The following is a 57,671-nucleotide window of genomic DNA, read 5'->3' on the forward strand; positions in this document are numbered from 1 at the left end:
GCCAGGTCCATACTCAACACATCACCGTTGCACAGGGTGTAGTCGAACGGCAGCCCATGCAGTACGGCGTCGTTCACCGACAGACAGATGGTGTTGCGAAAGGGGCCACGACCGAACGAGGGCGCATAGTCCCAATAGCACGATTGCGCGCCGCGTTGCCGAATCCGTTCCCGCACCAGCGCTTCCAGATCCAGTAGATTCACCCCGACGGCCGCACGCTCGCGCAGTTCGGCCAGGATTTCGGCCACCAGCCGCCCCGCCGCTCGCATACGTGCGAGTTCGGCCGGCGATTTCAACTCCACCACAACAACCTCCAATACCAGTGGACGGTATTTTAATACCGTTTTGCGGTATATAAATACCACCCCTAAGGTGGACTCATGGTGCGACTGCCTCTGACCCCGGCTCAGATCGAGGCCGGTCGACGTCTCGGCGCCCGACTGCGCGCTGCCCGGGGCACCCGGGAGCCGGCCGAGGTGGCCCGGGCCGCCGGTATCTCGCCGGAAACCCTGCGCAAGATCGAAACGGGACGGCTGCCGTCCCCCGGCTTCGGCACGGTGGTGGCACTGAGCCGCGTACTCGACCTGCCATTACAGGAACTGGCCGATATCTGGAGCTCACCGGACCTCGCCGAATCCGCGTAACCGCCCCCCACGGAACGCGCCGGACCCGGACGATTCGACAGACAGGACCACCGCGCGGTCGGCGTCACACGAGAGGATCGATGGACAGGCTCACCCGCGCCAGTACCGCGCGGTGGTCCGAGCCCGGAATATCGATGGTCCGCACCTGCGTCGTCGTTCCACCCGACAACAGCACATGGTCGATACCGATCAGCGGTCCCCACCGTTTATCGGCCGGATAGGTCGGCAAACGGCCCGCCCCGGCCTGCTCGGCGGCGGAGGCGAAACCGTTGCGCAACAGGGCGCGGTAGGCGGCATGGTTGGCGGTGGCATTGAAATCGGCGCCGACCAGCGCCGGAGTGGGCGCGGTATCCAGAATCTCACGGATTCGGCGCATCTCACCCGACCAGGTGGCGCTACCAGCGGTGGGCGGAAGCGGATGAAACGCGTAGACCGCCACCGGGCCCAACTCGGGATGCCGGAGGGTGGCGGACAGATTGCGCAGGGTGAACCCGTCATAGGAGATGGTGTCGTGCAGCGGGAACCGGCTGTAGATACCGGTTCCCACTCCACCGTAAACCGGTTCGATATAGCGGTAGGGCAGCTGCTCGTCCACTCCGGCCGCGGTGAGACATTCCACCGCACTCGGGGTGAGTTCGTTCACCGTGAGCACATCGACCCGCTCGGCCGTCACCACACGTGCCATCGCCCGCGCATCGGCCCGTCCGAGCCACAAATTCGATTGCAATACCGTGATCTCCGTGCCGCCCGCGGCGCGGCCATCCGGGACGAACATCGGCAACTGCGTCCACAGCACCCCGGCGATCACCACACCGGCCGCCGCCGCGCTACGCCAGCCACGGGCGGCCAGGAACAACAGCAGCGCCACCCAGGACGCGAACATCAAATACGTGGCACCCGCCGCCAACAACACCAGTTCACGGCGCTGCGACTCGCCGAGATACAACAGAATGCCACCGACCGCCACCACCAGGGCGACCCATCCCGCGCCGAGCAGTGCCCGGTTCGCCCAATTTCGTCTCATGGCCCAACCCTATTCGGACCGACCACCGTGTCGTGGTCGGTGTAGATTCGGTCGAAGCCGGAACATCGGCAGTCACCGGGGAAGCAGAACTTCGGTGGCGCGAAGACAATCCATCGCCCGGTGGCCTTCGGCCGCCGAATCGGCGGATCGAAAGAACGTGACAGGGCGCTACCGTTCGGACAGAATCGCGATAATCGTCGCCTTTCACCGAGCGGAGAATGATGACCGGCGAGGAATTCGTTGCGTATGTCGCCGACCGGCTCGCCGCTCTTCCGGGCATTGTCGCGGTGGCCCTCGGCGGATCACGGGCCCAGGGAACCCATCGACCGGGCAGCGACTGGGATTTCGCCCTCTACTATCGGAGCCATTTCGATCCGGCGGACCTCCGCGGGATCGGCTGGGCGGGTGAGGTATCCGAGATCGGCGCATGGGGCGGGTGTTCAACGGCGGTGCCTGGCCGACGATCGACGACCGGCGCGTCGATGTGCACTATCGTGATCCCGACGTCGTCGAATACGAACTCGCCGAAGCCGAACATCAACTGTTCCATTGGGAACCGTTGATGTTCCATCTCGCCGGTATCCCCAGCTATCTGCCGGTTGCCGAACTCGCCGGCAACAAGGTGATGCGAGGGATCCTGCCGCGTCCCGCCTTCCCCGAGAAGCTGCGTACGACCACACCACCCCTATGGCGTGGTCGGGCGGCGCCGACCCTGCGGTATGCCCGCGGCGCGTACGTTCCGCGCGGTCGGACCACCGAGGTGGTGGGGGCCCTGGCCACAGCGGGGATGCAGACGGCGCACGCGATACTGGCCGCCCGCGGGGAATGGATCACCAACGAGAAACAGCTGCTACACCGGGCGAGGTTGCGCGGGCTCGACACGATCGTGGCCGAGGCGGGTACGCAACCTGCGACCCTGGAGCGTGCGGTGTCGCGGCCGAGCAGCCGATCCGAGCAGCCGATCCGGCCGGTGCGTTCGACGGACCCGGCATCGAATGACCCGAGACGGCCGCTCGGAAGTTCAATCGACTACCGCGGTCACCGGTTCTGCCACCGACCGCGGATGGCCGATCGCGCAACAGCACCAGGCCGAGCAGCGCGGCCGCGAACCGCGCGCCCGGTGATACCGCTTCGACCGGATGGGCGGCATCATGCCCGCGCCACGGCCGGGAACGGTTGTGGACCGCTCAGTGGTGAGAGTGGTTCGAGGAGCCCGGCTTACTCGATTTCTTCGGCTTCTTCGGCTTCTTCCCATCGCTGTCCGGCTCCCATTCGTAGCCAGGTATGCCTTTCTCGCAGTAGGAGTCGGCCACCTTGGTATCGGTGGCGTCGAATTCGCACCAACGGCTCTTACCGCAGGCAACCGTGCCCAGACCGGCGGCGAGGACGATCACGGTCATGGCGGTAATGGTGCGCAGGCGCGTTCCGCGCTTCATGGTCTACTCCTGTGTTCGGAAAGCAAAAAGGTCCTCGGACAACGGAAGACGACCGGTACCCGACCCTCTCCGTGCCATATGCAACCCTAGGCAAGGCGGTTGGAGAAGTCTTTCGAAGGGCTTGTAACCGGATACGGCCCATCGAGCCGGATTCACCGAACAGCGGGCTGTGCGGACCTCTCGCCACCGCACCGATCTCATCCCGCAGGGCGACAATCATTTGACCGAACCGGGGCCCTTCGGTCGAAATATCGTTCGACGGGAACTGTTCATGGGGATACATCCCGAGCACCGCCGGCGTGCCCGACGTCTCCTGGACATCGGCCCCGAAGCAGGTGGAATTGCCGTGGGACATCACGAAAACAGGCAGGTCGTCGCTGTCGACATCACACCACAAGGCTTGCTTCACGGGCCCTTCCTCTACCCTTACAGCCTTCCTCGTCTCGACGAGCGTGGTCGGCCAGAGATAGCCGAATTGGCGCGACTTTACCGGATCGGTGGTCGACAGCCACTTCCGAAGCTTGTCGATATCGCCGGCCTGGGTCGGCATCGCGAAGACGTGAATCTCACCGGAAGGCGACGACAATCTTTCGACCCGCACATCCAGCGAGTTGAAGGCCACCTTCATATTGTCGCCGGTCCACCCCGTCAGCTCCGCGGACCGGCCGGAGAAACCGCTGGACTCGTCCACTATGTCGTGTAGCGCACGCCCCGCGTCGCCAGTGGCGGCCACCAGACGCGTGGCCACTTCGGCACCCATGTCGGTGAGAGGGCCACGCATCATGGTTCACCTGCGTTCTCGAATCCGATCAGGAGGAGAGAAGTGTACCGGGAGACCGCAATGAGACAGGTCCTCGAACAGACGAATTATGATGTCACAGAACCTTATTCGAGCTCACCCTCCGTCTCGAGGTAGATCTGGCGGAGCCGGTCCAGGGTCTGTTGTTCGGGGTCGGCCCACATCCCGCGTTCGGCGGCCTCCAACAGTCGTTCGGCGATGCCGTGCAGCGCCCACGGGTTGGATTGGGTCATGAACTTACGGTTGGTCTCGTCGAACACATAGCTGTCGGCGAGTTTCTCGTACATCCAGTCGGCGACCACATCGGTGGTGGCGTCGTAACCGAACAGATAGTCGACGGTGGCGGCCATCTCGAAGGCACCCTTGTAGCCGTGCCGGCGCATGGCCTCCAGCCAGCGCGGATTCACCACACGGGCACGGAAGACGCGAGTGGTCTCCTCCGAGAGGCTGCGGGTGCGCACCGAATCGGGACGGGTGCTGTCACCGATATACGCCTCGGGATTCTTGCCGGTGAGCGCGCGGACGGTGGCAACCATACCGCCGTGGTACTGGAAATAGTCGTCGGAGTCGGCGATATCGTGCTCGCGGGTGTCGGTGTTCTTGGCCGCCACCGCGATTCGCCGATAGGCGGTGCGCATATCATCGGCTGCCGGAGCGCCGTCGAGATCGCGACCGTAGGCGTAACCGCCCCAGGTGGTGTACACCTGGGCCAGATCGTCGTCGCTGCGCCAACTTCTGGAATCGATGAGCTGCAACAGGCCCGCACCGTAGGTGCCGGGCTTGGAGCCGAAGATACGGGTGGTGGCGCGGCGTTCGTCACCGTGATCGGCGAGGTCGGCGCGGGTGTGCGCACGAACGTAATTCGATTCGTCGGGCTCGTCCAGTCCCGCGACGAGCCGCACCGCATCGTCGAGCAGGGCCAGCACATGTGGGAAGGCATCCCGGAAGAATCCGCTGATCCGCACCGTGACATCGATACGGGGCCGACCCAACTCCTGGAGAGGGATCACCTCGAGGGTGGTGACGCGGCGGCTGGCCTCGTCCCATATCGGGCGCACCCCGAGCAGGGCCAATACCTCGGCGATATCGTCACCGGCGGTGCGCATGGCAGAGGTGCCCCATACCGAAAGCCCCACCGAGCGAGGGTATTCGCCGTGGTCGGCGCGATACCGGTCCAACAGCGAATCCGCCATGGCCTGACCGGTTTCCCAGGCCAGTCGGGAGGGGACCGCCTTCGGGTCCACCGAGTAGAAGTTGCGGCCGGTGGGCAAGACATTGATCAGCCCGCGCAAGGGTGAACCGCTCGGGCCGGCCGGCACGAAACCACCGTCGAGGGCGTGCAGGACCCGGTCGATCTCCACACCGGTACCGCGCAGGCGAGGCACCACCTCGGTGGCGGCGAAACGTAGAACCGCCGCCACCGAGTCGCGATCGCCACCGGTTCCGTCGCCGAACAGACGGTCGGCATGCCGGTCGATCAGATCCTCGACGGCCTCCGGAGACCACTGCGCCGCCTGCAGGTCGACCAGCAGCTCACGGGCTCGGGCTTCGACGGAGTCGACGCGCTCACGGGCCTCCGCACCGGATTCGTCGAGGCCCAGTGCCTCCCGCAGACCCGGCACCGCGTATTCACCGCCCCACAGCTGTCGGGCGCGCAACATGGCCAGCACCAGGTCGACCTCGCTCTCGCCGACAGGCGCCTGCCCCAGAATGTGCAGGCCGTCACGGATCTGCACATCCTTGATCTCGCACAACCAGCCGTCGACGTGCAGCAGCATATCGTCGAACGAATCCTCGTCCGGGCGCTCCTCCAAGCCCAGATCGTGGTCCATCTTCGCAGCCCGCATCAAGGTCCAGATCTGTTGCCGGATGGCGGGCAGTTTCGCCGGGTCGAGGGCGGAGATATTGGCGTGCTCGTCGAGCAGCTGCTCGAGCCGGGCGATATCGCCATAGCTCTCGGCCCGGGCCATGGGTGGGATGAGATGATCCACCAGGGTGGCGTGGGCACGGCGTTTGGCCTGGGTTCCCTCGCCGGGATCGTTCACCAGGAAGGGGTAGACGAGCGGTAGGTCACCCAGGGCGGCATCGGTGGCGCAGGCGGCGGACATACCCAGGGTCTTACCGGGCAACCATTCCAGGTTTCCGTGTTTGCCCAGGTGGATCATGGCGTCGGCGGCGAACCCGTCAGGGGCGGCCAGCCACCGGTAGGCGGCCAGATAGTGGTGGCTGGGCGGCAGATCCGGGTCGTGGTAGATGGCGACCGGGTTCTCCCCGAAACCACGCGGCGGCTGCACCATCAGCGCGATCTTGCCGAAACGCAGGGCGGCGATGACGATTTCCCCGTCCGGGTCGGCAGAGCGGTCGACGAACAGTTCCCCCGGCGGCGGGCCCCAGGCCTCGATCACCGCATCGCGCAGCTCGGCGGGCAACGTCTCGAACCAGGAGGTGTAGGCGGCGGCCCCGATACGGATCGGATTTCCCTCCAGTTGCTCGGCGCTGAGCCAGTCGGGGTCCTGGCCACCGGCCGCGATCAGGGCGTGGATCAGGGCGTCACCGTCGGCCTTGTCGAGTCCGGGAACCTCCCCTGGCGCGCCGAGATCGTATCCGGCCTCCTGTAGCGCGGTGAGCAGGCGAATGGCGCTGGCCGGGGTGTCCAGACCGACCGCATTGCCGATTCGGGCGTGTTTGGTCGGGTAGGCCGACAGCACGATGGCGAGGCGTTTGTCCACGGCCGGGATATGCCGCAGCCGGGCGTACCGGACCGCGATACCGGCCACCCGGGCGGCCCGCTCGGGGTCGGGAACATAACCGGCCAGACCGTCGGCGTCGAATTCCTTGAACGAGAACGGCACCGTGATGATCCGCCCGTCGAACTCGGGCACGGCCACCTGGGTGGCGACATCCAGTGGGGACAGCCCGTCGTCGTTGTCCTCCCACTGCGACCGCGGCGAGGTGAGGCACAAGCCCTGCAGAATCGGCACATCCAGCGCCGCCAGTGCCCCGATATCCCAGGCCTCGTCGTCCCCGCCGGCCGCGGCGGTCGCCGGTTTCGTTCCGCCGGCCGCGAGCACGGTGACCACCAGGGCATCGGCGGTGCGCAACCGATCCAGCAACTCCGGCTCGGCGGTGCGCAACGAGGCACAGTACAGCGGCAGCGGCCGGCCACCCGCCCGTTCGATAGCCGTGCACAGGGCGTCCACATACGCGGTGTTGCCCGCCAAATGCTGGGCCCGGTAGTAGACGACCGCGACCGTCGGTCCGTCCACCTCGGCCGCATCCCGCTCCAATTCCCCCCAACTGGGCAGCTGTACCGGCGGTTCGAAGCCGTACCCGGTGAGCAACACCGTATCGGAGAGGAAATTGTGCAACTGCCGCAGATTACGCGGACCGCCCGCGGCGAGGTAGTTGTGTGCGTCCGCCGCCACCCCCACCGGCACCGTGGAACACTCCATCAGTTCGGCATCGGGCGCCATCTCCCCGCCGAGGGCCACCATCGGCACTCCGCTGTCGCGCAGTGCGGCCAGACCGTCCTCCCAGGCCCGTTTTCCGCCGAGAATGCGCACGATCACCAACTCGGCACCGTCGAGTAGTTCCGGCAGATCCTCCACCAGAAGCCGAGCCGGATTACCCCACCGGTAGTCGGCCCCGCTGGCGCGTGCACTCAGCAGATCGGTATCGGAGGTGGACAGCAGCAGAATCACAACGGTGACCTTCCTCGGGTGACGCGCCCATCGGGGTTATCTGCTCGTCGGAGAGGGTCTGGCTTTTTCAGTGGCGCGACCGCACCGGAGTTCCACCGGTTTCCTCGTCATTCGCCGAGCGTTCGGATGCTACCGCGACCCCGATCCGGCCCCGCGATCCGGTCCGGGCGTCCTGCTTCGGAACCTGACAGCCCGAGGCACCGAACCGACGCGACCCATTCCGCGAATCCAGGATCAACACCCGGTAGAGGTCCACTCGCCCTCCGAACATAACGGGCCGGCCGATCCTACGCTCCGAACCGGAGACGGCACCTCGGTGCCGAGATCGCCCGAAACCGCCGGTCGGATCGACAGCCATTTCAGCGCTCCGAACCCGCGTCGTGGACGCGATTATCCGAGGTGCCGGTGCGCCGCCCCCGGTGTCGGAGTCCGCTCGTTCCGGAACGCGCTCGAGGCTTCCGGTTCCTCGACCGACGTCGGCCGATCGGTACCGGTGATATTCCGCTACATCCCACCGCTCGGGCCGATCACGACCCTCGCATCCAGCGGCCGCGTAATTCGGCCGCACGATCTACCGGAGAGTCTTCCGGAGAGCCTGTTCTCCCAGTCGCAGCAGGAGAGGGGCGAACCGGACCTCGAGGAGACGATCGTGATGATAGATGATGGTAATGACAATATTGTGGTAGCGAATGGTGATTTCCGCCTGGGTGATATTGCCGCGGCTGCTCTCGATCTGGCGAAATTCGGCGTCGTCCGCACCGGCCACCGCGACCGGCGCCGCACCCGCCTTGCGACGCAGCTCCGACATTGCCCGCTCCACTCCGGATTCCCGCACCCCGGCCTTGTGCAGACGCGTGGTCATGACGACGAACGCGAAGGGAAGCCCTGCCGAGCGATGTGTCTTCCGATTCGAATAAGCGCACTGCGCGGATTTCTCCGTAGCCCGATCACCGGCGAGGATACCGGTGGGCTCCGCGCCGAACGTGCCGGGGACGAGAGGGGCGAGTTCCAGCACGGTGAGCAAACCGCATCCCATCGGCGCATCCGCGAGATCTGCGGACGTATCGACCGCAGGTCCATCGTCCTTCTCGTACCCTCTGTACAACAGGTATCCGCCGACACCACCACCGGCGAGCACGACGAGTGCAAGTACGACGACGAGCACCACCACACCACCCTTTCCTCGGCGGGGCGGAGGACCTGGCGGATACGGCGGCGGAAAAGATCCCGGACCACCTTGCGCCTGCGGAGGATACGGCGGTGGCATATCCGGCCGGGTCAATCGAAACCTCCTGCCCGTACCAAGCACGGACGGCCCGGCTCGGAAAGTCATACTGGTGTCGCCACCAACGGCCTGCGGCGGCAACGAGGATTTTTGCTGCCGCAGGCGCACCGCGCGAGCGCATGGCGCGATACTTACGGTCTCTTGATACGCCACCGCGGATGATTCGAGAGGGACCCCGCGGGCCGACCGGCGCCCGGTGGGCCGAGCGCCCGGCGAGGAAGGTCGGCCGCTCACGGGCCGTGAGGCTCGATACCTCGCTTCGCGGTTCGTACGTGCTATGGGGCCAGTGAGACGCGTGCGGTATCGGTGACGAATACCGGCATACGCGGCGCTATTCGTGTCAAGAGTTCCCTCGCCCGACCGCCCGTGGCCGCCTCGTATTCGGCTGCCGTGATCCCGACGACCTGCAAGAACCGTACCCGCCCGTGGGGTGTGTCGAGGGTGCCGAGTTCGGGATCTTCGACGAAAGTGATGGCACGGATCGCACTGTCGGGCACGCTCGGATCGAGGCCCGCGCCGATCTTCATGGTATGTCCTGGTTCGAACCGATTCCCCGATTCGATGACGTACCGGCCGAGACGTTGCAGCAGATTCACCGGCCACAGTGGTGGCGGAGAATCGTTCGGTACTCCCGCGGCACGGAAGGTGAATTCGAATCCCCATCCCGACAACTCGAAATCGGACGATTCCTTCTCGTATAGCTCGGACATTCCGTAACCGATGTAATGGCAGTGCGGGACCGGGGTCCGGCGGGGGTAGATACTGAGCCCATCGAGCGGATCGGGACCGCCGAGTTGCCAAGGGTGTTCGGTTCCGATATGAAACGGCGCGTCGTATCCGTACAGGCGCCGCAGGGCACCGTCGATCGCATCCCAACCTTTCGAAGCACTCACCGGGAAAACGGTACCGTCCGTGGCGAATCCACGCTCTCAGCGGTTTGTAAAATCCTCCATTTCCACGGAACACGAAATACGTTCTCCATTCGTACGCCGCAGCGAGGACGGAACCCCGCCCCGGCACTACCGCACGGTTGTCCGCGGCAGACACATTCCTTACGATCCTTCGACGCGTCATCGCAGAAACTCGTTCGGGATCGATCATCGAAACGTCGCGCGAAAGGCCACCAGCTCCGGTCTGCCGCGAGTCGGTAGCGCGTCGACAACAGCCACACACCTCAACTCCTCGGTTTCCCCCGGCGCTATCCGGACGGTGTACCGTCCGGTGGCGTTCGTGAGGTCGAGTCGGGTCGATGCCCCCACCATGGCCCACGGCGGATCGACAGCGATATCCACCCGGTGTTCCCCGGGCGGAACCTGTAGCCACATCCGCGTCCAGCTCGCATCGATGGGCACGCCGTCGATGCTGACCCGCGGCGCGGGTATCCATGGACGGCTATCCGGTGGTTCCGATTCACCGATCCGCATACCCCGCCACCACTGCAGCGGACTCAGTCGGCCGTCGGTACGTCCCGCCAGGACGGACAGGTCCTCTCGACTGTGCTCGGCGAGTTCATAACGCAGATACAGTGAGAGCGCGGACCAGCCGGGTGCGGGCGTGAGCGCTTCGGGGGTATCGCAATCCAGAACGCGCACCTCCGGCCGTCCGACGCGGACCGGAGCCGAGGCCTGTTCCGGCCGGGGCGGCCGCAGCGCGTCCAGAAACGCGCCGACGGTCAGTATCGAACCTCCACATATACCCGCAGCCAGGGAGCCGTACACGAGCAAACCGCCGATCGGTATCCGCTCCGCGAGCGAGCCGCCGAGCAGACCGGCCGCCACGCCCAGCCCTGTCGAACCGGCCACCACCGCGATCAGGGTCCACACCACCATCGTGGTGCGCCCACCGGTAACGCCCGGTCGGCGCGGACCGAACCACACTCCCTCGTACATCTGGGCATCCGACTCCCGGTACGCGTGGGCACCCGCTCCGAGCACCCCCGAGTACCGCAGCGTGATCCGCTCACCCGCTCGTGCTTCGACCCGGCGATAACATCGTGAATGACTGCTGCCCACCGCCACGAGACGCATACCGGCGGGCACGGTCACCCGCGTGACGCCCCATCCCCACGACACCGGATGTCCATCGACGTACACGACCGGTACCAGGGGCCGGGCCGGCGAGATATCGAGCCGCCACGCGTGGGGGTGATATGAGCTGTGCCCCGTGCGTACCTCCAGAACCGCCGCCGTGGAATCGTGTTCGTGCGGCACCCGTCCCGGCCTGGTACCGGCGACGACCGGGAAGGGCGACGCTTCGTGTGGTCGCGCGCCCCATCCTCGAAATGGGGCAAACGGCTTATGGGTGACCAACCGCCGGATGATGGGTATGCGGGTGCGGAAGATCAAGAACAACAAAAAGGCGACCGCGCCGACGAGTCCCCCGGCCATACCGGTCAGCCCGCCCTCACGCCGATCGGCACGGCGCCACCGCGGTGCAGATGCCGAATATCGGAGCACCCAACGGGCCGCGACGGGATCTGCGAATCAGCGGGCACATCACCCTCTTTCATGATCCGGTTCATGATCCGGTTGACCTCTTCGACGGGTCTGTCGTCGACCACAGTGCCCCGGAACCCGTTATGTTCGCCGAGCCCGCCGGTCACGCCTTCCGTTCACCACCGGTTTTGCCGCCTTGCCGATTCCCCTTCTCCCCTTCGCCCGTACGGCTCACCTTGACCGCTTTCTTCGCTCGACCCAATTCGCCCTGGCCCGCGAAATGACCGAACTCGAGCACGAGGTTCGTGAGGGCGGCCGGATCTTCGACATCTACCCTCATATCCATCCATGTCTGCCGAATCTTCCGAATCTGGGCGTACTTCATCGCCGCTATGTATGCCCGATCGGACGGAGCCGCGTCCCGGTTGCCGTAGTAGGTAGCGGCATTGTGAGACATGCCGAGTGCCCGGTTTATCGCCCGGGGATGTTTCATCTGTTCCCGCAGTGTCCGCTCGAGATGCAGGTAATGCTCGGCATTCAGATTGCGTCGCAAGGGCTCGTCGTCGTCGTTTCCATCTCTGGTGAACTTGGCGCCGTCGAACCCTTCGCACGAGGGACGTTGCGGTTCGATGATCTCCGTGTCGCCGTCCGCGTGGCGGACGAAGAAACTCATCGTCTGCCCACAATCTGGGCACTTGCCCGGATGGGTATACTTCCCGTGCCCGCTCGGCAGGAACTGGTGTCCCCGGTCCGCCGACTGTTCTTGATCCGCCCGGTCGGTACAGCTGTAGAAGGTGGACAACCCGTCGTTGTATCGCGCTTCCTGTATCAGGAACTCCACATAATTCTCGACGACGATGTTTCCTTCATCGATCAGTAGCAGATTCTTGCGATCGATCCCGAGCGACTCCATATGGAGCTGCCAACGGACGAAGAACTCGAGTGCGGCACGGGTCCAGGTATAGCCGTTCTCGTCCTTGCCTTTCTGCAGGAACAGTTTCTTCTTGCCGTCCTTGTCGACCAGAACGTCCCCGAGGCGTTCCCGGTCCGGCCCCAGCTCGTGCAGCGGGTCACACAGCAGGACGATATGGGCGCGGCCTTGCAGCACCTCGTACAGTTGCGCGTCGAATTCCGCACCCAAACGCTCCTCCAATGGGGCGTTCGCGATATACGTGGTGAGATCGGCCTCGGTGACATCACGGGGGGCGGCCACCGAAGCGTACGGGCCGTACCTTCGCAGGTCCTCGTATGCGAGCCGGCGAAGCTGCGCCAACGTATCGGTGTCGAACAGTCTCGAGGCGGCCTGGACGACCTGCTCCCGTGCGCTGTATCGCTCACCATCCACCGTCCGCGAACCCAACCGTTCCAGCGCGAAAACACAGAACTCGTGCCGCCCGGAACCGTCGAGTTCATCCACCGACCCCGGGAAATCATCACGTTCGTAGAACTCATCCCGCGCATTCGGATCGAGGAGTTCCCATATCGTGTCGCACAGCTGCCGCTGCGCATCCTCATCCAGTTCCTTCAACGCGGCGAGGAACCGTTCCGCAGCGAACGAACCGTAGGGGCCCACACATTCGATCTCCGGGAACCGGGCCCGGAGAAGGTTACCGGCCAGCAAGGAACGGAAGAAGTCGGGATCACCTTCCGCCACGGGTTCGGCGATCTCGATCTCCATTCGCTCGAAGATGTGGGCGATCTCGTTCTCGAGCCGGTCACCGGTCAGGTCGGTCAGCCCCCAGGCCTCGGCGAGTTCCGCTGCGGCCCGATCGCGCATCTTTTCGAGATGCCGTCCGAGGTTGCCATAGCGTTCCCGCACTTCATCGCGGATTTGCGCGGCCGCGGTCTCGGCCGCCGAACGCTCTCCGTCGAACGCTTCACCTGCCTCGGGATCGTATCGGGTGAAATCCCTGATCGCGGAATAGTAGGCTCCTGCGGTATCGGCGACCGCCGGGCCGATCACCTCATCCACGAGCCGGGTGCGATCATGAAGCAGATCCGACACCTTCCTGGGGTTGTGATCCTCCAGATACTCGGCCAGTCGCATCCGGAACCGCCACCGGAGATTGGCGGATGCCTCCTCGTGGAATCGGGACGATTTCCCGAACCCTGGCTTCAGCAATTCCTTCCCGTCGATGACGAACCCGCGGGAACTGTCCGCTCCGGCCCGGATTTCCATGGCGATATCGCTCGCCGCCCAGAGTGCGCGCACCTCGTCGTCCAGCAGCTCCTCCTGTCCGCGCCGGAAGTACCCCCGCAGTGATTCGCGGGCCTGCACGATCCGCGCGAGGCGGCTGTTTCGGAAGTGCTGCCTGCCGCGGTCGTCGAGAAGGTTCTTGAGTTGTTCCTCGCGTACGCGCTGATCGCGGCAGATGTAGTCCTTGACCACCTCCAGCTGCTTCCGGGTGAACAGGTACAGCGGAACCTCGGCACCTTCCGGTGTGACCAGGGCGAGCCAGTCGAGCATGGTTTCGGGATCGGTGGCATCACGCACCGCGGGAAGGTGCCAGCCGTACCACCCGCCAGGTGTCCCGGGATCGAACACCCAGTCCTCACCGAGCTCGTCGGCGCGGTCGATGAGACGTTTCACCTCTCCGACGGGTCCGTTCGCGGAATCCGCTCGACGATCCTCCGATAGCAGTACTTCGGTGAAGGCCTCGAGCATACGGAGGTGTTCTCGACACCGTTGCCGCTCCATCTCCCGCATTCGCATGGTGAGCAGTTTCTCGGCTTCGCGGGAATCCTCCAGATACCGCAGCGATTTCCCGATCTCGTCCGGGTCTTCCAGTTCCATTGCCCGACAAAAGGTTTCGACATGACGCAACCGCACCCCGGTTCGAACGATCAGAAGCGCCGCGTCGTCTCGCCTCATCCGATGGTTCAGGACCTGCTGGGTACAACCGAACAACTCCATTCGCTGATCGGCCAGCTCGCGCAGCGCCCCCGCCAGTTCGGGGCCGCCCAGGTCGTTGGCCACAGCCGTCAGACGATAGATTTCGCTCTCGATATCGGCGTAGGTTCTCGACCGGTCCACACCTGCCTCTTGGTCGACCGTATTCCACGCATCTTCCAGTGCCTTCGTGACCATATCCCGGATTTCGGTGAGCATGGACTCCGGAAGATGTTCACCGGGCTCCGCGCCTTCGAAGCGTTCGACACACTTTTGGAGCTGCCGACGGGCACGGGCCAATTCCGTTACCGCGGACGGGAGCGCGTGACGAGCCCTGTTGTACTCCGTGACCCATCCCATGAGCCCCCCGTCCGGGAGAAGCGAGGTCGTGCTGCCCGTCCCGAACTCCCGGGAAAGTCCGGCGAGGTCCTGTTCGATCTTTTCGCGTTGCCGACCGACCTTCTCCAACAGCAGCCACTTGTCCGGCGGCTCGTCGAACGACAGGCTCCTGTCCCGATATACCATCAGACCAGGGTCGGCGGTATCGAATTCCAATTCGAGATGGCGGCGACCCGAATCGTCGAGCGTCGCCTGGACCCGTCCGAAATGTCCACGACCCAGCAGGAAGAACCAGTCCGGCACCGGATCGCCGATGGTCAGACCCTTCGGCCACTTCCGACCCCATGCCTTGCCCAGCTGTGCGGTCACCGCGATCTCGTGCACGGTTTTCGCGTCCATCGGCCTCGGCCCGGGTACAGGGCCGTCGGCATCGCCGGCACGCCCCGGCACAGCCCACGAAGCCCGCCACTCGTCCGTATGCGAAACCTTCAGTCTGTGCCACGGCGAAACGGCCTGATTCTCCCGGAAATCGACGTGGGCGCCCGTAGCGTCGACGACTACGGAGACGGTCGATCCGGTCTCGCTCGTACTACCCGCCCGTAAGGCGGCCGAAATCCATCCACGCAACCACCGCCGGTCGTCATCCGTGACGATATGAGGGGTCCGGTTGTCACCCCTGTTGTCGCGCAGTTCGCTCCATTTCCAGAGACGAAGTTGCCCATCCCATTCCACAGCGCTGCGGGTGCCCGGCTTCAGAAGATCGAGTTTTCGGTTCCATTCCGCACGACGCAGGCCCAGCAGGGACCGCACCACATCGTTGACCAGACGCGCATCCGTCGAGTCGTCGACGGTCAACTCGAGCTCGACCGTGTGGGTGGGCGCGTCGATCTCGACACGCGCAGCATCCGTTTCGATGATCAGCGTGTCGCCGTCCTCTCGGGAGGAAACCCGTACTCTCGGCACCTCCTCGGGAGCTTTCAAATCGAGCACGGCCAGCACGGCGGCCCGGCAGGCGTCACCGGCCCGCAGATCCCGATCGATCCGCAGTTCGGTGATCAATTCTTCCACCCGATAGTTCCATCGACCCGGGTCCACGTCATCGCCGCCGGGCACGGGATCGACCACCGCATCACCCGGCTCCGACGAACCTGCCGAGTCGCTTGCCCCGGTGATCGAACGAGGTGGTGTCGACGACCGGCGGACGGTCCGACCACCGCGATGTCGGAGATACTCCTCCACAGCGGATACCAGTGCCCGCTCACCGGGGGTGGTGTGTACCCCCTCGAGGTGCACCGCCGCGCGGGCCTCCGCATAGGCCTCCGCGATGTGGAGATGTCCGTTGCGGAAGGAGTATCCACTGAGTTGGCTGTGCAGCCACGTCCGAAATGTGACGGTCGGGTCCTCACATGTGGTCAGGAAGGTGTTGTACAGGGCGTTCAGCACCACGGCCCACTCGACGAGCAGTTCGCGCACATCTTCCGCCCGAGCCGGCGACAGCCCCTGCGCCCAGGTTCGGAAATCGTTCCCGGATAGGGGCAGCAGTGCCTGTAACCGATCTTCCTCGGGTGAGGACGGTCGCACCACATGGGCGAACTCGCGCTCGACGCCCAACCGCACCGCCTGCCCGGGCCTCCCGGGATGGAAGCCGACGTATCGACCGTACCGGCCGGGGTCCATGGGGTGCGCTTTCGTCCGGTCCGCGTCGGGCTCGATACCTTCCCACAGGTCCGCCGTGATAACGGCGTTCAGGTAGTCGGGGTCGACGGCGAACCGCTCGTTCACCACCATTTCCATTTTCGACCCCAGCGTTGCCGGACGCACCATGGCGATGGTGGGGCGACCGTCCTCGATGTCGGACAACGGTGCGATACCGAAGGCCGTGAGATCGGTATCCGGATGCTCGGGCAGCGCCGCGCCCAGACAGTCGACGAATTCACGCACGATATCGGGGTCGAGCCCGGGTATCTCGAGTCCGAAGGTGGTAAGTCCGGCCGCGGCGGCCAACTCGTCGGCATAGCGCCGGTTGGGATTCGACGGATCCTCGGGAACGCGATAACCGCACCACTGTTGCGCTGTCTCCACGAGGAGGCGATGCAGGATTCGATGCGCGTCGGTGGCCCGCTGCGGATGCTGTTCCACCATCTCGAACGCTTCCCGCAACGCGGCCGTGCCGTGCAAGGTGCCGTCCCGGAGGAAGCACCGCTCGGACAGCTGCTCGTATTCCTTCCATTCCTGGAAGCGGATTTCATCCTCGTCCGCGACGATCGGACCGTACTCGGCCTCGTAGAATTCCCGCAGCGCGCCGTCGGCCGCAACGGCGGCACGCCACCGCCCGGTGTAGATCAAGGCGTCACAGAACACCGTTGTCAGTGCCGGCGACAGATCGGCGGGGGCGATCTTGGGGCTGATCCGGATCTCCTCCACCCACATCCTTCCGTTCCCGGTTTCGAAGTCGCAGACGGCGCCGACGACATGGGAAACCGCGCGGTCGAACCGGATGTCCGTCAGATCGAGCAGACGTCCGTACCGCGCCAGCCAGTGCTCGACGAGCTCGGCGGTCTTCTCCACTATTTCGGATAGCTGTGGCCCGACTCCGTGGAATTCGATCCGGGGGTATTTCTCCGCCAACCGTTTCACTGCCGGCGTACCCGGTCCGTCCCGATCCGGCCGGCCGGTTCCATTGCTCTCTTCGGTCTCGTCGGTGGGATCTTCGGCGGGCTTTTGTGACCGTCGTTCGCGGCCCGCCGCCATTCGATTCGATACCGGAGGCGGACCATCGGTTGAAGGACTCGGCAGGTCGGTGCCGTCGTTCTGTCGTCCGGGTCCATCGGAACGCTCGATGAGCGCGAAGACGCCGGAGTACTCGCCGGGTTCGCCCACCACCTCGAGTACGTGAACACCCTGGAATCCGAATTCGCCCGCCACGGTCGCGATGGCGGTGCCGCGCGCTGCTTCGTCCCACGACCGCCCGGCGGCGATCTGGCGATTGAAATGGTCCAGGTCCACGGTGTTGTGTTCACCGTCCCACCGGCAATGGATTTCCCCGACCCGGTCGCCTATCGCCTTCAGCATCGCCCGTATCATCTGCCGGTGGTCGGCCGACACCGCTACCCCGTACTCGAGGACCCCATCCGGATGGACGACACCGTTCACCCCGCCGCGGAGCCCGTCCCGCACCCAGGAATAGTGCAGGCGTCGGCCGCCGCGCTCACCGAACACGCCGAGGAAGGTGCGGGTGGTCGGGCCGTCGCCCGTCTCGATCACCTCGATCCGAAGAACACCGGGCGAGGTGGCAACCCGAACTCGACCGTGGCCGGCTCCGAACAGCTCGTTCAGCCATCGGGTGATCCGGGCCGGCTCGGTCCGCTCCGGCCAGGGGTCGGCGATATCACCGTACCCGGAATCGATGAGTACACCCGCCACATCGTCGAATCCGCGGCCATCGCGTACTTCGACATCGCACAGGGCGTCGTCATCGAGTGCGGCATACATGTCGAATCCGGAGTCGGGCACCGGCGGGAATCGGCGACTACTGTTCCCACCCGGATCACCGATGGTGATCACTCCGCTCGTCTCATTGCCGTGAAGCACCACCTCTCCGTGCGCACCCCCTACCGCCACGGCATGTTCCACGGCCTCGGGCAACGCATTCGTCGCCGAAGAAAGAGCGCCGGCAAGGTTGCGCAGTTGATAGGCTATTCCCCACCGGGCGGCGGCGGCATCCACACCGGACACCGCAACCGAGACCCTGATCTGCCGCTCTCCGGGCCGACCGAAGATATCGATCCGGGGCACGGGTCGGCCGCCCGGCACCGACAACTGGACGGTCAGCGGCAACGCGTCGATCTGCCCGCTCACGGTCACCGCTGTCTCTGTGGCCGCGGTATCCTGCACCATGGCTTCCACGGTGTCGCCGATATCGCCGAACCCGTGCGTTACCAGGAGATCCCGCAGCGGAACGGGCGATCTGCCGGTCAGGATGTGCCGCTCACTCACCTGTTGCGGTCGATCCTGCCGATATTCGCAGTGCACGGTGTGTTTCGCATCGCCGAACGGGGTTTTCTCCACGACCGTGAAGTCGATGGCGCGTTCCCCACCCGATTCGTGCTTGACCACCGAGACTTCGATATCTCCGGCGTGACCACGTGCCGCGACAACCTTTTCCACCCATCGCACGGCTGCTGCGGTCTGCTCACGAGTCAACCAATCCGGCAAGAGGCGCCCCACCCGCGACCCGACGTCGTCGATGTCCGGCTCGGCCGGAAACGTCACGTGGGTCGGTCGCTCTCGGGCATCGATATCGTCGATATCCCTCGACCGGTTCGACCCGTCACTGTCGACAATGGCGGAGTTCGGCACCCCTTCGGGCGGTGGATCCGACTCGATGCCGTCCGGGTTGTAATTCCGGTTCGGGACCCAGTATCGCGACAGCTCGTGCGCCGTCTCATCGGTGTCGGCCTCGGACGACCGAATACGAGACCGGACGCCGGGCCACATACGCTCCGGGATGTCGAAGCAGCCGGCGACGAATCGTCGGTCGAGCCCGCCGGGGAACGCCACGACGAACGGGAAGGGGTCGTTCTCCGTGGGATCGACGAACCCGCCGGGTGCATCGATCACATAGATACGACGCACCGCCCCCGCACGGCCGTACTCTCCCGCTGTTCCGAACTGTCGGGTCGTGGACGGCCACGACCACATCCGCGGAAACGGCTCCGACGATGTGCCGCGCCGGATTCCCCGCTCGAAAACCTCTTCGGGACTCAGGTCGCTTCCCCGGAACAACAGACAGCGGTCGGTGCGCCACCCCGCCCGTGCCGATCTCCGTTCGCTGGAGAGTACGTCGTCACGAATATGGGCTATGTCGTCGTCGGAGATGTCCCGGTCACGGGGCGCTGCCCCGACCACATCGCGGTCGCCGCCCGGTGACGATCTCTCCGACAACCACTCGGCGGTGGTGCCCACCAACCGCTCGACCAGCACTCGTCGTGCTATCTCCATGCCGGCGGAGATCGATCCCTCGTCCTGTCGAAGCCCGTCCTCCGCCTCGGCGGCACTCGGCGCCGTCTCGACCGACTCCGCGATATCGGACTCCTGCGGCCTGCCGGGGGGCCGAGGAGTTTTCGGTGTTCCGTGGCCTCCGGGTATGGATTCGGTGTCCCGAGGAGGAGACCCCGCGGTTCCTTCGAGCGCTGTCGCCGAGCCCGGTGCGTCGTGCCCGTCGGTCGTGGAGATCGTTCGATGTTCTACGAAGGGACCTCCGTTCGAAGCGGAATCGATGTCGTCCTCTTGCGGCGCGGAGTCGCGTACCGTGTACGACCACGATCGTTCCTGCAGCTCCGTGCTCAGGGTCACGGTCACCTCATGGCCGGACTCGGTGAGGATCAGCCGAGTGGGTCGTCCGTTCGCCGGTTCACCGGTGCGGGAGTGCTCCTGCATGTGCAGCGCGATGCGCAGATCGGTGACGGATTCTTCGATTCGAGGCCGCGGCCACCCGGCCATGGCGACCTCACAGAGTGAGGCGGCCAGGTCGATGATGTTTTCGATGTCCCATCGAAGACCAATGGTGATCCGGCTCCGATTCCCCTCGCTATCGGGGGTGTGCACCCGCACCTCGAGCCCCGCGGAATTCGCGATCAACGCGTGTAAGGTGGCACCGTCTCCTCCGATATAGGCCCGATCGCCACCCAATTCCATTGTGCGCTGGACCACGGCCCGGACGGATTCTCGCTGCCGGTCGTCGAATTCCTCCCAACGCCTCAGCGCCCTGTCCAGGGGCCCATCGGGAATGGTGTCGTCGGCCTGCGCAACTCTCCCCGTCCGCGTCTTGTCGTCGACGGACAGACCCGATCCGAGCTTCGACAATGTATCGGGTAACAAGGCGACCATCGCACCCTCGTCGACCGCTTTTCGCAAAGCATCCGCGTCCGTGACGGGATAGAGCAGGATGTCCACATCGGGGCCATCGAGGAGCTCACGCAACTGCGGGTCGCTGTCGCGGTATTCGTCGAGGTGATCCACATGCACGGACACCAGTACACGGCCCCCGCCACGCCGGCGGTGCTCCTCGATCACCTCGCCTGGCTCGAGCATCGAGCCGATCTCGGACTCCAGGGCGGCGTACTCCTCCTCGTTCAGGTGCTCGTGCGCGAAGCTCGTGAGCGCGAGCACATAGCCGGGCGGCTGGTACGCCACGTGTAGATACTCGTCCGCCGGCGCCGGCATCCGCCCGGTCGCCACGTAGTTGCGCGCGACCGCCAGAACCGTCGGTACGGGGCTTTCGAGCCGATAGCGGCAGCCCTCCATGTCGTTCAACAGTTCGGCGACCGCCTCCAACGCCGGCATGGTCGGCACCGCCAGGATCGGTGCGATACCGGCGTCGGCCACCGCACGCACCGCTTCGGTGACGGGGATCAGTTCGTGTTCGGTGACCACCTGTTCGTAGTCGAGGTCACGGATCTGCCTCTTGCCCTCGCTCGTGGTGACACCGGGGTCGTCGAAGGCCACCGCTTTGCCGTCCGCCGTCGCCCGTACGACGATCCGCATGGCGCCGACACCGTATGAGGCCTGCCGGGCGATGTCCGGGCCGATTCTGCGTCGCTCTCCCCACGGCACCCATATCTCGAACCCATCAGGAGTTTCGACGGTATCGGTCCACATTTCGGAGGAGGTGGGAACGGCCTTGTTCTCCGGGACGTTCTCCGGGACGTTCTCCGGGACGTTCTCCGGGACGTTCTCCGGGACGCTCTCCGGGGTCGACCCCCCCGCGCCGTGCGGCGCGATATCGGCCTCCGACGGAGGATCGTTGTCCGCGTCGTCGGCGAATCCGCCGAGCACCGCCGCGAGTGGTGCGAGTCGAGGTCCGGCGTCGAGCGGCCGGGAGGCCTCCGCGGTGTCGGATCCATGATCCGATGTGGGCAGACTGTTTCCACCGGAGGCGTTCTCGTCGAGCTCCTCGGGATCCCCCTTACCGGGGCCCTTCTTCCCGGGATCCTTCTGCCCGGGGTCCTTGTTCTCCCAGGCGGTCCGGAGCTTGTTGGAGTACACGCGATACAGCGTCGATTTCGTGTCGCCGAGTATGTTCTCCAAGAGGCGTGTGCGGGCTTCCTGCCAGGAGATATCTCCTCGCCGCACGCCGAAGACCAGCCTGCGTTCCCCGAAGTCGATCCGGCTCGATCCCAGGTGCGCACGGGTGTAGTAGTCGATCGTGAATCCTGCCTCGGCGTTATCGCACCAGACCCAAGCGGACATCAACAGCGGTTCCACACAGGACTCGAGTACGGTTTGGATTTCTTGTGCTACCCACTCGTCCTCGGACATCCGCGGTTCCCGCGGTTCGGGCACGTCCGGGGACGCGGAATCTCGTGTCGCCCATACGGAGGCCTGCGCGAGCGCATAGACGGCCTGGGCAGCGTTGCCGTCGAGGTGGCCGGATATATAGATCTTCTTCTGCTCGTGGTTCACGTGGTAGTGCGGATCGAGATGGGCGGACTTCACCGGCGCCTTTTTGGGTATCCCGTACTCGAATGTCCAGCCCAGGGATTTCAGGTCTTTCAGAACTCGAACCATCGACGGCGAACGAGAGACCAGCTCGTCCACCTCGAAACCGAGGCCGGTCACGACCCCGCGGAACTGGAACCACAACCTGGTGAAGTGCTCGAATCGGGCCTGGTAGAGCGGATCGTCCTTACGGGCGAGCATGATATCGGCGATACGTTCGCGTACCTCCTCCCAGGTGAAGCGATCGTCGAGGTGGGCGAGATACAACCTCTCGAACTCCGGATACTCCATTCCGATATCGGCGCCACCGCGCTCCATGATCTCGTGGCGGGCTGCCAAGGCCACCAATTCCCCTTCGGCCCAGCGCAGGAAATCCTGGTGCAGATACCGTCGAACCCACTGTCCCCGGGTGTCGTCATCGGTCGGCGGTGTGATGGTGACATCGGGCCCGCTCCTCCGACCGACCGCACGAGCCAGCATCCGGGTCGTGGCCTCCGGGTCCCCCGCCACCTCGCTGTCGACACGGATCCATCCGCGCTTGTCGCTGCTCTGTGTCTCGGGCACACGGTCGCTGTAGGCGAGTTGCCAGCCGTCGGCCAGTAGTTCCGTCAGTCTCGAGACGAGCAGCGGAGACTTCTCGACCAGCGCATAGACCTCCGGTCCGAACGCCTCGGTCACCGCCTTCTCGACATCCACCTCAGGAGTGGCGCTGTCGTCGATCGAGCCCATGTACGAGACCGCAGCGGTCACACCCGCGACACCACCGGCCACTTTCAACACCCGACGCCGCGACCAGCCGTTGCCGCGCTCTCCACCCTCTCCGGCGGGGGGCGTGGATACCTCTCCGACCGCATCGGGCCCGAGAACGTCGGGTTCGAGAGCGTCGAGGAAGTCGATCAGGCCGTGCTTTTCGGCTTCGGCCCGGTATTCGGCCATCAGGTCGAGGAGCGTGTTGGCGCTATCGGGCCGGTGAGCCTTCCGCGGGCTCGGCATCCGCCCCATGGTGTCCTGGGCATGGTTGTACATCTGTTCGAGCGAGGTCATCGTCTGTTCGAACCGGTCACCCCATTCGCGCCGCTGGAACAGCGGCCGCAGCTCTTCGACCGCGAGAATGCACTCCCGCATGTACTCCTGGCTCAACGGATGGTCGCGGAAAACCGGACCGTCGGCCCCCGCCTCGACGAAAATGCTCGTGAAAAGCCCCGACTCCCCATCGCTATCGCTCCACGCGCGGTCCAAACCGTATTCGGCGAGCTGATCGCGATATCCGCGCAGCCGACGGTTGCCCACATGCCGACCGACGATCCCCACCGCCACTTCGAACAACCCGAACAGCAGGCCGTCCTCGGTATTGCGGTAATACTCGGCCCACTTCTCCGGGCCGTGGCCGAGAAGCGCCTGCCACCCATCCGGTCGGGGATTGTACGCGGAGTAGGTGATCGCTGCGTCCGCACATCGGCCACCGCGTTCCGATCGAGGTATCGGTGCCCCCATCGCCGCGCCGATGCGCGAGGCGAGTTCGACGGCATCGGCCCGTTCCAGCGGGTCGCGGTCCCCGAAGTCGTCGCGGTAGCTGTTGCGTATCACCGTGGATCCGTCGTCGAATTCGAGAACCTCGAATTCGCTGTCGGCGGACTTCGGCCGATACCACCGAGCACGGGACACCACACCGCGCATCTGTTCCCGCAGCTCCCGCATCCGCGGTGTCTCCTCGGCCCGCAGGAGCATCGGGGGCAAGGTATACGAACCGCTCGGCTCCTCCGCGAACTCGTCACCATAGATATCGGGCCGTTGTCCGCGGTACAACTCGCGCAGACGATCGATTTCGGAATCCAGGGCAATCAGTCGCGTCATCACGTCCTGGACGACCGTATCGGCCCCGGTCAGTTCCCCCGCCGCCGCGCGCAGTTCGGCCGGTGTGTCGTATTCCGCCGCGTTCGGCCACCGCTCCCGCAGCAGTTCCAGCAACCGCTGTCTTTCCTGCTCGACATCTTCGATAGTGGTGATCGGCTGTTGCACCACCACCGGTTCGGCCGCATACTCCGCCGAACCGTCCTCGATCGCAACCGGACCGGTCGAATCCAGAGGGCTCGTCGGAATAGACCACGGCGCGTTCGGGTCACCTGGACGGAACGAGTACTGGGTGGTCAACGGGGGCAACGACCGACCGACCCCGCTCCATCGAGGTCCGGCATCGGCGCCGCGGTTCGCTTCGGCCGAGGTACTCGGCGCGGAGATCCCCTCATAGGCGCTGCCGTCGGCGGACTCGTGGACCGTGAACCGCGCCGACCGGTCCCGACTGTCGACCTCGGCGATGAGAGTACGCTCGCCGAAGCGACCCTCGATACGCACCGACACATCCAAGTCGGAGTCGTGCAAACGGTTGTACACTTCGCCGGCCAGCCATGATTGCAGCTTGTCGATCGCCTGCGCATTGCGGGAATACATCGGTGCCCGCCCCCGGTCGCGGTGTTCGGTCGGGGTGACGACATGCTCGGGCCACACATCTCTCAGCTCGCCGAGCCACAACCACAATTCGTTCCACCGATCGACAGCACCCCGATGCACCCGCCATGTCCCGTACATCGCGCCGCCGACGCCGGGCGACAGCACCGGTGTCATGGTGGCGGCGACGGACAGCATCGCGTCGAAGCTCTGCACCCGATCGTGCCGGTTCTCCGTTTCCGCCGCCTGGCGTAGCCGCAGCAGCGTCGGGATGCATTGTCCTTCCGGAATGCCCAGATCATCTATCGAGATACCGTTCGACGCCGCAAGCTCGGCGAGCCGATCGGTCGCCGCCGTAAGACGCTCTGTGGGGTGCTCACCGCGCACACCGGTTCTGATGGCCTGCCGCCGCGCTTCTTCCGCCATGGCGGCATTCAGGCGTTGCTCCTCGTTGTCCTGCGGGCCGGGGAGGTTACCGTCGAATCCGGCGATGTCGTTGATTTTCGCGGCCAACGCCTCCAGCAGCCTCTTACGACGCCGTATCGCCTGCTCCACACGCAACTCCGCCACGCGCCGAGCGATCACCTGCCGGATCGGGTCCCGCGGGTGAGGCTCCATGTCACCGATCGCTTCGGCGGATTCGGCTTCCATTGCGGCGACCGCCTCGGCGAGCATCCTGATCTCGGTGAAAGGAACCGCCTGTTCGAGGAGTTCGGTGATGTGGATGGCCGGGTCGGCGACATTGTCGGGTGAGTGGACCGCCTCGTGCAACGCACTGACCAGACCCGATTCCCGCCGGTAGCTGCTGTCCGGTGTTCCCTTCCGGAATGCCTCGTATTCCTTGCGGCGCGCTTCGAGCTCCCGTTCGGCCGCACCGACCGCTTTCCGCAGGTTCTCCAAGGTGGTCGGAACCGTCTCTTCCGGTACGGCGGTGTCCCTCATCCGTTGCCGGGCCGTGTCCAAAGCGTTGAAGAACACCGTACCCGGTGATGATGCGGGGGACCCGAATCGAGGATCGGGGTCGGGCCCGATATCCGGATGGTCCGAATCGTCTGCAGTGACCAGGAATCCCCGGGTGCGAAGTTCGCCGGCCACCTTCTCGAAGGCACGTCGACGAATCCTCTGTACGGCGTCCTCCTTCACCTCCAGCTCCATCGCTATCCGGCTGCGCCGCATCGGTTCTTCCTGCAGGATCGATCGCTGCAGATACCCGTACTCGATCGGGGTGAGCACGTGCCGATCGTGGAGATCACCGATTACGGATTCCAGCATCTCTGGAGCGTCGCCGCGGGCCCGCTCGACCAGTGTCGAATCGGCGGTGGCCACCGGTGCCCTCGTGGCGGCCGAGCGTCGAGCATTACCGTTCGGGTCCGAGACGTCCGGCTCGCTCCGCAGAAGCGCGGCGAGATCGTGTACCGCTTCGTCCAGCGCATTACGTACGGCATTCTTGGTTTTCCCGAGCGCATCGGCGGTTCGCTTCGTCGACACACCCCGCAGATACCGACGCTCGAACGCTTTCTGCGAACGCGGGCTCAACCGGGCGACCAGCCGCTCCACTCCGGCTCGGTTCTGCCGCAGCTCCCGGTTGACGGTTGCCTGATCGGTCCGGTCAGCGGAGGGTTCACCGGTGGATATCACCGTCCCCACCCGACGAGACACCCGCCACAACAAGTCCATGACGGCTCGCCGGGTCAGGTCCGTCGCCTCGATCGTTTCGGGCAACGACTTCCGCTCCAGATGCCATGCCCTGAATACGTCCGCCTCATCCGGGGTGAGTTCGTCCATCGCCGACGCGACCCGTCCCGGATCGTCACGTTGCGCCCGGTCGATCAGCTGCTCTACGAAACGCAGCTCGTCCATCGGCTGTTCGGGACGGGCCGATACGATATCGGCCATAACATCCGCGAACTGGGGTAGCACGATCGCCCGGAGATACTCCGCACGGGGGTCGAGCCTCTTCGAGAGGTGGGCGCGCGTCTGCGGGTCGAGATCACCATATTCCGCTCGGAGCCAACGCCCCTCCTCTGTATCGGCGGGGAAGCGTTCCATACCGCGACGCAACTCGTCGTCGGTCGCTCGGGCAAGTGCCCAGCTCCCCCGACCCGTATCGTCGGCTCCTGTCACGCTCGAGTAGTCGGACAGAATCCGGGTGCCCAACCGAGGGGTGCGCCTGCCTCCGGCTCCGGGGTCCGCCGGCGGATCCGTGATCCCGCCGTCGTCATCCGACGGCGCACGACCTGCTCGGACCTCACCGAGACCGAGCGGTATCGACATCCCCGGAACGAGCACCTCCGATCCGGTGCTGTCGAGGGCGATCACCCCGGATGCCAGCACCGGCGACATCGACAGGCCACCGGGATAGGCGTCCCATTCGAGAGTATTCGTATCGAGCACCCATACCCGCTCGCCGGCCTCGTACCGCGTTCGGATCCGAGACAGCTCGTCGGCCAGGTCCGGTCCCCGATAATGCTCGGCGACACCCTTCAGAATCTTGCCCAGATCGTTGCTCAGCACGTTCAAATGCGTACTCACACCGCTTTTACCGTGCTGTTCGGCCAGTAGCACCGTCGCCGGTTCGGCATCCTCACGGCGCAGCCATGCGGCCACGTCGCCACGTGACCCCACCCGGAACCGGGGCGACGGCGTGCCGGGTGCAGGTTTGAAAGCGCCTTCGATATCGGCCAGGGTGGCCCCGCCGAGACCGCCGATACCCACCGGCACCACGCCCACAGCGTTCCTACCGAACAGAATCCGCAGCTCACCGATCGCCCGTGCGGCGCAGTCGTCGAGCCGCTCCAGAGCGGCCCGGAACCGTAACTCCTCCACGGTCGCGGCAGCGTCGGTATCATCGCCACCGTGCCAGCGGCCGTCGGGCCCGCGCACCAGTATCTGGTCCCGCAGCTCCCACATCCGCGATGTCTCATGGGCACGACGGCGGATCGTGGCCGACTCACCGAAGCGGCTCGACCCGTCCATGCCCTCGACGCGGGCGGCGGACCGTAGTTCGCGCTCCAGCTCGGTGAGTTCGTCGCGGAGTCGGACGGTTTCACCGTCCAGGGCGGCGAGTCGCGCCATCGCGTCCCGTACGGATGGATCGGCTCCGGTCAGCTCCCGAGCCGCCGCGAGCAGGTCGGCCGGGGTGTACTCCACGTTCGGCAGCCGGTTCCCCAATTGCTCTACCAGCCGCTGTCTTTTCTGATCCAATCCTTCGAGAATATGCCGAACAGTGGTGATTCGATCCCGTACTGTCTCCGGACCGTCGAGCGGACCATCCGGGTCGGCGAATACTTCGTCCTCGTCACGCCCTCGTCCATGCCACGGGAGCCACGAGAACGGTGGCTCCTGCCCCGGTTCTCCTTCTTCGAACGCCGACGACCGATGATCTGTGTTCTCTTCGCCGGCTTCGATCGGCTCCGACCGCACCATGCGATGCCCCGCATCCGCCAAGCCGCGCGTCTCGGCGAGGAGATCGACGTCCACACCTTCGGACTCGGCGATCACCGATACATCGGGAAGACCTTGCTGCCGATTGCGTTCCGCCTCCGTCGACAGCGGCAACACGGTGTCCTCGCCCTCGCCCTCGCCCTCGACCTCGCGCCGCCGACCGTCCGGCGTGCGGTGGCCTTCGGCGCTGCGTGTCGGACGCTCACCGCCGCCGAAACCCGATCCGCGACCCGACTCCTCATCGGTCAGCGGAACATCGACGGTCGTGGCCGAGCCGTCGTGGCCGACCTCCAATCGCAACACCGGTCCGTCGCCGGCGTCCACACAGGACATCGTCACATCCGACCGCTCGCGAACGTCGAACGACTGCAGTACCCGCGCCACCTGTCGGGTGACCGCGGCGGTGACGGTAGCGCTCGTGCCGGGCGGGAGCAGCGGCTCGAGAAGGGTACGGATCCGGTTGGCGGTGGGCATCGTCGCGGGTGCGCGGGTGAACTCGACACGGTCAACCGAACCCTCGCTGCCGGCAGTGCCTTCCGCGCCATCCCGTGTCGCATCGATACCGGTCTCCGATTCGAGCCCGATCAAGGGCTCGAGCAGGGCTCGGACCGTGTTGTACTTGGGAAGGTCCAGTCCGTTCCTGGACAGCTCGAGCCGGTCCGCGACAATGTGGTTCGCCGCGCCTTCGCGGATCGCGGTGGACCAGTACAGATGGTCGAGCGGTGAGGCCAGCCGTTCGTTCCAGCTGTCGACAAGGTCCAAGGCGACACGAGTCATCACGGTAAGGATCCTCGGATCCCGGTCTGCCTCGAATTCGGCTCGGACGGCCTCCGCCGCCCGCCATAGCACCGTCTCGCGGAGAGCAGCGGCTTCCTCGAGCGGAAGGGAGCGGGTGGCGGCGATCTCCGCCTCGGTGGCTTCGGTGAGGAACAGGGCGAGAAGTTCTCGATCTCGCTCCCCCAGCCCCGCGAGCGCGCGGTCGGTCCGGCTGTCTCGGCGTTTCAGCGCCTCCAGGACGACCTGCCGATCGGCATTCACCCGACGTTTCGTCCCCGTCAGGATGTTCGCCAGCCGGCGTATGGTCTCGGCCGCGCCCTCCTCCGACGCTTCTCCCCGTAGCCATGATTCCGCGATCAACTGGTGGTCGCCCGGCAGCAAGAGCACTGCCGCCCGCACTACTCGAGGTAGTGCCTCGTGGGCATCACGCACCAGCAGTACTGCCGCGTCATGGATCTTTCTGGCATCGGTTCCCGAAGGTGGCAGCCGGAGGTCCGTCGGTGGAGCGCTGTCGGGCTCGGACAACCAGGCACTCAGCCGGATTACCGCCATTCTCAACCGGTTCGCGTAGGCACCCCGTGTGATTCCCAGGTTCGTCATGGTCTGTGGAGTGGAAACACCACGGAGGCAACGCGAGTCGAAGACTGCTGCCTGCTCGGGAGTCAGATGCGGCACCAGGGCCCGCACCGCCGACGGATCGAGACGAAGACAACGGTTGACCACCGATTGGGAGAACCGCGAGCTTGCCGGAGTCTCGCCCTGGAGCAGAGTGGCCACCCGGCGTAGGCCCCGACGCAGCAATTCGGATACGGATCCGGATTCGGGGTCGAGATCCATTCGCGTGGCCGCATCTTCCAGCGGTAGCCGCTGCCGGTAGCAGAGTGTGAACGCTTCCCATTCGTCCGGGACCAATTCGTCCATGGCCGCATCGAGACGCTCCGGATCGAGTCGCACGGTCTCATCGATCAGTTCGACGAGGGCTCCCATCTCCCGTATCCGGACCTGGGCCCGGTCGAGTGCGCTCCGCACCGAGCTCGGCGACCGGCCTGTCCTGTCCGCAATCTGCTCAACCGACTCGCCGTGCAGCAAGGCGGCTTCGGCCACCGCGCGAACCTGCGCATCGAGCAGGCCGATGGTGCGGCGCACCTGTTGACCGGCGAATCCGCCGTTGCGGTCATCGTGCCCGTTCGGGTGGTTGACCGGGCCATTGCGCGGCTCCGGCATATCCCCTTCAGGGAGCGCGAAGACCGGGCGGCCGTTCGCCGCATACGGGATAACCGTGATCCACGGTTCACCGTCCACCGGTTCGAGGCCTGCGACATACTCATCGAAGTCGACCTCTTCCAGGTCGACGATCTCGCCCTTTTGGATCCGCTCCAGGTCTCGGAGGCCGATGCGTTCGGGGTCGACCACCACCAAGCGGGGCTTATCCTTCGTTCCGACGTTACGCACCTCGACCATATGCGAGGTGGTGTCGCCGAGGCGGGAGTTCACCGCGTCGATGGCGACCTCCACGCGTCGCCCGGGTTCTTCCCTGATCCACGCCACCGCGTCGTCGAGCGACTCGTACACCTGGGGATCGAAGTCCGCCCGCACCTGGCGCGCGTAGTGCTCGCCCCACGGACCCGCGTCGAGCCGATTCACCGGCCGCGCTCGCTCCAGATCACCCGCCTCGAGTGCACGCATCCACGACACCCACCGCAGGGTTTTCGCGCATTGACCCATCCGCTGCCCGACCCGCGACCCCCAGGTGGCCGGATCGAACCCGCTATCGGCCCGCCAGAAGGTGACCACCGCGCTATGAGCGGTGCCGTCACCGGCCCAAAGCGTCCTCTTGCGGTCCACCAGGGCCCGGTCGAACCCGAGTTCCTCGCCGGCCATCTTCCACGTCCAACCGGTACGCGCGGCTTCGTCCATCGGAACGCCACGGCGCAGCGCGGCATTGAATTTCTCGAGGTTGGCCGGGGCGGCGGGCACCCAGTTCGACGAGATGGCCCGGATCTCGCCACCGGCCTCGGCGAACGCGGCGACCATCTGTCGGAACATCGCACGTCCCGAAGGTGTCCTGCCTCGGATGGCGTGGATATCGAAGCTCAGCACGCCGTTGCGGATTTCTGCCCTGATGCCCTGCCTGGTCCCAGGGCTTGCCCCGTAGTCGTGCCGATAATGCCAAGTGCCATCCTCGCTGCCCTTGATGACCGGCCCGGCGGAGGGCGGCTGGGAAGGCGGTATGAGCTCCGATTGTCCTGTGGCCGCCATCATCGCGTGCAGGTGGGCATTCGGCACGGTAGAGGAAATCGGATGCGCATGATCCGCCGGAGCATCTGCATCGACAGACCCACCATCCGGGTCCGCGGCCACCGTCCACAGGCGATTGTTTCGTTCGCCTCGGACACTCACCGACAGCCATTCCGTATCCGGTGACGAAACTCCCTGAATATGCAGTACCGGAGAATCCGAATCGAAGCCCGATGAGACGATGATGACCCCGGGGTTCTCCCTACGGCCGGCCAGGTCTCTGATATGAGGGGAAATGTCATCGAATCCCCAGTCGGCCAGCACTTCATCCAACTCTCCCCCCGGTAGTAGTCCGTGCTCGCGCACCACCAGCCGTCGTCCTCCCGCCCACTCATGGGGGCCGAGCGGATACACAGGTCGGCCGAGGATGTCGTCCCCCAGCGTCTCCCTGGCTTCTGCGACCAGGCGATACAGAACACGCTCACCGGATGTCCCCTGGCCGTAATACCGCACAGCGGCCCACGACTCGGCAAACGCCTCATCCAGGTTGAGGGTCCCATCGGAGGCAAAGCAATACCAACTGAATTGGTCGCTCAACCATTCGTGGTAGTGGATCTCGTCGATGATTTCTGTCGATTCGAAACCGTGCTCCGATCGATAGCAAGCCCGCAGTTCGTCATCGGCCCGATGATTGACTTGCGACCGTACCGGAAAATGGGCGACATGGCCGAACTCGTGATTGATCCAGAATTCCCAAGGATCGATATCGGGCGGCCCGTTCATCCAACGAATGGCCACAAGTTCTCCCACTTCGTGGGACATATCCACTGATCGAGCCAGTGAATCCGGATCGATTACGATAGCCGTCCAATTTCCTTCGTCCACGATAGCGATGGTTGCGGCCTGTCCCGGCCCCTTTGCAGCGGTGATCTCGAGTGGCATGACATCCGGATCGTTCTGGAACCTTTTCGAGACGATCCGCTGCAACCCACGAACCCTGTCGACGGGCACCACATCGTGAAATGCGAATCCAACCAACCTCACGTGTGTTTCACCGAATACGGCCGACGCAATATCCGATTTCTCGGCATGGGACGCGGGATCCGCTACCGCCTCGATCGCCGCAGTCTCACCATGGACCGCAACCGATGTGCGGGCCTCGCGAACCAGGAGATCTCTCAAGGCGCTCAGCGCGACGGTCGAACTTCCGGACGCACACAACGCATATGCTTCGGGAAACGCAAGTCGTACATCGACTCGACACTCATCAACCCGACATATTCGACTGAATTGGTTTTGTTTCCACCTTATGAATCCATTGAAACCACCGGATTGATCGGGTAGCTGCCGGTATACGGCGAGCATCTGCGGGTTCATCAAGCTGTACAGTCGGCTACCGACCACATCGCGCAACGCTTCCCCGACCAGATACGCCACCGCGAAACGTTCGGGATCTGCCGTACGACCACCACGTTCGGCGACCATCGCGGTCAGTCGCTCACGGTCGCGCAACAACTCCGCATCGACCGCGAGTTCCACTGTCAAACGTCCTGATTCGATCTCGGTCCGTACGGCTCCGAAACCGTCACCGCCGACATCCGCCACCCGATACCGAAGCCGAAGCCAGGGCAGCTCGGATGCGAGATCCGCTACAACGGACGCCACAGGATCGACCGACGAAGCCGGCTGCGGACCACCGGCCTCCTCTGTCTGAACCGAATCGACGAACTCGCTCAACCCCCTGGACGCCACCGCGCCGACCCCTACGAGTTCGATACGCGGTTCCCGCCCTTCCTCGGCATGGGCTTTGGCGGCGGTCGCCTCGCCCGCGATCACCGCAGCCGTGGCCGACCCATCACTACGCACCTTCCCGTACCCGAATACAGCGACCACCGCTACCTGACGCCCCGCGGCCGCGTGCTCTGTTCGGAGTTCCGCCGCACCGCACAAGAACTCCGTCGGATCGTCGGTCGGGGAATCCTCTCCGGCATAGAAGATGATCGACTCCGCGTCGCTGTCGCCGAAGGCGACGGTCATCCACCCGTATTCCGGATTCAGGGCCAGCAATGCGGGATCGGCATCATCCACCGCCTCCAACGCATCCGCCGTCGACCGCAGGAACGACAGCTGTTCGGGCGGAAGCTCCGCATCCGCCCGCTGTGTCCGCAACCAGTCCTCGTTGTCGGACTTCCGGAAATCCCAGGGGACGCCCCACGCGTTGCCGGCCAACATCGAAGCAGACTCGGTATACCGACCGTCAGGTCCGAACCGTGCCGTTGTCCGGGTGGGATCTCCACTTTTCCGCGTCGAAGCCTCATGCCATCGAGCAGCGACATCGGCCGCAAGCTCTGCCGCTTGCTCGGTGCCCACCTGGTCGAGTGCGAGGAGATGTTCCAGGCGTGAGTTCTGCATCTGCAGTATGAGCGCGCGCTCCTCCTGTCGCGCGCCGGAGTCCTCGTCGCCTTTCGTAATGTCGGCGATGTCGGCGAGGGAGTCGCCGGCGAACACCTCCATCGGCATCTCTTCCACCGGATGTCCCGATGCCGCCCTTCGCGTCCTACCGTGGCGTATCGCGGCGACGAGGTCCGCCTTCGCGGCATCGGTCACGGTGACGCGCTCTACGAGGGTGTCCGACAAGGCACCGGACTCTGCGGCGGATCGCATCATCTCCGTGGCGGCCGAGCCGTGCAGGACCAGGTTCTCGATGGCCGGCTCGGCGTGCCCGGCCCGCTCGGCGGCGGCCATCCACGCCACCTGTATACCCGCCAGATCCGACACCAACCGCGCACCGTCCGCGTCGGCGTTCGCGTACACGCGCACCACCACGGCGACCGGCACGCCATCGGATTCTTCGGCAAGGCGGAGGTAGTGCTCTCGTGCGTAATCCAGGGCGGCACGCATGTCGTCGACGCTCTCGGCCACCACGATATGCATCGCCACCAGAGGATATTCCTCCTCCGGATCGCCACCACGAGGATCACCGACCTGCACTTCCAGCACCGGAGCATCGGGGTCTGTGGGTATCCGCCCGGATGAGCGCAGGTACACGCGCGGGCCGTCGCTCTCGTCACCGCGCAACGTGTCGGCCCACGCGTCGAGTTCATCCACCAGTCCTCGTACGGTGGCCTCGTCACTGTCGCGTGGCGCGGCGGCACGGTTCACCGAGTCCCGCTGCTCCTCGGGAATTCCGTCCAGCCGGCAGATCAGCTCCGGATGGGTCTGCGCCAACCCCGTCCGCGCAGCCGCTGCTCTCTCGGGACCGAGCTCGTCGTCCAGCGAGGCATACCATTCCTCGATCTGGGTGGCCCGGGTCGCCGCGGCTTCCTCATCTCCGGGCGGGGGTGGTTCGCGAAGGGCGGCCTCCCCGCCGGGAAAGAGATCCAATGCGTCCGTGGCGGCGCGCACCTGTTCCGCCGTGGACATGCTCGGCGACCGGCCGAGGCCGTCTTCGTCGTCGGTGCGGGCGCCCCCCGGCTCGTCCACGCTCCGGTATCGGTCCAGCACCTCATCGAGCTGAAACCGTTCGACGTCGTGGGGACGGCGCTCGATGGTGATCTCGCCATCGATCACGAGCGCGGTTATCGTGGGATGTTCCGCCGTACCGGATACTTCGATTCCGATCCGGTGTGGATCGCTCTTGTCGACAACCACGGACTGCCAACCGAAGTCGAAGGCGATCCGCACGAGCTGTTCGATTCCGGCCGATGCTTCGTCCAGCTGCTCCGGGAAGGCCGCACAGACCCGTTCGGCCGCATCGGCCGTCGCCCACCAGGCCGAATCCGGGAGCATGACCTCGAACCGGTCGACAAGCCGGGCCGCAGGTCCCGTCGTTGATTGGATCGGCCTCCCCCATGCCCTACCGGTGATCGACCCCGTCGAATGAACTTCCTGGAACCGCTTCATCAAACCGCTGACCATGGAGCGGTAGCTGCTGCGCAGCACCACCTCGGCACCGGTCGGGTCCTGCCGTCGGGTGGTTTCCTCGACGAGTATGAACATCATCGTGGCCAGTGCCTCGGGCCTATGGCGCCGCATACTCGCCATGGCATCGGTGTCGAGCTGCTCGCCGCGCTTCCCTCGTTTCAGTCCGTCGAGGGCGAACTTCGAGCAGATCACCGCACCGTTTTCGATTTCGGGCAGACAGTGCTCATGGTCGATCGCCTCGAGCCCGGCCAGATAGTTGTCCTCATGTCGATCGCCATTGGCCAAGAGATAGTCACGGATCACCATCCGATCCCAGGCATCTCTCGGATGCTCCGTATCCGGCCGGGACGCGCCGCTCGGTTCGACATACCGCTGCAGGTAGCCCTGGCCGCGCGGACCATCCCACCAGATCGTGGGCGGCACCCCGTCGAACCCGAGGAAATGATCGAGCGCGTAAGCGGCCATCTCGCGGAAAACCGCTGCAGGCGGCGCTGGTTTGTACACCCACTTGGACCCGTCCGCAAAGGTAACGAGGAATACCTCGTTCCGGTGCCGCACACCGTCGATCGGCACCGGATCGCCGACAATCGGCCCTTTCGCGGCCACCTCCGCTTCCACCGCGACCCATGGTGTGAGGTCCGACGATGCCTCGTGGTCGAGTGTCGAGCCGGCGGGGACCGAACCGTCCGAGGCAGGCTCCCCGTCCACCGGACCGTTGAGCAGCGCGTCGTCATCGGACGGACTGCCGGCGCGTTCGGCGTCGGTGTTCTCCCTGCCGAAGCGGGTGTCGAAGTTCATCGGTTCGCCGAGACCCTCGAACTCGGCCACCGTACCGTGCCGATCCAATACCGCCACACCGCGCCGGTCGAAGCTCCCGGCAGCCACCTCACCGCGACGGTACGGCCGCCACTCCGGGCCGTTTTCTCCGGTCGGGTCGAACAGCCAGACCCTATCCCTGTTGGTCGCGTCCTGCAGCAGCCGCTCCGCCTCCGCCACGGCCTCCGGGCCGCCGTACTGACGAACGCCGGCCATGATCACTTCTTTATCGGTGCTCAACAGCACCACGTGTCCGTCGACGTCACCGCGGCCGAACTGCTCGCCCCACACCGCCGTCAGCGGCCTGTCGTCCCCGGCCATCCTGTCCGCGAAATCGTCACATGACCCATCGAACGCGGTGAAGTCCAAGTCGTCGCGGAACGCTGCGCGCAACGCCGTGGCGTCGGCGGCATTGTCGAGTCCGATCGGTACCACCCGCACCGGGTAGTTCGGCTTCCCTGTCCGCGACGGCTCGAAACGCGCCCGCAGCTCACCGAACGACCACCCCACGCAGGACGCGAAATCCATTGCGGCGGCCGCCTGGGCGGCGGTCTCCTGAGCTTCGAGGTCGGCCTGCTCGAAACGGGCCGCCGCCATCCCGAATTTCCACGCGGCGTAGGAATCCACCGCCCTGGAGCGGGGCTCACCGAATTCGGAGGTCAGGTCGAGTTCCAGATCCTCTATCAGGCTCTCGAATATCGCGTCGGCCTTCGCACGAGACCGCGCCCCCGTTGACGGCGACTCGGCAAACGAGTAATTGCGTAACGCCGTCCGCACCGCGGGCATATCCAGGCCGGCCGAATACGCGTACCACAGAGCCTCTGCGTAGGCGTCGTCACGACGCCGAGCCGAATCACGCCACGCCACAGCATCCGAGGCATCGCGCAGTTGGGCAGATTGTTCTGCGAGAGAACGGATTTCGTACTCGACGAGCATCCGCCGCACTACCACGTCGGCCAGATCCGGGCGGCCGGCCATGGCTGTGGCAACCGCAACGGCGTCCCCCCAGTTCGGGCGCAGATCCGACGGCAGTGCGGTATCCAGCTCGGCCCGCCGCCGCAACGCGGCCTGCTGCGCCTCATGGACCGATTCGACGGTTCCGGTACCGAGACCGCCGTCGGCGAGCTCGGCCAGCCTTCTCCGCAATGCCGTGCGCAATATCTCGGTGAAGTCGTCGGCCAGGCCGTCCACCGCCGCCAGTGCATCGATGAGTCCCGCGAACACCCGCTGCTCGGGCGGCTGCACCATTCGACCCGCCGAGCGGCCGAAGAAATCGAAGCCGCTGCTCGAATCCGGCAGGTCCTGGGGGTTCCCCATCACATCGTCGTCGGGTGGCAGTTCCCAGGGGGCCAGCCCGGCGAGCCGCCATCGCGTCGACGGTACGGCGGTGTCCCCGGTGACCCGCACCACCAGCTCATGTGAACCCAGATGTGCTGCGGGGTCCCGCAGCTCGTCCTCGACGAACCCCCATCCCAGCCGTTTCGCCTGCTCCACGGCCAGCTCCAGAGCACCTCGATCGTCTTGCGGTACCCGCCACACGGCCGTCGGCTCATCATCGGACACGAAAACCGTGGACGGAAACGCGCCGTTGTGCGGTATCTGTATCGCTACCTTGCCGGTCTCCGTCCGGCCCATCCATACCGGGCCGTAGCCTTTGTCGAAGGCGACCTCCGCGGCGGCGCACAACCGCGCACCCATCTCGTCCGGCAGCCCGAACCTCACCAGAGCCGCGGCGGCCGCGTTGGCGTCCGCCGCTTCGATCGGCATGCCCTCCCACGACACCAGAGGACCCGGCGCTGCGGCCTGCGCCGTCATCGTCGGCAGCAGTCGCGCCAACAGCCGCTCCCCCAATGAGCGGAGCCGCAGCTGAGGGGCACCGGCGGCGGTGAAAGCGATACCGTGAATCCCGGGCCGATGCGGTGGACGCTGCCAGTCGTCGAACGGAATCGGCTCACCGAAGCGGGCCGGTCGGCTTTCGTAGACGACGATCTCGTCGCGTCCGGGCTCGCCCTGGTTCGCGACGATCACCACGTCATAGATCCGGCCGGACGAGGGATGCGGCACGAACGCGACGACGAACGCGCCCGGCCTGCCCACGAGTCGGTTCTCGATATCGCGGAAGGTGTCGAACGGCCGCGGTTCGCACCGCCCACCGAAGGCATGCTCGGCTCTGCCGAGGTGGACGGCGTGACGCCCCGGCGGCGGCACAGGGCGGGACCGGTCGATCAACCCCGACCGTTTGGCCGTCAGCACGGCGTTACGCAGGGAATCGCGGGGAATCCGTATCCGCCGCGAACCTGTCCGCCGCGGTGCGCGGTCGGCCTCCGGTCCGGTGTCGGTAGGCGCGCCGGGCCCGAGATATTCGGGCTCGACATCGGAGGAGGTGTTCTCGATGTCGGATCGCTTCGGATCACCCTGACGCAGATCCACCGTCGCGGGGTACCGGGCGGTTTCCGCCGCATTCCGCAACATCAACCGATACAGATCGTATTGTTGTTCTATCTGCAGCAACCGTTGGCATTCCGTCGCCACGGAGTCCACATCTCCACCGATGGAGACAACACCGCTGTCGGGAAACAATCGTTCGACCAGGGTGTGCAGCACTGTGCGCTCGGCGGCGCCGAAATCTTTCTCGCGGGTCGTGGCCCGCATCCGGTCGAGCAGCTCATCGGCGTACCGACGGGCGCGGGTCCCGAGTTCGGCCAACTGGGCGTCCAGGCCGTCCACGGCGGAGCACACATCGCGCAGAGCTCGCAGCGAGGGCAACCGTTCGGTATCCCAGATGGTCCGCTCACCCAGGTGGTCCGGATGCAGCAGCGCACGGCGGGCGAGTACCTCGGCCAGATCGGCGCGGCGCACGGCGGCTTCCCATCGCCGCGTACGCAGTTCTTCGAGTTCGACGAGCAGACGACTTCGCTCGGCCGACAAGGCACCGATACGAGCCTGGTGATCGCTGAACCGCTCATCACCCGGGTCGACCCACCTGCGCTGCGAATCCGGTATCGCGGCGAGTCGATCGGCGGCCTCACTCGCTTCCGTCCGCGCCGCTTCCACTCGCTCGAGCTCGGCCTCGACCAGAGTGCGGCGGCCGTCGTTCTCGGCGAGCTCGACATCCAACGTCATGACCTCGTCGGCCGCGTCGGCCGCGAAGACGGCGGACCGCACGGCCGCGGCGGCCGCGTCGGTTCCGGGTACTTTCTCGAGAACCTGGGCCACCAACGCATCCTGGACGGCCCGCACGGTGCGGCGTTGCCGGGCCAGCTGCGTCTCCTGCGCTGTCAGGCGCGTGCCCGGGGTGCTGCCGGTCGGTACCGGTTCGGCGGTGAGCGGCCGGGACGGCTCGGACACCCAGCCACCGTCGCGGAACCAGGTGACCGCCACCGTGCCGTCGACGGCCACGGTGTGCTGTTCGACCAGCACCCCCGCGATCTGTAATGCCCGCAGCTCACCAGGCTCCAGACAGGGGGCGGTGTCGGCGGCGGTGACGACGACCAGCCGATCATCGAGCACGCGTCCCCACGATCCGACCGCGATTCCGCCCACCCGCTCGGATTCGGCGCGAACGGCGTCGGCCTGCCGCCGCTCGAGGTCGGGATCGACCTCGGTCGGAACTTTCTGCAATGCACGGGTTTTCGCAGCAGTCCCGAATACCTCCAGCTGCTCGAGACCTGTTTCGAGCAGCCGGAGACGTTCGATCTCCGCCGGCGCGCCGCTTTTCGTCGCCGAATTCGCCGCGATGAGCACATTCACGAAAAGCGTACGGATGGGCGTGTATTCGGCTTTGGTGCGGTGTTTTTTCTGTTCGGCGACATACTCGCTCATCCGCGTGCGCAACTCGTGGCCGTGTTCACGGGCGGCTTCGACCGTCTCCGCCAAGCCACGACCGGCGGCTTCACACAACGGCCGCAGTGCCATCAGCCGTGGCATCATCTGTGCCAACTCGGCTTCGGTGCACCCCAACAGACGGGCCTGCTCGGCACGACGGGTTCGCGAGTTCTCCCGTTCGCCGCGTAGCCGTTCGAGTTCGGATTCCAGCCGGTTGCGTTCGGCGCGCCGATTCCGGCTTTCCGTCCGGGCGGCTTCCCGCGCCGCTTCCCGATCTCGCTCGAGCCGCACCTGTACCGGGCCTCGACGGTCCAACGCGGCCAGGTCCGCCTCGAACCGTTCGATTTCCGCGTCGAGGCGGACGAGAAGGTTCGGGTCGTTATCCGAATCGACCAGGCCGGCCGCCACCCGCACCGCGGTAGCCGTCACGTCGGGAGACACCCCCGGCACCTGCCCCAACAACATCTGTGCGATAACGCGCGCCGCGTATTCCTGTCGCAGGGCGGCACTCACGGTCTCCGAGGAGGGATCCATGGCGTCGGGCCGCCCAGGCACCCATCGGTTCCCGTCCCGCCGCTCGAACACCGGGGAACCGGTGTCGTCGACACCGGCTCTCCACTGCTCGATGACGATGCCGGCCGCGGCCATATCCGTCGCGTGCGGCTCGAGCAGTGGATCTCGGAACCCGGCCGGCGCGACAACCACCAACCTGCCGCCGACGACCCGCCCCCACGGTCCCAGCGGGATACCGCCGATCCGATCCAGTTCCGCTCGGCAGGCTTCTTCCGTATCGGTCACCCGGTCCTGCCGGGCCGCCATCTGTTCCAGGCGCGTCAGTCGTTCGATTTCGATGGCGGCGGCACGACCGGCGGCGGAATCGCTCTGATCCATATCTCGGGCGAGTTCCGCCCGAGATATGGAAACCCGCCACGGGTCGAAGTATTCGGTGCCGAACCGTTGGCCCATCCGTCGTATCAGGTCATCGCCGGCGCGGCGGGCGGTATCGGCGATCCGGCCGCGGTCGCGGCCGAGCCGATCGTCCGCGGCGTCCAGATCGGCCAATGCGTCCAAAAGTACCCGCCGCGACGTCGTAGTCGCTCCGGCCGACGTGAGCGCATCATCGAGGGCGGCGCTCACCGCGTTTCGCCGCGTAGCCAACGCCGCACGCTCGGTCGCCAATCGATCGAGTTCGACGGTCTGGGCCGCGAGCCTGCCCTGGAGCAGTCTCGTCAGCGTTTCGTTCGGTTCGGGCAGTTCGTCGAGGGCCCGGCCGAACGCCTTCCCCTCGGTATGTTCTTCGGCGAGCGCATCGTAGGCCGCCTGGTTCCAGACCAGTTCCGCGTCGATATCGGCGAGTTCCGCGGCCAGACCATGTGCTTGCGCGACCTGCTCTCGGGCGGCATCGAGCCGCGCGGCGGGGTCGCCCGACCCGGCCTCGCCGCCGAGCACCAAGGTGGCCAGCACATTCCGTATCGCACGCACGGTCCGCTGTTGCTCGCGTAACCGCTCGTCCGCGGCGACCAGAGAGCCCGCCGAGGTATCGCCCGAATCCGGCGGCCGCACCGGGGCAGGGCGACCGATACGCCAGGATCCATTGCTTCGGTACGTGGTGGTCACTGCACCGTTCGGGGCCACGCTGCGGCGTTCGACGAGCACACCGGCGGCATCCAACGCGTCCAATGTCGTGGTGTCGAGGAGCGGCGTGTCGCCTGTCACGGGTGTGACGAGCACCAGGCGGTCACCCGCTATCCGGCCCCACTCGCCCAGGCGTACACCGCCTACTTCTCGACGTTGCGCCTCCACCGCCTCCGCGTGTTCGGCGGAAGCGACGGTGGATTCCGCGGCGGAATCGGGCACCGGCCGGCCGAAGCGGGTTTCCAGTTCCCGAAGTGCCTGTTCGAGGGCATGCATACGCTCGAAGGCGGTCGAGGGTCGGGGCTCATCGGTCCCCTCTGTCGCGGTCAGGGCGGCATCCGCGATCGCCCGGGCTTCGGGCTGCCGTATTCCGGCGACGAAGGACTCCATCCGTCGCATCAGATTCGCGGAACGTTCGTCCATATCGCCGACGATCTCGTCGACGTCACGAGGCGCGAGAGCCGACAACTCCTCGAACACGCGCATCCGCGCAATGCGTGTGCGTCGAGCCTCGATCTGGGCGGATTCCGCCGTCGACCGGCCGCGGGGCGTCTCCACGTCGACGGTATCCCCCTGCTCGCGCGGGTGTGCCGTGCGTTGCTCGATACCGGTCGTGGTCTCGGCGGTGGTTCGCGCATGCAGCAGGTCGATCATGGTGCGCAGGGCGTATTCCTGACGCAGCGCAACCCCGTCCGGATCCGCGGTCCCCTGCTGCGGAACGTTGCCGGGCCAGGGCTGATACCAGGGCATACCGAGTTCATCGAACGCCACCCGTCGGCATTCCACCGGCACACCGTGCTCGCGAAGTTCTTCCAACAGTCGCTCGTCCAGGACCGGATCCTCGATGTCCGCCGGAACGACCATCACGAGTGTGCCGTCGACAATGCGTGCCCAGGAACCGACAGCGACACCGGTCTCGTCGGCGTCACCGTCCGTATCGTCGGACGCCGAAGCCTCGGAAGAGACCTTGATGCCCGAGGCCTTGTCCGGCCGGCCGATTCGCTCCAGTTCCGCACGTGCCGCCGCCTCGATGACCTCTGTGCGCAACGCGTCGTAATCGGCCAACGCGGCGGCCGGCTCCCGGCGGGATCCGATCTCGGACGATCCCGTTACCGACCGGGCCCGAGCCACCAACTCGTGGATGCTCATCTCGTCGAGCGTTTGCGGAGGTTCGGCAAGAGCACGCAGCGCTTCTCGAATTCGCCGGCCGATCGCGGGCAGCCCTGATGCCTGGGTGGTCGTCGAGGGCCGTTCCGGGATCTCGAACCGCAACCGATTGCGCCGGCCGAATCCGGTGCTGTCGGCGACACCCACATCCACACCGTGGTTGTCGGCATGCAACAGCACCGCGGGCACATGGCGGCCGTCGTCGCCCGGCTGCGACGACAGACGGGTGGGCATGTCCTCACCGAGATCGAAGACCTGCACGCGCAGCCGCTGCCGGCGGGTTTGTGGATCCTCCACGACCTCGGCTTCGATCCGGACCTCCCGTCCGGCCGATCGGATCCTGGTATCCGTCAGCGCCTGGGTCAACGCTGTCTTCGCGTGTGTGGCCTGGGTGGGCGGCCACTCGCCGATCAGTGCGGTCAGCGCCCTGTCCACCAATTCGATATCGGAAGCGTCCTCGGCGTCGGACAGGGTCAGACCGAATGCGGCCAATCCGCCGGGCTCGTCCTCGATGCCCTGTAGGTCATCGGGCCCGGTGATCTCATGGACGCCGCACTCCGCGCCGACCGGAGCCTCGGGACCGTTTGGCATCTCTTCGCCGGATCCGAGGTCCATCTTCTGCATCGACTCGAACAACCAGGGCGTCCGTTGTTCCGCCGACCACTCCGACAGGTGTTCACGCAACATGTCGACGGATGGGCCGTCGCCGTCCTCGGACACCACACCACTCACCGGTCCGACCGTGACCGGCACTCCGGTATCGCCACCGGCGGCGAGCGAGGTCGGCCCGAGCGGTGTACGGCCGACGGGGTGATCCGGATCCGATGACCGACCGTCCGATACGGCGAAATCCGCCTTGGTCCCGGCCACACCGGCCCAGTTCTCGAAGTTCGACCTACCAGGTGCGGTAACGGTCGGAGCCGCACCGGCGGATGGCACCTCGGGGGGCGCCAACTTCACGGTGAAACGAAGTTCGTGAAGCCCGTTCGAGGTGTTCCATCCGGACACCCACCCGTCCGCATGAGCCTGCACCGCACCGATATTCCGGACGGGTGAACGTCCAAAGCGGCCGCCGTACGCAGATTCCGGCGGCCGACCCGGCTGCACGCTCTCGATGAGCTCATCGAGGCGCAATTCGGTGTCCACGGCCGCGTCGATCACACGCACCTGTATCTCGCCACCACCCATCGCCATGGCGGTGACCCGGACGTTCGGACCTGTTCGGCTGCTCGCATCGCCGATCGCCGAGGTGAGCGCCTCTCGGAAGCCCTGTACCCGGGCCCGGTACGCACGCAGCGCCGCCTGCCGAGCGGGCGACGCATCACCGGAATCGACGGCAGGGACCAACCGCATGACCGCGTCGACCGCTTTGGATATCTCGCTTTCGACACCGAGTACGCCGCTGCCGACCACGACGGAGACGATGCCGTGAGAGGCGGTGTCGTCGGCGGCCGAATTCTCCGGGCGGACTTCCGTTGCCGCGGAACGAAACTCCGATCCATCCGTTGTCGCGGTGGATTCGCTCGTCCCATCCGACGATATCCACGCATCGATCTCTTTTTCCAGTTTCTCGAGGCGGGCCAGGCGCTGTGATTCGGTCAGCGGGCGGCCGAACGCATCGGAGCTGTCGACAATCCTCAGCATTTCCGAGATCAACTGATATGCCGCGGCCCGCTCGCCCGCTGGGAAATACCGGCCCGCTTGCCGGAAGATCCTCTCCGCGACCTGGTCCGCCTTCGCCCGCACCTCGGCGATATCGACATCGGGTTCGGGGGACACCCCGGCCAGGGAAGCCCCCCGTTCCAGACGATCCAGCACATTGGTCCGAAGCTGTTTCAGCAGCCGCAGCCGCTCGTGTTCGTTCACGTGCGTGGTGACTCCACCGCCCACATCGGATTCGCTGTGGGTGGTGGCGCTGCGGGTGACCAGTTCGGCGGCATGATCCCATGCCCGGTGGGCACTGTCGCGTTCGGCGGGTGAAGAGAAATGCTTGTCGATATCGCTTTTCATCCGATGGATGAGGTGATCGGCGCGCGCCTTCGCCTCTTCTTCGCTCATCCAGGTATTCATGTCGAAGTAGCGCCGCTGCTGCTCTACCGGCATACCGGCGAATTCCGAATATCCGCGATAGCCGTAGATGGCGCTCGAGGGCGCGCCGGAGAGCGCACCGCTCAACAGCGACAACGCCGTGATCTCGCCGCCCACCAGACCACCGGCCAAACCGCCCGCCAGACCGGCACCGGCACCTTGGATGGCACCGCGGCCGAGTCCGCCCCATTTGTTGTAGGGCAGGATCTCCATCAGTTTGACCGATCGGCTCATCACTCGATACAGGTAATGCCCGGCCCAACCGCCGACCGCGCCGCCGACCGCCGAGGCGCCTATATCCTTCCGGAAGGATTCCCAATCGAAATCGTCCTGACGCCCCTTCCCCATCAGGATCCACTGAATCGCCGCGTTTTCCAGTGCTCCTTGGAAGACCTCCTCGACCGCTTCATCGATCATCTCGTAGACAAAGGACTTGGTAATCGCGCTGTAGACGGGTACCCGCGGAAAGCGGGTCAGCATCGGTATTTTCGCCAGACCGCGCCCCAGTAATCCGATGATCTTCTGCAGCATCGATCCGAGTCGCCGAGACAGTTCGCGGGTAATCCACATGACCGTCCATTTGCGGGCCTCCCCCGCCGGACCGGCCAGACTGGCGACAGCGATTTCGCCGACCATCCACGCCAGGGCGATATTGTTGCCCAATTTGGTGGTGTACACCTGGTTGCCGAATTGACCTATGTAATCGACCAGCCCTTGTGCGCTATCGGCGACATCATTGCCCAGGAATCTGAGATCCTTGATATGCTTCTCGAGCTCTTCCGCGCCCGCTCCCTGCATATAGGACAGCACCGTGCTTCGAGCCCATTCGAGCGCCTCGGCATCGTAGTCACCTTCGTCGACCAACGCCTGTAAATCGTCGGCGATGGCCCAGACCGCTTCTTCGTCGGCTTCGGGCCAATACGAACCGACCACGAAGAAAAACGGTTTCGCGAAGGGAAATACCTCCAGCCCCACCGGTGTCTACATCCAATCGCGATGGGTCACCGCGGTGGGATCATCGACCACCTGGTCGATATCCACCGCGTCATCGAATCGCATGAGCGGACCGTCCCGGTCCGGGTTCGCGGATACGGGCGATACCTCGGCTTCCGGGATCGCAGTGTCCGTGGGCGACTCCTCCGCCGGAGGCTCGGCAGCGATGTCCGCTCCCGGGGGGACGAGCCGGAACTCACTATCGGGCATCCCTTCGAACAGTTCCGACAGTTTCGGCATTCGCATGCGGTATTCGTTCAGCGGCTCGAACAGTTCACCACTGCGTCGCGCGCTCTCCGCGATGGCCTGCCGAGTGGTGGCGACAACGGCCGCCGCGATCTGTTCGTAACTCATATCTCCGATATCGGAGGAGAACTCGAGGTCGATCAAATGACCATTGGCGTCCACGGTCGCGGTGACGCGCATATCCGGGGTCGCTGCGCTCACGGTCAGTTCGGCGCGCTGCCGCTCGATCTCCGCCACCCGACGCAATTGCTCTTCCAGGCTCCCCAACACGGCCTCCGACCGCGAATCACCGCCCGTAATACGCCCATCCCACATACGGAACCCTCAACCGATCTCGATACCCGGCACCACAACCACTCACAGGACCGGCGGTCGACCGCCGAAGTTCCGGGAGGACGTTTCTTCGGCCGCATCGAACGCCTCCGCCTGGTCGGCCTGGGCTCGGTACAGGTCACCGCAGTATCGGGACATGACCTCGGCGCCGTCTCGCGTCGCCTCCATCGCCTCCCATGCTCCCGGCTGTCCGTCCCGCCCCTCGAAGAAGTCGTTCGCGTACTGGTCGTTGCCACACGCCGCGGGTAATCTCGCCAGCACTTTCACCACCCGCGATGTCCAGGAGTCGACGGCATCGCGGGTATCGGCCCCTTTGCCGGACGCTTTCCGCAGCGCCTCGGTGTCCACCTGAACGGTCCGCACCATGAATGGACTCCCTCTCCGAATGAAATCGGTACGCGTACGCCTTCCATTGCACCGAATTGCCTCGGTACAGCGCTTTTTCGAATCGCAACCATCATCACACAGGTCGAGCGGCGTGCTCCCTCAAGAGATTGCAAAATCCCACTCGTCACCCGACGATATGCATATCGGTCCGATGGTGACCGGCCGTTGCGCGGTCGCGCCTACAGCCGCTGATCCCTTATCGAGACGATCACCTCGGCAACGGCGGAATTGATGCGAGCGGCCACCTTCGCAGAATCGGCTCCGGTGGCGATTCGTGGCCGTCCCGACGATACGATATAGCGGCCGTCGTCCTCCAGATCGAGCAACCAGAAACCGCTCCGCGCGCGATATTTGGGTCCGTGCCGGCATATTCCTTGCCGAACTTCCACGGCACCGATTCGGACCTGTGGGGTCCGCCGAAATCGTGCGGTGGCGAGTGAGGCCGCATCCTCGTGTGGTCGCCGCACCGGAGATTGACCGAATCCGGCGAGCGACTCCGTTTCCCGCGGTAGCACGATCTCGGAAAGGCCGCCGGGTTGCCGCTCGGGCAGACGAGCGGCCATAAGGTCCGCCACCTCCAGATATCCGCATTCGGTGATGGTGAACCCACCGCTGTGCCGAACGGTCTCGCCCGGTAGTTGCTCCAGCAGATACGTACGGTCGGAACGCCGTACCGCGTGTAGCCGCACGTGGGTCTCGGGATCGTCGGGCGCCCGTGGATCCCAGGAATGCAGAATTATTCGCAGGTCCGGTTTGGCGACCACATCGAGGGTATCGTCCAGACCATAGAAATCAATGGCCGCCAAATGCTCGCGGGTGTGCTGGAATCGACGCTCCCCCTCCGCGTTCGAGCCCACACGCAATGTGTAGGTGAACGGCGCGGGCAAGAGTACCTCCCGCAGGTCACGCCACAGAACGGCGAATTCGAGGTCGGTGAGTTTCCATTGCCGACGCATCAGTTTCCGCCCGGTCGCTGTACGATCACCGGCCGTTGCTCCGGTTGTCGCGGCTGCGGTTGTGGCTGTGGTTGCGGCTGCTGCGGCGTCGGCGGGCGTTGCGGCCGCCCCGGCGGCGGGGCCTGCTCCGGTGTCTGGCGCGCACCGGTTTCACCGACCACCGGCCAGGTCATATCCATCGGCCCGCCGAGCGCCTCGTCCATATTGTCGGCCCGATCCAAGTATTTGGCCCGCTCGTGCTTGCCCTCGTCTCGACCACCCCGAGCTCCGGGGGCGCCCGCTCCCGGAGTCATCGGCATACCCATCGGCGCCCCGTTCGCGGCCGGGCCGGCCATACCGGTCGCCGTCGGGGCCATACCGGAGATTCCGGCACGTGGAAACAGCTTCGAAGTATCCATCCTCGGGACCTTTGTCTCGTTGCCGACGGCACCGGGACCATTCGCCCCCGCGGTGATACCGCCTCCGGGCCCACGCGACTTCATTCCGGCCAGACCGGCCGGTCGGTCCTCATCCCGAGGGAACGGCAACCCCCCGGTGGGCACGGCCCCCGGAAGGTCGGTGTTCGACATCTCCCGGGCCACGCCGAGGGCATCCTGAACAGCCTGTTGCGCGGCGGTCAAACCTTGCTGAACCGCTTGCATACCTTGTTGCTCGGCCTGCCATCGGTCGGATTCCTGCTGCATCTGTTCCCAGGCCTCCGAGTACGGATCGGTCCCATCCGCACCGACCGGGGCGAGGCGTTCGAGCGTCGACTCCGCCGTCGCCGAGTCGAGGGGGGCCGGCGAGTATCCTCCGGTGCCCCCATAGGGAGTTTCCGCACCGTTCCCGTATGTCCCACCACCCGCGCCGGGATCGCTCGACGATGTTTCCTCCGAAGGAGGAAGGCTGCCGGATTCGGTGATATACGACGGAATCACCGGGAAGTACTGGGCCGTATCGGTGATACCGGCCAAATACGTGTTCCGATAGTTCTCACGGTAAACCGGGGTCGGGTCCTCGACGATGACAATCGTATCCGTGTGGAACCCGTTGGCATCGGACTCCCAGAGCAATTTTTCTTCCCAGGAGTACTCGTCGTCGAGCGTGCGGGTGTCCAGATACGGATATTCCGAGGCAGCGCTCCCGGAAGTCGAATAGGTCCCCGCCATATTGTCGGGTCCCTGCGGCATCACTTTCTGCGTTTCATCCAGCCAGAGGGACGCATATCGATAGGCATCCCCGACCCGCCACATCGCCTCCACCAGGGATTTGAGCTGTTTCGAATAGTTCTCCGACGCCAGCACCGCGGCCGCTTTTCCTTCACCTTCCCACGTATCGGCGGTGGAACCAATCAGAGAATTCATGAAATCCCCCGCCGCCGTGTTCAACGTATCACCGAAACGGTACCACTTGGTTCCGAGCGATTCGTAAAGGCCCGACAGGCCATAGGTTCGAATATAATCCCCCAGCGACCACAAGTCGTCGTACCCCATACCCTCCGGAAAATCCGCCCACAGCTCGACCGGGGAACTCATTTCCATATTCTCCAGTCGGTCCATGAGAAATTCTTTCGAGTGGACGGCACCGGAGTGCGGCAGCAGAGAGACAATGGTTGCGGTGGACGGCCGCACATTGTCCAGGTCGAATTCCGAGGAGGATATGTCCTCGGCCTCCTGATACTTCTTCCCCGCCTCCTTGAAGGTCTCCAGCATATTGTTGAGGCCGTCCAGGTACGTCCCCGTCGCACCGGCCGAACCAATGGCGTGGGCCAGGTCGGTTCCCAGTCGGGTGAGCTTCGTGTCGAGCGCACCGAGGGAATGCACACTCGGTGGCACCGATGCCGTCACCGAACTCGCCCCGTCCATCAGCCCCTCTGTGCCGAGCCCGTGCAGCACTTCCATCAGTTCGGCGCACATGGTCGCGCAGGTGTATGCAATACCGTCCTCGAGCAGCAGCGCTCCGTCCGCCGCCAGTTCGGCGATCGAAGACCACGACGGGACTTCGGGCTCGGCGGAATCGGTGGTCTCTTCTTCTGCCATCGGTGCTCAGCCTCTCCCTACTGCGCCGCGAACCACCGGCCCCGCGCCTGATATGCCCCGGTCGTCGCCTGCTTGCCGCCGCCGTCGGAAGCGTTGCTCGAATTGGGCGACGAACCGTTTCGGCGCGACAGCGGACGACGAGATTTCCAGTACACCGTCGTCGGCGATGCAAAAGATCGGCCGGTCGCTCGCGAACTCGTCGGACGGCCCCGGCGCATACACCATCCACCCGCAGTCGAGCCGCTCGGTCACCAGTTCGTCCATCGAATATCCGGGGGCGTCGAGACCGTGTCCACCGAGATATTGCCGAACCCGAGTGAGCGCCAATTTCTCCGGCATGGCCGCGAGTTTTTCCACCAGTAGTCCGGCGATCCGGAATTGGAACAGCGCGGCGCCCATATCGACCCCATCGGCACCGAAGGCATTCAGCACGGTTTCCTCGGTCACCGCGCCGCTTTCGGCAGCGTCCACCAGCGTCGCGATCGCCGCACTCCGTTCCGAGTCGTTCCCGCGCGAAACAACTCGGGTGATGATGTCCACCACGGTATCCGCCGTCCGAATCCCGGGCAGCGCGAAGGCGCACCGCTGCGCCGGTGGCGACTCACCCCGATACCAGTGGCCGTTCTCCCACCAGTAGCAGAAGGACAGCAAACCGGAGGCGGCACGCGGGTTCAACACCGGGTCGGCCACCCATTCGGGCGCACCTGCATAAAAGTTGGGCATATCGCGGGCGCGGTTGTACACCGCGTCGAGCATGGGATCATCCCAGACGCCACCCGACAGCACCGCCCGATCGCCGGGCAGCGCGCAGAGAGTCGCCCCGCTACGTCGGGAACTTTCGAACCATCCCAGCGCGGGCAGCATCCGTGGCCCCCGTTCCGAACCCGCGGCCGTGAATGCGGCCGCGAGAGCGGTCCACCGTGCCCACATCGCAGGAAACGGAGGGAACTCGTTCTCCACCAGTTCCGACCATATCGAGGCGGCACGATCGGCCCGCGCCATAACGACGGCCCGGTGCGGGCTGCGGGTCTGTCGACCGTCGTGTCCGATATAGGCGGCCAGCCACACGGGTAACCGGTCGCGCGGAAAGGATTTCAGATCGGCTCGATACGCGGCGGACCCGAGGAGTTGATCGCCCGGAAACGGCCGGTCACCGTGGTCGTACTCGGCTTCGATATCGCCATCGGCGGTGACGTGCAATACCAATCTCCACCAGGTGCCCGATCCCGGTACGGCGGTTGCCGCTCGATATTCGCGCACCGACTCCACCGCGGGCCTCGGTACATCGACCACCGTCTCGACCCCGTCGACCGTGAAAACCGCCCGCGCGGCCCAGGCCGAAACGGTCACCGACAGCTCCGCATACAGACGATCCCATCCGGGTGGTGCCACATCGAGCAACCGGTCGACAATGCGCTCGAGCGCATCCCGGGCGTCCGCGGACCGGGCGGTATCCGGAGCCGAGGCGTTTTCCGCTGCGGCGTCGTCCACCTCTTCGTTCGACTCCACAACGGTGGGTTCCGGCGCCTTGGCGGCTCGAGCCGACTCGGCCGATTTCGATAATCCGGGTGAATTATCGGGAGCGGCGGGCCTTCCGGTGGCGCGTATTCCATCGATTTCATGCGGCCGTTCGGCATCGGAAGACCTCCGATCCCCCGTCGGTTCCCCGACCGCATTCAATACGAACGGTATGTCCGGGTCCCCGCCCGAACCGTCCTCGCCCTGCCCCGCCATGGTGTGCGAACCCTATCCGGCCTTTCCTCATCGATCGATGGCTGCTCTCGGCTTCGAAACAAGTTCAGCTACCGGGTCGTACGACTGTCAACCACACACCGGCGAGCCATCATTGTCCTTACATTCCTTTGAGATTCATGGACTCACGATGGAAGCCGGGTGACCACACGTAATACGAGTACAAATTTTCCGAACAATTCCGTACCCATATCCCATGGGATGATTCTGTCGCGGAGGATTCACATACTCGGCGCATCAAGGGAACGTAAATATCCACCGACGCAACGTTTCATCACGACGTCCCGGTCCTAGGTGAGCCCTCGCTACGTCGTGACCTGTCGGCCGAAAGACGACCTGTCGTCGATGGTGCGGCCGGACCTGCGTCACGGACCATGTCGGCGTGGCGTCTCGGCAGGTGAACGACAACGCGGAGACCGTGCGGGGTCACTGCCTCGACCCGCAGTTCGCCTCGATGGCGTTGGGCCAATGCCGCCGCGATCGACAACCCGAGGCCGGTGCCACCGGCCTCGGCGGTGGCACCGCGGAAGAAGCGGTTCGTCAAACGGTCCAGTTCGTCGGCGGCGACACCGACGCCGTTATCGGTGACCGTAATGATCACTCGATCTCCCTCCGCCTCCAGCCGCACCTCGGTGCGCGCTCCCGCACCCGCATACCTGGCGGCATTGCTCAATATCACGTCCAGGATCTGGTCCAGCACATCGGCCGGAACCGCCATCGGGACATCACCGGTCGGCATAGCGACGACCAGCTCCATATCGGCGCCCTCGAAGACCGGCTGCCATTCGTCCACCCGGTCGTCCACCACCCGCCGGGCTTCGCATTCCTGCGGCCAGTCCGGATCGGAGGTGGACGCGGCGACATCGGCGGGAGTTTCGGCGACGGCCAGGCGGAGCAGGCCGTCGAGTACCGCGGACAGGCGGTCCACCTGGTAGATGGCACGTTGGTAGATTGCCGCGTTCTTCTCGGGGACGAATCGGCCGAGCGATTCCAACCGGATCGACAGGGCCGCCAGTGGGTTGCGGATGGCGTGGGCGGTATCGGCGACCAGTCGGCGTTGCGCTTCGATGGAACCGGTGACCACCTGCACCATGGCATCGAACGATGCCGCCAACTCGCGTATTTCGGGCGGACCACCGTAATCCCGTCGGATCGGGGCCGTCCGAGCGCCGGCGACCGGCTTCGGCAGCGTCACCGTCAGATCGGCGAGCGAGGACGACAGCTTCGACAGCGGGCTCAGAATCCACCGACTCAACAACACCGCCAAACCGGTGAACAGGGCCAGCGCAGTCCACCCCACCAGCGATATCACGGCAAATCGGTCCACGATATCCTGTTTGGCCAGAACTGTGGATGTCTCGATCAGCACCGCTCCCTTCACCCGGACCCCCATGCCGACCGGTCGGGCCACCACCATGATGTCCGGGTCCCAGGGGCGCAGGCGGTGTGGTGGTTGCCGAGGGTGGCGATTACGGAGTGCGTCCAGCAGCGCCTCCCGGACCGCGGAATCCTCCGAGCGCACCCCCGTATTCACCACTTCCTGCCCGGTCGGGCCCACGACGAGTATGTGGTCACCGCGCAGACGGTGATATCGCCCGGCTTCCCGAATCAGTGATCGGTCGTTGCCCGTCGCCACCGCTTCGGCGGCGAGGTCGGCGAACCGTTCCGCATCGACATACCGCCCGAACCACAATTTCTGGGTTCGATTCGTCGACGCCTCCATACCCAATGGGATGGCCAGACCGGCAATGGTCAGCAACGCCATGAGCACCAGGATGGCCGTCAGTCGCCGTCGCACACCTAGAACCCGTCGTCATCGACCCCAGCGGTAGCCGAATCCTCGGATGGTGGTGATGAGACCCGGCCGTCCCAGTTTGGCCCGCAGGGTAGAGATGTGCACATCGAGCGAGCGGGATACGGCCAGAAAAGCGTCGCCCCATACCTCGTCCATCAACTTCTCCCGGCTCATGGCGCATCCCGGCCGGCTCACCAGGGCCGCCATCAGATCGAATTCCTTCTGGGTGAGGTCGACCACGGCGCCGTCGATCATCACCTCCCGCGCGTCGAGGTCCACCCGGACGTCCCCGGTCACCACCACCTGTGGGCCGGCACCGGCCGCCGACTGTGCCGCACGACGAACGGAGGCCTCCAGTCGCGCGATCAGTTCGGCGATTCGTGGTGGTTTCACCAGGTAGTCGTCGGCACCGCTGCGCAGACCACGCACCACGGTTCGTTCGTCGTTGCGGGCGGTGAGGATCACCACCGGTATCGTGCTGACCTCACGCAGCTTGCGCAGTACGTCCAGCCCATCACCATCGGGCAGACCGAGATCCAGGATCACCGCATCGTAGTGGCGATGGCGAAGCAGCAGGTCGGCCCCTCGGGACTTCCGATCCACGCGATATCCCGAATCCTCCAGGATCTCGACGAGTGCCTCCCCCACCTCGTCGTCGTCCTCCACCACCACAACCCGCACCCGCGGGTCGTCGTCGGTGAGCGGGTCATCGGAAGGTGTGTCGCCCGCCCGGCCCGCTGTGTCCTGTGTCAATGATGCCCACCCATTCCGGTCCGCAGACCGATACCTCGTTCACCCGCTCGCTCCCACGTCGCATCCATCATCCCTATGTAATTCACGATCTTTCGGCACGGAAGCGGAATCGGGACAATTTACCGTCCTTTGATCCCGTGGAAGGACGGATGTCCGCCGGGACGGCTCACAAGGGGAATCGCGCCGCACGAATTTCGGCGATGGTCGTCCCTCTTCGCCGCCGCACCAGCGCGCGTAGGGCGCTCGCACTGCGATACCCGATCCTGTCTGCGATCGTTTCCACCGTCATCGAGGTGCCGCGCAACAACTGGGTCGCCCGTTCCAACCGGATGTCGTCGACGAATGCCTTGGGCGACATACCGAGTTCGGCCTGGGTCGCCCGCTGCAGACTACGCTCGGTGACACCGACTTCCCGGGCGGCGGTGGCGATCAGAAATTCTTCCGAGATATGGTCGCGCACCCATTTCTCGAATGCCGCGATCAGCGGATTTCCCCGGGCCAGCACTTCCGGTATGGCGTAGGCCGCCTGGCTGGTCCGGTTGCCGACCGTCAGGAAGCGCATGGTCCGCTCCGCCAGCAACGGACTGACCTGGTGGACCAGTGACAATGCCAGATCCAGGTGGGACAGCACGGCCCCGGCGGTGGTCACCCGATCGCCATGGCACAGGATGGACGCCTCGTTCAACGCGACCCGCGGGTAGCGGCGGCGGAAATTCGGCCCCAGCCACCAACTGGTCGTCGCCGGATTTCCGTCCAGCACACCTGCCTCGGCCAGATAGTACGTACCGGTGCACGCCGCGGCGAGATGCACTCCGTCGGCCCGCGCACTGCGGATGAGGTCGAGCACCGGTCGACTCGCCGGCGCCGAGACCAGATCCACCAACGCATCGGCGTCGAGCACGTTCACCGCGGGCACGATCATCGTGTCCACCGGATGTCCGAGCTCGGACAGCGGTGTCGTGGGAATGACGTACCCCTTGTCCGATCGGACCGAGTCACCGTGGGACACCCTGTGCACGCGCCACGCGGCGGGCGGCGATTCCATCTCGGCACGAAGCGCATCGGCCATACCGAAGGTTTCGAGCAGAGCGCTCAGGCCGAACTCGGCCACACCATCCACCACGAAGATCGCCACATCCATGGCGAGAATGGTATTGAATACGCTGCTTTCGACCTTTGCGGATCGAAAATCCTGTCCGAGACCGATCCATTGAATCCGTGGAACCACGACGAGCTCCGTTGCACCGCCTTTCGACGGGCATCCCCCGCTGCGCCCCGGAGAATATCGGGACCGTCTCTGTGAAAAATTATCGGACCTACCACAGATATCGTCGGACCCACCTTTCCGGAACGGAATGTTTCCGGCGAGCCACGGGTGGTATGCCGATGTCGACGGCCACGAGGACCACTGCATCACCCGGCGGGTTATGCGGGCACGAGCCCGAGGACTCGTCGAGGTACACATCCCCACACGGGGACGGTGTATCCTGCGGCCGTCGAGACGGCTTCGCCGCATGACACAACCCACGTACCTTTCGATTCGTGATCCCACGACAGTGAACCGGTATTACCACCACGGTGTCCGAAACGACTCTTCTCCTGTCGTATCCGACACTCGTCACCGTTCGGCGGCCATTCGTACACTTCTTTGTAGACCGCCATCGAACAGTACCGTCGGCCGATGTCGGCACCGCACGTGAGCACGGACGACAAGAAGCGGAGAACAGCCGAAATGACCACACTTCAGCTGGTGGCCTCGGTGGTCGTCGGAATAGAGATCGGAATAATCGTGCTCGCCCTGTGCTGGCCTTCGCGACCGCCCTCCTATCGGCACCGCGATCCTCGCCCCATGACCTCACCCACCGGATCCCACCGGAATCCGATGGGTGAGCGTGCCTGAGACCGGCTACCGCCTGCGCCGCCGAGCGACCGTCACGCAGGCGCGGAGGCGAGCGGTATCCGGTGACCACCGCGGTATCGAAGAGGAACTGCCCGCGCAGTGCAGCGGCACGGCCCGGCTATTTGCCTCGTCCACATGTTCCGGGTTTGCTTGGTGGGCATGACCGACACTGCGGGTACGACACTGTTTCACCAGTCCATGCCATTCACCGAGCGTCTCGGCATCGAGGTTCTCGAACACGGCCCCACCCTGGTGCGCAGCCGCATCGCCTGGGACGAATCCCTGTGCACCCTCGGCGGGGTGCTGCACGGCGGGGTGCTGATGGCGCTGGCGGATTCCACCGCCGCGGTATGCGCGTTCCTCAACCTGCCGGAAGGCGCACAGGGGACGACCACCGTGGAGTCGAAGACGAATTTCCTGCGCGCCATCCGTTCGGGCCATGCGATCGCCTCGGCGCGTCCACTCCACGCGGGTCGGTCGTTCATCATCGTCGAGACCGAAATCCACGACGACTCGGACAAACTCGTCGCGAAGGTGACCCAGACCCAAGCGGTTCGCTGACCTGCGGGTCATGGCCTCAGCCTTTGTGCAGCACCCCTTCGATGGCTCCGATCATCCCGGGTGTGCGGTAGGACAGCGTCCCATCCGGCAGCAGTCGCACCGTCGAGGTGGCGCCGTCGTCCATACAATCGGCCGCGCCGCCGGAAAGTCTTGCCACGAAGGTCAATTCGTTTTCGGCGGCCTCGGTGAGGGTTTCGGCGCGCTCACAACGACTACCGGACACCTTGCCGGTGTTCGAGGATTGCGCGACTTCCTCGCCGACGGCACCGTTGCGAATGGTGAGAACGATATCGAACGCCACCAGTCCGTCCCGGGCAACGCCTTTCCATTCGCCCACGAACGCTTCCGGCACGGTGGCGGCGGTGGCACCGGCCGTCGTGGTGACCGTACCCGTCGACTCGATCGCCGCGGTGGTGCCACTCGGATCGCCGTCGCGCAACCGGATCCCGATCACGAAGGCGGTGACGGCGACCGCCACGCCGACCACGACAACACCCGCGATCATCGTGGCCCGGGCGCGACGACGGGGCGGGGACACGGGGCCGCCGGGTGCATCCCATCGAGGCGGTTCACCGAGCGCAGGATGCCGAAACGGACTGTTCGCGAACGTATTACCACCCTGTGGTGGAGTGGGTGGCCGTATCAGGGTCGGAGCGGATCGGTTCGGATCGACCGCCTCGACATACGGTGGCGGATTCGACCGGCCCGTATTCGCGACGCGCATCGGATCCGTGGGCGCCGGCGCGATCGGTTCCGATTCCAGGTGGAGCAATTCGATTGCGCGTCTGCTCACTTCCTCCACCACCGGACCGGGCAACCACCCGGCGCGGTCGGGGAGCCCGAGGGCGGCCAGGTCGGTGAGCAATGTCTCGACGGTCGGCCGGGCGGTGGGGTCCTTGCTCAGACAGGCGGCGATTATCGGACGCAGCCGTTCCGGCAGGTCTCCGAGCCGCGGGTCCTCGTACACCACCCGCCACAGCATCTGTACCCCGTCGCCGGTGCCGAACGGTCCGTGTCCGGTCGCCGCGTACACGAGCACCCCACCGAAGGAGAAGATATCCGCGGCCGGACCCACCGGTTCGTCGGTGACCTGCTCCGGGCACATGAATCCCGGTGAACCGATGATCTTTCCGGTGGTGGTGAGCTTGCTGTCCTCCACGGCACGGGCGATCCCGAAATCGATCACCTTGGGACCGTCGAGGGTCAACAACACATTGGACGGTTTGAGGTCGCGATGCACCACCCCGACACCGTGCACCGCCGCCAATGCCTCCAGCAGTCCGTGCGCGAGTACGAGCAGCGAGTTCTCGCCGAGCGTGCCGTACTGCTCGACCACATCGGCCAGCGAGGCCCCCGCCACGTATCCGGTGGCCACCCAGGGCGGGTCGGTGTCCACATCGGCGTCGAGCACCGGCGCGGTGAACCGGCCGTCGATCCGACGCGCCACGGCGACCTCGCGCCGGAACCGCTCCCGGAATTCGTGGTCGATCATGTCCGGTCGGATGACCTTGACCGCGACGGTGCGTCCGCCCGGGTTCCGCCCGAGATAGACCCGCCCCATGCCC

At 65.4% G+C, this 57,671-nt stretch carries 21 protein-coding genes and 1 pseudogene (2 of these 22 cut by a window edge); 4 read left to right on the forward strand and 18 right to left on the reverse strand.

Going from position 1 to position 57,671, the window contains the following annotated elements:
* On the reverse strand, positions 1–305 hold the beginning of the coding sequence (gene map, locus ON32_RS11875; protein ID WP_040790935.1) for a type I methionyl aminopeptidase. It extends 463 nt beyond the left edge of the window; only the first 305 of its 768 coding nucleotides appear in the window; its start codon is at positions 303–305; the stop codon falls past the left edge of the window.
* Between the two features lie 75 nt (positions 306–380).
* Between map and ON32_RS11880 the strand changes: the two genes are divergently transcribed.
* Entirely contained in the window at positions 381–644 is a 264-nt protein-coding gene (locus ON32_RS11880; RefSeq protein ID WP_040790936.1) for a helix-turn-helix transcriptional regulator, read from the forward strand.
* Positions 645–708: 64 nt separating this feature from the next.
* On the opposite strand, the gene ON32_RS11885 is transcribed toward ON32_RS11880, so the two are convergent.
* Complete coding sequence (locus ON32_RS11885; RefSeq protein ID WP_040790937.1) at positions 709–1,668, reverse strand: endonuclease/exonuclease/phosphatase family protein; 960 nt, start codon at positions 1,666–1,668, stop codon at positions 709–711.
* A gap of 221 nt (positions 1,669–1,889) precedes the next feature.
* Here ON32_RS11885 and ON32_RS30685 point away from each other — a divergent pair.
* Positions 1,890–2,596: pseudogene (locus tag ON32_RS30685) on the forward strand (nucleotidyltransferase domain-containing protein); the annotation flags it as partial.
* 259 nt (positions 2,597–2,855) lie between these two features.
* Here the strand turns inward: ON32_RS30685 and ON32_RS27715 are convergent.
* The 15 genes from ON32_RS27715 to ON32_RS11970 form a co-directional block, all read right to left on the reverse strand.
* Positions 2,856–3,104: a hypothetical protein gene (locus tag ON32_RS27715; RefSeq protein WP_083874464.1), complete on the reverse strand. Its 249-nt coding sequence runs from the start codon at positions 3,102–3,104 to the stop codon at positions 2,856–2,858.
* Positions 3,105–3,989: 885 nt separating this feature from the next.
* On the reverse strand, positions 3,990–7,604 hold the full coding sequence (gene cobN, locus ON32_RS11900; protein WP_040790940.1) for a cobaltochelatase subunit CobN: 3,615 nt from the start codon (positions 7,602–7,604) through the stop codon (positions 3,990–3,992).
* A gap of 571 nt (positions 7,605–8,175) precedes the next feature.
* Positions 8,176–8,775, reverse strand: a complete 600-nt coding sequence (locus tag ON32_RS11910) for a hypothetical protein (protein ID WP_040790942.1) — start codon at positions 8,773–8,775, stop codon at positions 8,176–8,178.
* A gap of 389 nt (positions 8,776–9,164) precedes the next feature.
* Positions 9,165–9,782, reverse strand: coding sequence for a suppressor of fused domain protein (locus ON32_RS11915; RefSeq protein ID WP_040790943.1), 618 nt, complete (start codon positions 9,780–9,782; stop codon positions 9,165–9,167).
* 204 nt (positions 9,783–9,986) lie between these two features.
* Complete coding sequence (locus ON32_RS11920; RefSeq protein WP_040790944.1) at positions 9,987–11,276, reverse strand: hypothetical protein; 1,290 nt, start codon at positions 11,274–11,276, stop codon at positions 9,987–9,989.
* A gap of 5 nt (positions 11,277–11,281) precedes the next feature.
* Positions 11,282–11,491, reverse strand: a complete 210-nt coding sequence (locus tag ON32_RS29590) for a hypothetical protein (RefSeq protein WP_040790945.1) — start codon at positions 11,489–11,491, stop codon at positions 11,282–11,284.
* The gene (locus ON32_RS11930; RefSeq protein ID WP_157224175.1) at positions 11,488–45,345 is read right to left on the reverse strand and encodes a WXG100-like domain-containing protein; all 33,858 of its coding nucleotides are present in this window, start codon (positions 45,343–45,345) and stop codon (positions 11,488–11,490) included. Before ON32_RS11930 ends, ON32_RS29590 begins: the two co-directional genes overlap by 4 nt.
* 48 nt (positions 45,346–45,393) lie before the next feature.
* Positions 45,394–45,918 carry a YbaB/EbfC family nucleoid-associated protein gene (locus tag ON32_RS27050; protein ID WP_157224176.1) on the reverse strand — a complete coding sequence of 175 codons (525 nt, stop codon included), beginning with the start codon at positions 45,916–45,918 and terminating at the stop codon, positions 45,394–45,396.
* A gap of 90 nt (positions 45,919–46,008) precedes the next feature.
* On the reverse strand, positions 46,009–46,350 hold the full coding sequence (locus ON32_RS11940) for a hypothetical protein (RefSeq protein WP_040790947.1): 342 nt from the start codon (positions 46,348–46,350) through the stop codon (positions 46,009–46,011).
* Positions 46,351–46,550: 200 nt separating this feature from the next.
* Positions 46,551–47,327 carry an ESX secretion-associated protein EspG gene (locus tag ON32_RS11945; RefSeq protein ID WP_040790948.1) on the reverse strand — a complete coding sequence of 259 codons (777 nt, stop codon included), beginning with the start codon at positions 47,325–47,327 and terminating at the stop codon, positions 46,551–46,553.
* Positions 47,327–49,345, reverse strand: coding sequence for a hypothetical protein (locus ON32_RS11950; protein WP_040790949.1), 2,019 nt, complete (start codon positions 49,343–49,345; stop codon positions 47,327–47,329). Before ON32_RS11950 ends, ON32_RS11945 begins: the two co-directional genes overlap by 1 nt.
* A 6-nt stretch (positions 49,346–49,351) precedes the next feature.
* Entirely contained in the window at positions 49,352–51,079 is a 1,728-nt protein-coding gene (locus tag ON32_RS27055; RefSeq protein WP_174361624.1) for a hypothetical protein, read from the reverse strand.
* Positions 51,080–51,371: 292 nt separating this feature from the next.
* Positions 51,372–52,895, reverse strand: a complete 1,524-nt coding sequence (locus ON32_RS11960; RefSeq protein WP_083874390.1) for a sensor histidine kinase — start codon at positions 52,893–52,895, stop codon at positions 51,372–51,374.
* Between the two features lie 15 nt (positions 52,896–52,910).
* Entirely contained in the window at positions 52,911–53,573 is a 663-nt protein-coding gene (locus ON32_RS11965; protein ID WP_040791224.1) for a response regulator transcription factor, read from the reverse strand.
* Positions 53,574–53,811: 238 nt separating this feature from the next.
* Positions 53,812–54,786, reverse strand: a complete 975-nt coding sequence (locus ON32_RS11970; RefSeq protein ID WP_040791225.1) for a GlxA family transcriptional regulator — start codon at positions 54,784–54,786, stop codon at positions 53,812–53,814.
* A 540-nt stretch (positions 54,787–55,326) separates the two neighbouring features.
* Between ON32_RS11970 and ON32_RS29595 the strand changes: the two genes are divergently transcribed.
* Together ON32_RS29595 and ON32_RS11980 are read left to right on the forward strand one after the other, a co-directional pair.
* Positions 55,327–55,545 (forward strand): hypothetical protein, encoded by a 219-nt coding sequence (locus ON32_RS29595; protein WP_040790950.1) that lies wholly within the window; start codon positions 55,327–55,329, stop codon positions 55,543–55,545.
* A gap of 159 nt (positions 55,546–55,704) precedes the next feature.
* Positions 55,705–56,106 (forward strand): PaaI family thioesterase, encoded by a 402-nt coding sequence (locus ON32_RS11980; RefSeq protein ID WP_040790951.1) that lies wholly within the window; start codon positions 55,705–55,707, stop codon positions 56,104–56,106.
* Between the two features lie 16 nt (positions 56,107–56,122).
* Here the strand turns inward: ON32_RS11980 and ON32_RS11985 are convergent, their stop codons facing one another.
* Positions 56,123–57,671: the 3' portion of a serine/threonine-protein kinase gene (locus ON32_RS11985; protein ID WP_245550985.1), read on the reverse strand. Its footprint extends 200 nt past the window's final position; 1,549 of the gene's 1,749 nt are visible here — the last part of the coding sequence; the start codon falls outside the window, past its right edge; its stop codon occupies positions 56,123–56,125.

The organism is Nocardia paucivorans NBRC 100373, assembly GCF_000308675.1.
Taxonomy (GTDB): domain Bacteria; phylum Actinomycetota; class Actinomycetes; order Mycobacteriales; family Mycobacteriaceae; genus Nocardia; species Nocardia paucivorans.

What these genes read in the sequence shown, in the direction of transcription:
- ON32_RS11880 (WP_040790936.1), top strand. Translation starts at nt 381, where the DNA reads ATGGTGCGACTGCCTCTGACCCCGGCTCAGATCGAGGCCGGTCGACGT.
- ON32_RS11885 (WP_040790937.1), bottom strand. Translation starts at nt 1,668, where the DNA reads ATGAGACGAAATTGGGCGAACCGGGCACTGCTCGGCGCGGGATGGGTC.
- ON32_RS11970 (WP_040791225.1), bottom strand. Translation starts at nt 54,786, where the DNA reads ATGGATGTGGCGATCTTCGTGGTGGATGGTGTGGCCGAGTTCGGCCTG.
- ON32_RS11940 (WP_040790947.1), bottom strand. Translation starts at nt 46,350, where the DNA reads ATGGTGCGGACCGTTCAGGTGGACACCGAGGCGCTGCGGAAAGCGTCC.
- ON32_RS11945 (WP_040790948.1), bottom strand. Translation starts at nt 47,327, where the DNA reads ATGCGTCGGCAATGGAAACTCACCGACCTCGAATTCGCCGTTCTGTGG.
- ON32_RS11980 (WP_040790951.1), top strand. Translation starts at nt 55,705, where the DNA reads ATGACCGACACTGCGGGTACGACACTGTTTCACCAGTCCATGCCATTC.
- ON32_RS27055 (WP_174361624.1), bottom strand. Translation starts at nt 51,079, where the DNA reads ATGGCGGGGCAGGGCGAGGACGGTTCGGGCGGGGACCCGGACATACCG.
- ON32_RS11920 (WP_040790944.1), bottom strand. Translation starts at nt 11,276, where the DNA reads ATGGCCGGGGGACTCGTCGGCGCGGTCGCCTTTTTGTTGTTCTTGATC.
- ON32_RS11950 (WP_040790949.1), bottom strand. Translation starts at nt 49,345, where the DNA reads ATGGCAGAAGAAGAGACCACCGATTCCGCCGAGCCCGAAGTCCCGTCG.
- ON32_RS27715 (WP_083874464.1), bottom strand. Translation starts at nt 3,104, where the DNA reads ATGAAGCGCGGAACGCGCCTGCGCACCATTACCGCCATGACCGTGATC.
- ON32_RS29595 (WP_040790950.1), top strand. Translation starts at nt 55,327, where the DNA reads ATGTCGGCACCGCACGTGAGCACGGACGACAAGAAGCGGAGAACAGCC.